Raw genomic sequence first — 57,671 nt, 5'->3', positions numbered from 1 at the left:
CCTCATCTATTTTGCTCCCGAGAAGACGGACGGTCGGTACGGGGGAGGCCGGTCGTGGAGCTGGCCGGGGTTGCGCAACGACAGGCTTCCCCTATACCGGAAGCGAGCGCTGTCACGGCACAACCGCTGCCTCGTCGAACCGCTCCGCATGATCTGCCGATCCAATCAGTATCGCGCTTGCCTGCTCGCTGCGTCAGGATTTGATGCGGCGCTGCAGCTTTTGCAGCGGCTTATCCGGCCAAAGTGACGATGTTTACGTTGGCATAGGCAATGCTCTTGAACACGCTAGCGATGTGTTCCTGATCACGTGAGAGACGATCCGTCGCCTCCGCCAGCACCACTTGAAACCGCCCGCGCAAGGCGTCGGTAATAAGCGCTCTGGCTGCCGAGGCTCTCGAAGAGGGCAGGGATGAACCCATTGATGAGATCCTCGACATGTTCGAGACCCTGCATGAACGGCTAGTGCGCGCCGCGAGCGCAGTCGCTGACGAGATCGCGCGGCGCAGGATGAAACGTCAGCGGTGAGTGAAAGAGGGGCCTGGTCACCATTGATAGGCAGCAGAGCGAAGCATGTAGGCGCAGCGTCTAGATGTGCTCACCTGTAGCCCGTTTCGCCCACCGACAACAGACGATCCTCCTCCGATCGGTGGTGCGAGTCTAGAATCGCTATGACATTCGAATCGCACTCTCTCTTCGCGTCTATGCAGAATTTCTGCCAGATGACGGTTTGTGGATACGCGGTCTACTGATCCGTCGTCGCATCGCCGATAATGACCTCGCCTTTTTCACCACCTGGTGCCCAGCGGGAACAGCCATTGACGCTCTTGTCTGTCAATCGGCCCTTTAATTGCGGATTGATGTCAATTCTCCTTTTGAAGCCATTCGGCAAGACGGCAGCGCTCGGCGCGTCGGAGCGGATAGGGTTGCGGAGACGGGGCGAGCGCGGCTGGTAGATCGATAACCAGCTCGGTAGTATTGGTCGATTAGCCGTCACCTAAATCTCATGCGATCAGCTGCCCGTCGCTGTTGTCATGATCCTTTCCGAGGTCGCAAGCGCCTCATGATGATGTCCGGATCGGGGTGCCTCTCGTTTGCACCGGCGTGCGGACGAGCCGCCACCAGCCGATCGACCGAGGTCACCACGACCACCGTCCCGGCGGGACATCGCCGGCCCGGCGGACCGGGCCAGGAACTTGCAAAATAATATCAGGCCGGCGCGTGGCCGCAGTCGAACGACGTGCCATCGACCCAAATGCAGTGGAGGATCACTGCGATCTTGGGGCAATGGCGACCTTTGCCTTTTTCATACCGATCCGCGTCGCGAGCTTCATTCCCCAGGCCTTGAGGGAGGACCATTTTTTGGTCCGATAGAGAAGGACGGTCGCTGCCTCGAACAAGTAAGTTCGGAGAAGTCTGTCGCCCCATCTGGATATCTTGCCACCAGTACCAGACTGGTTACGCCGAGGTATGAGGCCGAGATAGGCGCCGACTGTCGAGGCCGATCGGAAGCGGGACGGGTCGTCGATCGTATGGCGGAACGTCAAGGCGGCCACCACTCCGACACCAGGAACCGCATCAGGCGGCGCGTCGTCTCGTCAGACTTCGCCAATCGGCGGACTCGTCGTCGAATTTACTCTGCTGCTGGCAGATATGCTCATGAATCGACAGGAGCGGCGCAATCACGCTGAGAAGCTGATGACCCTCGCCCAATAGCTCGCTTATCTGATTGCGGAACAGTCGGGCAATGGCGCGAGGGAATAGCAACCCACATTCCTTGATCAAACTGCGGACCTGGTTCTCGATGTTACCGGCGCATGGATACGAGCCGGGATCGCGCGACGCGTATCGCGCGGATTCTCCTCGCTTTTAACTTTCACTTCTATACCACCCGACCCGCACCAGTTCGGCAAGGCCCGAGCATCATTCCGATCGCTCTTTGTTCACGCGGACCAATAGTGCTGCGTGTGCATGCCTAGCATCGATGCAAATCACGGGGAGCTCAACTCTACGAAGCTCGTGCCAAAGCCACCTTGCAATCGCCCCGTCTCAAAGCCGATGCGCTCCGCCAATGGCGCGTGTTTACGAAGTAGCTTAGATAGATCACCGGGATCACCCTTGGCCTTTCCTTCAAGAATCGCCTGACCGGTCTCGTTGACCAGCAAAGCGAAATCTCTCTTTGCGAACATCCAGGCCGACGTATCGCCTCGTGACAGCTCCTCCGAATCGCCTGATTGCGAGAGCTCGACGATAGCGGAGCTTTCGTGCGCCGGGCGCTGACCGCAATTACGTCGTCGTTTGCAAATTTCACCCCGCGTAGTGCCTCATCTGCAAACGTTAGCCTGATGGCGACCTTGCAGCGGTCGACCCGATGTTGAGTGATTGGCCGCGCCAGGTGGCTTTCCAAGTTGGCTCCGTAGGAGGGGCTGTGGGCGGGTCGGGCCCTACATAGCCCGAGCCGTCCACAACCCCGGGCGATGGGGCACCTGTCATCGTGTCGTCGAGCGGCTCCTGAGCGATGAGCTGTTCGGCAGCCTTCGGTCTGAGCGCCCTCAGCAGACGCTGCACGATCGAATGCTGTCTCGTCCCAAACTCGTTGGGATATTTCTCGCTCAGCCGGCAGGCAATTGCGACCGCAGTTAATTGCGGCTCCTCGATGGGCCAGCCCTCGATCGTAGCAAAATGCGGGTCGAGCTTGGACGGCATGCGAACCCTGGTCTTATAAGGCCGACGGCCGCGGCGTTGCGTGGCACGCGGCTCGCCGGCCGTCACCGTCTTGCCGAGGGCCTTCGCGAACTTCGCTGCGGCTAAGCATTTCAAGCCGGCTGACTGCTCCAGACCCAACTGTTGAGCTGTCCAAATGGGCGTCTTTTTTGCCGTCCAATCCCATCCCAAACCTCCGTTCCAAGTCGGAGGCTTCTTCGCACATTCATTCTAACTCTGAAGCCAGGGTATCGGCTTCGCGCTTACGCTTGGGCAGGCCTCGGCGTAGCTATAGTTCGAGGCCCCCATCGGCGGCCTCGGCGATCGGCGATTTATTGTTGCGGGCCAATTTGACGAAGCGCCGGCGCAAATGGCTCCAGCAACGGCAGGCACTCGTCCAGCCCGTCGCGAATCGGCCATCGTCATGGTCTGGATGAACGATCCCGCCACCGACGTGCCGCCAGGGTCGACCATGTCGATCTCGCAGAAGCCCGGCGGCGGGCTGTCTCAGTCATTAAACGTCCGGATCGGAACTTCCCGCCGGATGACGCTCATCATGGCGGCGTGTCTCCACAACATCGATCTGAAAGCGTGGCTAGCCGACGCCTTCACGTGCATGGCGGAGAGCCACAGAGCTGCCTACACGAGTTGCTGCCGTGGAATTGGACGTCTCTTCGCGTCGACGGTCCTCCGCTCAGGCGGCGTAGCCATGCACGTCAACAAAGTTCATTCCGTCTTCACCATCGGTCGCGTCGCAAAGGACCTCGGCGAGGACGAGGACTGGCTCTGGGATGTGGCCAACGGAAATGGACCCGGAGGGCGACGTCATCTGGGTTTACAGCATAGGTGACGAGGGCGTCATGGCGTTCACCGACTCGGCAAACCTGATGGAGCTCATCAGGATGCACAGGGAAGATCCCGAACACCTCAGGCGGTGGAATCGGTGATCCACCGCGCGTATTTCGCCGATGGTGAGCGGAGATTTCAGGCGGTCGTGAGCAGCTGTTTCGCGCGATGGCGGCGCAGTGCTCGTGCAAGCGGGTTGCAGGCCGCGCGCCTGTCCGACACGACGATCGGCGCGATTGCCAAGTTCTTCCTGGATTGCGCGAATCTCGGCCAAGAGCGCGACCGGATTGGGCGAGCGATACTGATCGCTTACCCGCCGCTTTACAGCCGCGGTCAGCTTGGATGCGCCCGCGCGCGCTGATAGGGTGTCAAAGGAGCATGATAACGCTTGATCACCTTGGCCCCTTCTCGGCGCTTCTCTTTGAGCTTGAACGACGGCTGAAAGAAATTGACGTAGAGTTGCCGCCGAATAGAGGCGGCCCATCACGTGCGCCGTGTCGAGGCCATCGAACGGCCGCAGCCCATCAAGCGACTCACAACGGCACCATTCTTCTGCTCGACGAATGCCTGACCGTTCTTCTTGTAGGCACGCGAGCGCGTCCCCCGAGCTTCGGCTGGCGCACCGCGGCGCGACGACCTCGTTCATGAACGTGCTGTCGTTGTCGAAGTCCACACCGCGTACAAGCCAGCGGATGTCGGAAGCGTCGTCGCCAATCGTAAATTTGCCAGCGCGTCGCTCCGTGCTTGCGCGCTACCTCCGTCACCTGAGCGCCGGACAGCAGACTTTCGCCCGCTGGAAACAGCAGCAGTTCAAGGCTCTCGTCGTCCAGGCCCTCCGACAGCGGCCAGATCAGCCCCGCAAGGCGGGCGCGACGCACATAACCGTGTACGACCCCATTGCTCACTCCCAACGTCCGCGCGATGACGCGCTCGGTCAGGCCCTGGTGCCTCAAACGTAGAACTTCTCGGATCCGGCGCATCGACAATCTCTCGGTAGGCATCAGGCTTCCTATTGGTTGAATGAGGAATCCGTAGCCCGGTTGAGTTTTCGGTCGAAGCGTCCGGCACCGCCAAACGTTGCTCACGATGCCTGAAATCGCTCCTCACGATCCTCTGAAATCGTTGCTCACGATGCGCTGAAATCCGTGCTCACGATCCCGCGAACGCGCAATCCACTGTCCGCAGCTTATCTCGGATGGATACACTTCAACCAGCTGCACGCGCTATTCAGTTGAAGCCGACATCACCCACTTAGCCGGTTTGCAGTGCCTGCCGATCGACGACGAGGTAGAGGAGGCTCAGGTCTGCCCGTCGTCTTCCCGCGAGCCGTCTGACCAGCGCCCGGGTACCGTCGACCACAAAGACTCCGCAATCATGGCCGTTGCTCTGCCTGCGCATGTTGGCATCTTGCAAATGGGCTCCCATCCGCGATGCAAGCATTGCTGCAGGTCCGGCATTGTATGGCTTGAAGGAGTCGTAATGATAGGCAACCGGCCTGTCGCGATCGCGGCGATCTACCAGCAGCAACGACCAATGGGAGCCGCGGCGACGGAGGTCCGTAGCACTCGCATCACTCACCGGCAGGAACAGGAAGTCGGCCGTATCGTTGCCATTCCGATCGTTGACAATGCGATGGAATGCGTTCAGGGCGTCGCCGTCCGTACCATGGCCCACCTGAAAGGCGATGAGAGGATCGACGAACCGGGTCCGGGCGGCGAGGTTTGGATTGTTTTGCTGCAACTCCTGCGACAGCAGCTCGTAGTCCCGCTGGATATGCGCATCACCCAGCCATTCGTCGGCTCCGAGCACCCGTCCGCTGCGGTCGCTGGCAGAGACACTCGCCCTTGAAGCGCCGATCCGGGGATCAGGAACTGAGGATGGGCCAGGGTGATGGATCAGTTGGGCGTCGCGGCGTCCTCGCGGCCCCAATGCGATGGAGTAGGTCTCACCGTTGATAGAGACCGGCTGGGGAGCCATTTGCGAACTCGGCAACAGCATTTTATTGTCCAGTACATCGAGCAGGAACTCCGGCACCGCCTGTGAGCCATGCCGCCAATCCTCGCCGACGAGATATCGATATCCTCGAGCTCTTGCGGCTTGCCTGATGGATCGATGAAGAACGGCGGTCTGCCGGCGGGGCTGAGCACGGGCCTTGACTGCGCATCGTCACGCATTTCCTGGGGTGTGGACGGCAGATCAGCGAAAGAAGTTAGATCGCGGTAGATGTCTGAGGACCGAGCTGGCGCGCCCTCCGGAGTTGGCCACTCGAAGTCGGACGGCACTCGTGGAGACCAGGTTAAGCTCGAACCGGCCAGGTCCTGCCAACCGGCCGGTCCAACCGGGCCTTGCGGCGCCGGCCACTGACTTGGATCAAAGTCGAACGGCACGCGCGGGGACCAGGTGGAGCTCGACCTAGTCGGTTCCTGCAAGCCGGCCTGCCCAAACGGACCTAGCAGCGGCGGCCACTCACTTTCGGACGGCGGAGTCGGCAAATCTCGCACCAGGTTGAGGTTGAGTTCGAGCTAGCCCTCTGCTGAGGGACGGTCACACCCAGCGCTCGGTTTGCCTCAACGAGTTGCAGATACTGCCTGAGTTTCTTGAGACTCAGGCCAAGTTTTCCTTTGGCTTCCGTGAAAGCCCGGTGGTCTGCGTCCAGCGAGCGTCGCTGCTCACTATTGCCGTTGATTCGGCTCGCGATGCTCTCCCTACCCTGTGTGCGGAGCCAATCACTGAACTTGCGTTGGGCCGAAGCAGTATTACGAATTGTTTTTCTTCTCGGTTCGGAAGCTGGGTCGAGGTTTCTCAGCTCTTCCTTGGCCAGCCTCTCGATCAGGCTGGCGTCATCGTCATAAGCACGAAGTCCTTGTTGGGCTCCAGACCCAGGTATTGTCGAAGGAGATCGAGTGGGGCTGTCCGCTTTGTGGCTATGCTGAACGCCGCATAATCTGCGCTCAATGACGACTGCTGCTCAGCATTGCCCTTGATACGGTCCATGATGCTCGGCCTGCCCTCTCTTTGAAGCCAATCACTAAAGGAGCGTAGTTTGGAAACCATCGCCGAAGCGCCGCCTTTCTCCTTGCGAGTCGCGTCGGAGCCAAGCTTGGATAGTGCGTCCGTCAAAAAGTCATTGATGATGGAGACGTCCCCCGGATGAGCCGACAATGTTTCGCGCCCCATCAGGCGCGGCCCGGCACCGACAGCTTGGAGCCCGTCAGCGCCGATCCTGCGGAGATGAGACAATGCCGCGCTGAAGCGGTCACGATCATCGCCGCCAGCTACGAAGTACTGCTCGATGTCGTCGGCGAGCGACATTGGCTCGTTGAATGCCCGAGGAGCCAGGGGCTCCTTGTTCTGCGCTCGGAGCCAACGAGCAAACGCGTTGAGCGCCTGCACATTGCCCTTGATCGTAGCAAGCGGGACCTTACCAGTCCCGCACCATCGGGAGCAACTCTGTAGTCTTTGACGTTTTCCACGAACTGGCGGATCATCCGCTCGTCTTGGGGGTGCATCGGCTGCTCTCGCGTACCCACCCCAGCTGGAGCGGATATGGGATTTCCAGCCTGGAAATTCTGGAGTGTATCCAAGGCTCCACCCACATAGTTCCTGCTATTGGCGCTCGCCACCTTCTTAAATTCATCTTTATAGGCTGTCAGCAGATCAGCATTGCCAAGCAGGTCGTTCAGAGTGACGCCTTTGGGTTGGAGGAATTCGCTGAACATTCGAAGAGCCATCACATAATTCTCGATGGTCTTCGTCTTACGGTTCGCGCTGCCCAATGTCGTCTTGAACTCTTCAATCAGCTCCAGGTCTGCTTCGGACGGGCGACTGCGCTTTGCAAAGTCGATGCGAAGCTCCGAGTAGACGTCATCAGACGCTGGGTCGCCGGACCACTTCTCACGGTGATTTCCTCCAAAGACTTTGCTTAACCCTGATTTGACCCGAGAGAACAGTCCACGCGGCTTGTTGTCCTTCGTCCGCGCCGTAGGTTGTTCCTCCGAGGGCGCTGCGTAACGCATGCTGCTGAATGGCCTGTTCCGCAAGTCAGACCGGTAATTATTTGCAGCCGAGCCAAGATGAGCGTGCGGAACATCGACACTGTGACGCGTGCTGCTGAACGAATTGTCCCGCAGGTTGGACCTTGGCCGCATTCGCATCGAACCACCAACGTCCGTACGCTGGATGTTTTCATGCGACCGTGCGGCTGGACTGTCGGGGGAACTAACCCCGGAACTCTCCTCAGCAGAGCGGAGTTGCAGCTCGCCCAATTGCTGCTCGAAGCCAGCTTGATCTGCAGGGTCAACGTCGGTCTGTTGCCGCTGCAGCTCGGCGTACCAGCGCATCCAATCGTCCGGATTGTTATAGACGGGTTCCACACGGCTCTCCCTAGATCAGATGACTCTTCATAGCTGCCCCGCAGCCACACTCCGGTGCGCTGACCACAGAGACTCCGGATTCAAAAAGCCGGATCGTCAAGATTGGCCAAATTGAACAAAAAGGGACCGTTAGCGCCGCTCCGAGCTCGTGCATTACTCACCCTGCCCAGCTTGGCTGCTGCAGAAGAGCGCTCCGGCTCTCGCGCAACAGGTGACCGCTAGCCAAACCTCAAAACAATCCAGGAAAACCGAAACCCAAATACTCGCACGATCCAAAAACCCACGGTGTTGCCGCCCTCCTTCAGGACAAGATGGCATCAGGCACATCGCGATCGAAATTGGGCCGCCCCATTGCTGTTGGAAGGCGTCCGGGTTTCGATACTTGCACTGCAGCTCTGCTTCCTCATCAGTTGTTCAGTTCAAGTCCTCACATTTCCTACAACCAACCGAGCCTCTCCGAGGGATCATGAAGCTTCAGAGATGGCCGCATCTATGATTCAGACTGTACAACCTGACGCTACGTAGACTTCAAGCCCCATCGCTGTCGCGTCGAGCCTGATTGGCTTTCATACCCGTTTCACGATGCGGCAAATCCTCGCAGCTTGGTGATCTACCCCCGCTTTCAAGCACCTTAATTGAGCGGGGCGCCGCCGCCGATGAATACCAAAAACGTGTTGGCAGCTGATGTCGTCCTCGTTGAGGGAGCATGGCGCCGGCATAGTCGTCGCGGCGTGGATGCTGGATCCCGCCGCGTGCGCGGCGCTGACCGTCGGTGAGCCCCAAGTCTCTGTCCCCGCTCTGTGTGATCTCGGCCGGCTTTTGTTGGAACATAGACTCAGGCGAGGGTCCTCCGATGACCAAGATGTCATCGCGGAGGCAAGCAATGAAGAACGCATTACTGCCGGTCACCGAGGTAAGGTTACCACGCCAACTGACCATAGCGCTGGAGGCTATGCAGATGAACGGGCTCAGCGTTCCGGAGCGAAGCACCGTGCTCTTGCGCTTGGCTCGCCTGCTGATGGAAGCGGCCGGAGTCGAGGAGGGAGCCGATGATGGACGGTGAGATCCTTGCCCCGGCGCTCCTGAAGAGAAAGGCCGTCGTCTACATCCGCCAGTCCACCCAGGTCCAAATGCAGGTCAACCTCGAGAGCCAGCGGCGCCAGTACGAGCTTGTTGATGAGGCCCGACGACGTGGGTTTCGGGATGTCGAGGTCATCGATGACGACCTTGGCCGCTCGGCGAGCGGCGCAGTGGCCAGGCCAGGGTTTGAGAAGCCTGTCGCATGGCTGTGCGCCGGCGGCGTGGGAGCCGTCTTCTGTTTCGACCCTCTCGCCTGACCAGGAATGGTCGGGATTGGCACCACCTGCTCGAGCTCTGCGGGCTCGTAAAGGCCCGGGTCATCGATCTCGACGGCGTCTATAATCCCTGTCGGCCCAATGACCGACTTCTTCTCGGCATGAAGGGCAGCATCAGCGAGTTCGAACTCGGCGTCCTGCGCGCGCGCATGCTCGATGCCGCCCGTTCGAAGGCCCGGCGGGGCGAACTACGGCTTTCAGTGCCCATCGGCTACATCTGGCATCGGGAGATCGGCTTGGGTCTCGATCCAGACGCGAAGGGTCCAGGAAGCGACACGGCTGATCTTCAGCCGATTTCGCCAGCTCGGAAGCGCTCGGCAGGCGCACCTCTCACTTAAGGCCGACGGCGTCCATTTTCCGGTCCGTCGGACGGCAAGAAGATGACGTCCTTTGAGTGGGTGCCGATCCGCTATCGCAACGTCATTTCGATCTTGAAGAACCCGTTCTACGCAGGCGCGTACGCCTGCGGTAAGAGCGAGCATCGCGCCGAGATCGTCGATGGCCGCGCCCGCAAGACCTATGGCCACTATCGCCGGCTGTAGGAGACTGCGAGATTTTCCTGAGAGGACACCACGAGGGGTACATTGACTGGACGGAGTTTGAACGCAACCAGAAGCAACTCGCCGCCAACGCCTATCGCTGCCGAGACGGCGCCAAGTCCGGTCGTGGCGGCCGAGCCCTTCTCGTCGGGCTTATCGTCTGTGGCCGTTGCGGCCGTCGGCTTACGGTAAACTACACGTCGCTGTGGGACAGCGCTACAGAGAGGCGAGCCGCGCGGAGAGGGCGCGAATTCTGGACCAGCTTGTGCTTGTGACGGGCTTGCATTGAAAGCATGCGATGCGCCTGCTCCGAGGCGAGATGAGGCAATCCTCGGTTCGGCGCACCCGTCGCCGGATTTACGAGGAAGCTGAACGAAATGCGCTGGTAGTGCTCTGTGAGGCATGCGGCCGGATCTGCGGCAAGAGGCTGAAAGCGCTGCTGCCGCTCCTGATCGAGTCGATGGAACGGAACGGTCACATGGGCCTGGCGCCTGAAATCCGTGCGAAGCTGCTGGCGGGGAGCGCGTCGACGATCGATGGGGCGCTGAGCAAGATCCGAGAGGAAGGTGGACGCCAGCGGCGCCGCCCGGTGGCGAGCGCATTGCGACGGAATCCCGGTACGGACGTCCGCCGGCTGGAAGGATCCGGCGCCGGGCTTATCGAAGCCGATCTAGTCGCTCACAGTGGGCCCCTTGGCGCGCGCCAGTTTTATACAGACGCTGGTGCTCACGGATATTGCGACCTGTTGGACGGAGCGTGCGCCGTTGCTGGTGCGCGAGCAAACGCTCCTGTGCACCGTGATGACAGAGTTCGCCGACAGCTGCCGCTCTCGCTGCAGGGCATGTGAGCAGACGAACATCGAGTTCACGCGTTGCCGACCTACCGCAAGAACGACCAGACGTTTGTCGAACAGAAGAACGGAGCCGTGGTCCGACGCATCGTCGGCTATCGGCGGTTGAAGGACTTGAGGCGGCTGCGTTGCTCGCAGAACTCTATCGCTCAGTGCGCCTGTTCGTGAACTTCTTGCAGCCGTCGTTCAAGCTGATAGCGCGATGGCGCACGCGTCCGTAAATCTTATAGTGCACCGACGACGCCGCATCAGCGGCTGGCAGCTGACCACATATGTCCGATGCGGTTCTGGCCCGACCGCAGGAAATCTGCTTCAGCTTGGACCCGGTCGCCCGCGGATCGCAACTGCAGCGGCAGCGCAGGAAACTCTATTCCTTCCATGCGCCCGAGGTCGAGTACATCCGCAAAGGCAAGGCGGCAGCGCCTTACGAGTTCGGCATCAAGGCCTCTGTCGCCACCACCAACGGCCGCGCGCCGGGCGGCCAGTTCGTGCTGCACGCTCGCGCACTGCCCGGCAATCGCTATGACGGACACTCGCTCGGCACCATCATCGAGGGACGGAAACGCTAACCGGCTGCGCGGTCGAGCGCGCCTATCGCGGCCGCAACACCGATATACCGCGCCGCGTCTTCATCTCCGGGCAGAAACGGGGCGTCTTGGGCGTCATCGAGCGAGCTCCGCCGCCATTCAGCCATCGAGCCCATCATTGGCCACATGAAGAGCAACGGCCACCTCGGCCGCTGCCATCCCAAGGGGCGTGAGAGCGACGCCAGCAACGTCATCCTCACCGGCGTCGGCCACAACCTCCGCCGCGTGATCGCCTGGCTGAGGGATTTGCTGACATCAATCCTGATCATCCTCTGGCAAGCAGGTGTCCGGTCGCAGGCGCTCAAACCGCCTTCTTAGCGGCGACGATTCCACGATGCTTGGCGGCAGCGAGTCAGTCCGATCCTGATGAGATTACCGCCGATCAAGCTATTCTCGGCTCCGAAGCCGCCGCACACAAGCTTGTCGAGATCGCATCTGGCATTAAGCTGGTTCAGGACGGGCCACATCGCGCCGGTCAACACGTCCGTCCTTAAGGTCGGCGGCAGCGGCGCAGAGCTTAGCGCCAGGATCAGAGCGCATGGCTGCTGTGGCTCAATTCGCTCGACATCTCTCCTGATTTGGTGTCTTCGACCGAATTGGCCGAGACACCTTATCTCCCTCAGATTGGCGCATCAAACGGCGAAATCACTTCGGACCGGCCTGATGGTGAACATTGGTGCCTTGTTACAAAGCACCTCGCGGATCCAGTCGAATTGTCGGTTTCGCTCGGCTGAGGCTTGACCTTTGCCGCAGCTGTCCGTTTGCCTTCGCTCCTTGCTCCGCCGCCTGCCCAAACACATGAATGCCAGCGGATCTGGGCATTACATGAAGTCACCATCCTCTTCGGAATCTGCTGCAACCTCAGTATCACTGTCGACCTTGGAGAGATAAAGCTGAGATTTAGTTGCGCGCTGCCATTCACCAAGGCTGTTTTTTGTCCACTGGGCGGACTGAGTGGGGTCAAGTACCATGTCGTCCTCATCCACTTCAACGAAGCCCATTGTCTTTGCGCGGGCCTTCGCTTCTGCATTAGCAGGACGCCAGTTCACCAATGGTCGTTCGCCGTCTTGCCGAAGTTGATGTTCGAGCAGAATATCGCCGGCGTTTGCGACAAGCGGATGAGCAACCTGAAAATCCACAATTGAGGTGACTTCACTTCGTCCAGGGAACTGTTCTCGCCACTTATCGCTTTCGAACTCAGTCATGTTGAATCCGGCCTCCGTTCTTTGGAGGCCGACGCTCACATTTCCTAATTGGTAGCTGTAATATCGGGCGTCTTCTGAATCTCTTCTGATACCGTATTCCTTAGCGACCTCTGCTGTGCGCTTAGCTCTTGCGGATACAAATTCCGAGTACTCGTGTGGATTGTTGGCGATGCGGTTGATTGCGTCGCCATGAAAGGTCCTCACTTCAGTCCTGAACGTAGCTCTGTCGATCTCAACCACAGGAGGTTTCCGAACGAGGGAATAACTCGGTTGCGAAGGTGAGCTGCCAGCAGACTCCTGCAATCGCGTTCTAGCGAACGCATCGGCGAAGCCCTGGCTTTCGGCACCCGCTTCCTCAGCGTTGGCTGCCCGATGATATCTTTCTTCGGCCGGAATATCGGGCCAATTGTTAACTCGACCGTACATGACGACTGCACCTGGATCATACATCTTGCATTGCTTCAGGTCGTTAGACCTTACCCGCTTGATAGACAGCTTAGCTGTCCGTGAGCTGACGCCGGCGCATAAAGGAAAAATCCCGCCACGCCTTTGGGCAGCTCGACCGCGTATCGTCGAGGCGTTGCGCGATGCAGGCTTCCACGTTATCCACCCAGAACGAGGCGCGGAGGTGCCGGACTGGTGCAAGCGGCGCGTCGCAAGGGGAACACGATGCGGGACACTCGGACCCGCCGAGGCGTCGAGCGCGCCGCGAGGAAAGCGACTTCCACCGCCCGAGCGTCTCGTGCGCTGGATGGCTTGCTCGACCTGGTGGCACTCCCAGTCCGAGGCAGCGAACTGCACGCAGTGTCGACCGGATATTCGGGTGGGCGCGTGGCGCGCAACGCGATCGCGAGAGTGACTCCGGATGACGTCACCTGCTACGTGGCACTGCCGTTCGACGAGCGCCTGATCGGCGGTTGGCGTAGGAAGGGGCGCGCCGCGCCCGAACTCATGGAAGCTCCGCCTTCCGAAGCCGAGTCGGAAAGACAGGCAGCCGGAGCTGAGCCATCGACTACATGCCCGCGGCTCGTCTTCCGGTCTCGAGCCAGCTCTGCTGGGATTATTGGCGGACGACGGTCTGGCCGCCGGCGAAGTGGTAGATTGCCTGAGCGCAAACGCAGCTCTTGTGCTCGCCGAAGCGCTCTCGCGGAAGCCGCGCATGCTCGTGGCGATCGCCTTCGCGACCAAGATGGCTCGGACGATTTGGGCCAGGCCAATCGGAAGGTGGATTATCGGGAACCCAGCGCAGGCAGTGACGGCATCATGACGAATGCGGCACGAAAGAGCCTGATGTTGGTGAAGGGTGCGAGCAGGCGACGACCCTAATGGGCGGAACGATCGAACAGATCTGGATCAGGAAAACCAGTTAGAGCCGAAGCGCCGAGGTGCTCGGAGATGAGAATTGGACTTGATCCGCGGATCACCATACCGGCCAGCGGCTTCTGAGGACGCCGTAAAAGGAAGGCCTGACAGAAGACCGCATCGTCCACACGCCGAACGGGTCAGAAACTTCTTGCATCACGGGCGGCAACGACAGAAGGCTCTACACGAAGTACCGTCAGCCCGCCAGTGGCCGCCGCCAAGGCGTCGTTTAGTCCGTCAACCGCGTATCGGACCGAGAACAACCCCGCCTACCATCGCAGAAGAAGGGTGGGCGCGGCCGTCGCCGGCCGGACCGGTTGGCCGATGTGTTTTGAGTCAGAAGTGGTGCCGATGCTCGAGGCAGCCCGATATCACCGATGCGCAGTGGCTGCAGCGGCTCCATTCGTTTGGGCTGTCGCGAGCCAGCTTTCGGCCCAAAGGACAGATTGCGGAGCCGCGATCCTACGTGCGCCAGCGCGAGCGTCTGATTGGGTACGCGGCCTCCCACATCAAGCATATGCACAAGGCCTTGACGGAGATAAATCTTCAACTCCACCAGGTCTCGCCGACATCACCGGCGCCACCGGCTGCGCCTCATGCGCGCGATCCTTGCCGGCGAGCGCGATCCTGAGGCGCTGGCGTGCTTGCGCCATTACAGTTGCCACGCTAGTGCGGAGACGATCGTGAAGGCGCTCACCGGAGGCTATCGCGCCGAGCGTCTGTTTGCGCTCGAGCAGGCACTTGCGTTTAGGACGCCTACCACGAGAAAGCATCTGTCTGCGACGCCCCGGATCGAAGCCGTGTTGAAGGCGCGTCGGAATCGAACCGATCAGGCGAACGCTCTAGCTTACGAACGTCCGCGTGGCGCTGTTCCGTTGGTCGGAAAGGACATCACCACGCTCGACGGCCTCGGTCCTTACCTCTCGCTGAAGCTGATCGCTGAATGGGGCGACGACCTCTCCTCGTGGCGAAGTGCAAAGCATTGTACCTCTTGGCTGGACTGGCGCCGAACAACAAGGTCTCCGGCGGCAGAATGCTCTCGTCCGAACGCGCGGATCCGGCGGTAGGGCGGCGGCACTTCTGCGCCTTGCTGCCGTGACCGTGGGCCGTACAGACACCGCGCTCGGCAGCTTTTACAGGCGACTTTCATCGCGTATCGGCAAGGCCAAGGCAGTGACCGCCACGGCCGGCAAGATCGCAGTTCTGTTCTACAATGCTGTGCGATACGGACGGACTATGTCGATCCAAGGGCCTCGTCCTACGAGACGCGTTACCCAACGCGAGTGGTCAACAATTCGCATGGGCGTGCCAAGGCATTGGCCTTTGTTCTCCAACCCTTGTAGCCGCAAGTCGGTGCTCTCGTTTCTTAGGAATCATTCTCCAGCGTCAACTCCCTGCTCTTGGCATTTAGTGACTTCACATCGACCGCGGGCGCAACCGTCGCCGAGCTCCCCGCGCCGAACACGTCAGAAGCCCAAGCCTCAAGCTGAGCTTTCCAGGCCGTCACCGGATGGGGTGGACGTCGAAGTGCTCGGCCAATTGGGCTATCGTCCGGTCGCACTTGACGGCGGCAAGCGCCACCTTCGCCTTGAAAGCCGGGCTGTGGTTCTGCGCGGTTCGTCTGTTCTTGGTCTCTCCTGTTCGCGGCCATCATCGCCGCTTTCAGGCAGAAACTCCAATTATCGACCTGTTCAAATTGCGGACCCGGCTTCTCAGAAGAGTGGCGCCAGGTGCTTGGGGTGCGCCTCGAGTGCAGCGCGCGTTCTTCCGCCGCCGTTTGCGAAGTGGCGGCTTCGCCCTGACGACCTGGCACATACCGAGTTTCTCGACGCCGTGCTGTCGAGCGGCGCTGAAGGTGCAAGCCTCCGTCCCTGAAAAGGTAGGTACCCATCCGCACCTTACCCGCAAAACTGGCCTTTCAGACCACCGTCTGAGACGACGACGGCGTAGCGACCTAACTCGGAACGCCTGCGGCCTGCATGGGCTCGGTAAGGCGTGCCTTCAGGTCGTCCAAATGGTCCTCGGCATAGGACTGCACTTTCGAGATCGCCGTATCGAGGCCGAACTGCACGGTCTGTTCGAGCATCTCCTTTGCGAGGCCCTCGCGCAGCGCGAATTTGACCTCGGGCCCAGCGACAAAGCTAATGGCCTGCCCCGCAAGATTAAGGCCAGCCTCTTTCAGGGCCTGTTTCATATCACCCCCGCTAATGCCCGTATGCAGAAGGCTCAATGCTTGCGACTCGAGCTCGAGCACCATCGATACGCCATCGGCCAACTCGCCCAGTCCCGGAATGACGCCGAGCAGGCCTACTGCCGTGGCCTCCCAGTCGAGCACCTTCGAGCCCACCTTGGCTACGTCATCGACCGCATGCATGAGGACCCCGCCATTCTTCTTCGGAGACGCGACATCGGGTTGGTCGGATACCCCCATCACCATATCTGTGACTGCATTTTGTTCAGCGGCGGTCTTGGGGACATGGGTCTTGATCTGCTGAACGGTATGGTTCGCAGGTGACATGTTGCTATAGAAGTGCCTGAAGTCGTTGTTGCTGATATTACCAGAGTCGACCGTATGCCCGCCGCCTAAGTCGAAGAACTCCTGATGGGTTTTGTAACCCGTAATCGAATTGTTTAGCAAACGGAACAAGAGCGGGTCCGAGAGCAGTTGCGATGCCGCTTCTCGTATCTTCGGGTCGAGAGTCTTGTCATCCACCATACTCGCCAACTTGTGTCGTGTCAGGTCGCCGTCCCCGAAGAAGGCATTCTGATTCTTGTTGATCGTGTCGAGCGTGTTCAGCTCGCTTTGCGTGGAATTCATCGACGACGAGGCGACTTGCAAGAAGTCTTCCTTGTGGATTTTATCAGTCGCACCACCGCACAACTGCTTCCAGGCGTCCGGGTGATCGAGGAAGTGTTGAGCCGCCGCGATCAGCTGAGGCGGACACTTACCGATGTCGGCGTTGCCGTCGACGATCCGCTTGAAATCGTCAAGGCTCAAACTCTTGGGCAGGTAGTCAGAATACTTGTAAAACTCGCGCAATGCATCATTCAAGGTCATGACCGACGCTTGTCCATTCGAGGTGCCGTCGGATGGAATATAGTTCTGCTCGTAGCTATGCGCTTGCTGCTCCTGGAATGTAGCAACCTGCGAATGGCTGGCGGAAAACTCTGACAGATCCTTGGCCTTGATCTTGCCGCCGCAGCGGCCGTCCCCCTGGGAGCCAATCGCATAGAAGAGCTCTGGATCGCGTCGCAATCCGTCGATCGCCTCCTTCAGATCCGGGGGCGTCGAGGGATCGCTGGCCTTGGCTGCCAGCGAGTCCCAGCTGAGTGGGCATTGGTCCTTGTGCCGGTTCAGCACTGCCACGATCTGCAACTCGGCATTGGTCAGCGTGCCGCCGTCCCACGTGATCCTAGAGCTTGGCACCGGAGTGCTCGGAACGTCAGGCGATGGAGCAGCTGTCGCCGATGCGTCTCCACTAGGGGAGTCGACCGACGAGGAATCGACCGACGAGGAATCGACCGAGGAAGAATCGACCGAGGAAGAAAGAAACGGATCCTTCATCACCGCCTCGATCGCCGCCTTCGCGTGCGCTGACAACTGGTCCAGCGAATCCTGCGGGATCTGTAGCTCTGATTGCAGCAGATCCGGCGGCGTGGAGGGAACGTCGGATTTCTCTTCCCGCGAGCAGATGGACACCATTGCCTCGAACATCGAAGGTTCGCCTTGCCGAATCTGGCCGGGGGTCTGCGCGGATGATCCCAAGGCCGACGAAGCCCCCGGAACAAGCCCGAACTGAGCTGGATCTGCACTGGCGGGCAGCGAAATGCTGTTGAGCTGCATAGGTTCATTCCATTCCATTGCGGTAAATACTTGACGTCGGCGTCGTAAGATCGAGCTTTCATATTAAGGGGGCGAGCTTTCGAGAAGCTGACGACTTTTAGACGGAGCAGGACGAGCCAATGTCGGTCGTCTTAACATCCCGGAGAGGCGTCATCGTGCTCATGAAACTCATCTCCGGCTCAGAGCATGTGCAAGCACGACGCTGTTCTGACGCTTTCGCAAAGCAGGTGCCTGCGGTCGTCAGTCCCGAGTGACGATCGCTGTGGAGCCACGAAACAACATCACCGCCGATTCCCGCGGCAGCATTTCCAACTGCGCGCGGTTTTGCCTCTGACTTGCCATCACACCATTGCTGATCGAGCAATGTGATGAGGTGCGTCGGGCAGGCGCCGCGATCTGGCGCTCGTCGGCATAATGTAGAGATTGAAAGTGGGGCCGAGAAATTCGCGCGGTGGCAGTCGCGGCATGTACCTGCGAATGCGCGCTCTCAGCTGGGTTGACGTTGACGATAGTGAGGTTGTTCTCATTCTCGTCAGCTTCTCGACAGCTAGTCCCAGTAGCGTAAGCAATGTGAATCGCTCGGTGGTGATACCACCGTTTTGGCGGAACTGAAGTGAGAGGCACCAGATGGCCGGGGCAATCGAAGGCGTCATCCATACCAATTCTGACAGTGGCAGCTCGCAGTCGGTAACTGATCGTCAGAAGTTCGAATCGGCTTTCGGTTCGGTTCTTGCCAGCGTCGCGATGCAGGCGATGGAGCGAAACATGTCAAATCTTCGCGAAGCTATAGCTGAAACAGAAGAGGATACCTGACGCCGGTTCTTCGACGTCAGTGGAGTGTTGCCATTGATGGCGGCAAAAAAACGGAAGGTGAAGCGATATGACCAAAACAAGTTCTACTAGCTCTTCTACTGGTGGTACCCACGACACCCATGACAGCAAGGCAAATAGCAAGACTGATAGCAAGACTGATAGCAAGTCCGCGAGTTCCAGCGGCGGTAGCTCGGCGGCCGATAACGTTGGTGGGACGGGTACTTTCGAGAAACTGATCGACGAATTGAAGGCGGTTAACCAGCAGGCCATGGTGCAGGACATACGGTTGCGTGCACTGACGACCGAGCTCTCGAGTGAGAGGAAGGCGGCCAGCGAGCGCGTCAACGGATAACGGTCAAAGGCGGGGCGAATCGTCGCTCCGCCTTTCCCGTCATCGGGTGATGTGAGTGGTGCGGCCTAGGAATGAGTCGTGCGACCAATCGCCCTGCCGTGCTCGTCATGGTTCGGAGAATTGTCCGTGAATGAGGCCGCCTCCTTACATTTCGAGGTACTGTCGGGACCTTATGTCGGGCTAAGCGGGAAGGCGGCTGCCGGAACGAGCCTTATCGGTAGCGGCCTCGACGCGGATATGGTTTTCGTCGAACAAGGGCTTGAGCCGCATCACCTACGTATCACCCTCGTTGGCAATTCAATCGAGCTTGAGGCTCTTGCAGCCGTAAGCACCCCAGAGGGCGAAGGGGATATTGCCGCAGGTGAACGTGTTGTTCTTTTTCTTCCCGCCGTCATTCGTGCGGGCGCCATGTCTATTCGCTGGTCGATGCAGAATGCAGTTGAGGCTCGGTCGATCAGCCTCTCGCGCGTTTGGATCTCAGCTCTCGCCCTCGTGCTCCTCAGCTTTCTTGGTGTAGGCGGTCTCTCGACCATTTTCTTCAAAGCCACCGGAAGTGCACCGACCGGCATTGCGCCGCCTGCCGCAGAGCTTGTACCCAAGCTGGGCACGAACCGGCCTAACGATCGGCGAGCTCAGGCTGCAGCCGAAGTGCTGAAACAGGAAATTGATAAGGCGGGCCTGCTCGATATCAGGGTTGGTTCGGGGCCGGGTTTTGTTAGCGCTGAGGGAAAAGTCACGCCTGCAACCGTTGCGAAATGGCAGGAGCTCCAGCAATGGTTCGATGCTCGTACATACGGTGCGGTCACACTGGTGAACGGAGTGATCGTCAAGGAGGAAAAGCAGCCATCCTCAATCGCGATCGAAGCTGTTTCGCGCGGATCCCAGCCCTATCTGCTTGTCGGTGGGCAGAAGTATTTCGTCGGCGCTCTCTTGGCCGAGGGATGGGCGGTCACTCGAATCGAGGATGGGCGTGTGCTGCTAAGCCGCAATGGCCGCGTTGTTGCCGTTCCGTATTAGGCTTTCCTGCCCCTAAGGAAGGATAAGGAGATCGTCATGTCAAAGGTTTCCCGCTACGATGTCGGGCCTGGCGCTGCTTCGCAGAGACTCAGCGAGGACCATCATGAACCAGTGATAGGGCCGACCATCCAACCCAATAAAGGTGAGGCGGACGGTGCTCGTGCAAATGGCGAGAAGGAGCGTGCGTCGATCTGGGGCGAGCTGAACACGCCTTCTATGTCGCTGGATGTAGCGATCGAAGCCGCATCGGAGGCCAAAGATATTGATGCAGTCTGGCGTGTCAGTCTCAACGAGATGCGCACTCGCATTTATGAGATCGAGCAGCCCGCTGGGGTGGCATCGCTCTACGGGCGCGATATCGCGCACGATCTACTCTCCTTCGTCACTCCAAGCCTACGTCATCCGGACATGCTGCGGGCAGAGCGGTATAGCATTGTTCTGGAACGTCTCGTCCATAAACTGGCGGCCGCGCCTGCGGATTCGATGGCGGGGGACGGTATCGTCGTCCTACGGCAGGGACTGCACTGGCTAGCGCTGCTCCGCCAGAATCGGAATAGCTTGATCGAAGCCTAACAATGTTCAACTCCGATGGAGCGCAACGGACGACCAACGTTTCCGAATCCGATAACGTCTCACTGAGTTCCGGGCAGGAGCGCGATTTGCTCTGTACACTTTCCTATCTTCACCTTGCATGTGGGCAGAGCGCAGAATGCGTGGCTCTCTTGCGACTCATCGTCGGCAACGACTCGCGAGATGTCGATCTATTACGGATTCTCGCCTATGCCCTCATCTTGGAAGGCCTCGGAGGTGAGGCGTTGCAGGTCCTAGATAGACTGAACGCACTTGATGACGAACCCTCGGCGCGTATCTCTTTGATGCTGTTGCGTAGCCACGCCCTGCGGCGGGCCGGCCTCATAGACGAGGCGCTCGCCGCTTTCCAACGCTATGTCTCGTTGCGTGAGAGCACTGGCCTGATCAATCAACGATCGGAAGGTCCCCATGACCAGCGTCCTGCGTAAGATCATTGCGCGCGCGTCGGCCAGCTCCGATTTGATGGTCGCGTTGATGCTGCTTCTGACGGTCGGCATGATGATCATGCCGATCCCGATAGTGGCGATTGATACGCTCGTCGGCTTCAATCTGGGCTTCGCCATATTGCTGCTGATGGTCGCTCTCTATATTAGCACTCCACTTGATTTCTCGTCCTTGCCAGGCGTCATTCTGATTTCCACGGTATTCCGTCTGGCGCTCACCGTCTCAACGACGCGGCTGATCTTGGCTGAGGGGGATGCGGGCAGCATCATTCGCACGTTCGGTGATTTCGTCATATCGGGAAATATCGTCGTCGGCATTGTCATATTTTTAGTCGTGACCATGGTGCAGTTCATCGTCGTGGCCAAGGGGGCTGAACGCGTGGCCGAGGTGGCGGCGCGGTTCACGCTCGATGCTCTGCCAGGCAAGCAGATGGGAATCGATGCGGAATTGCGCAATGGCCATATCGATCAGAATGAAGCCCGCAGCCGGCGCGCTACATTGGAGAAAGAAAGTCAGCTTTACGGGGCTATGGATGGCGCCATGAAATTCGTGAAGGGCGACGCCATCGCAGGATTGGTGGTTATCTGCGTCAACATGCTGGGCGGGATCACCATCGGCCTGCTCTCCAAGGGAATGTCTTTCCAGGCGGCGCTGCATCAATATACCCTGCTGACCATAGGTGATGCGTTAATCTCACAAATTCCCTCGCTGCTGCTCTCGATTACAGCTGCGACAATCATCACTCGAGTAAATGGGGTTGTAAGGCTCAATCTTGGGACCGACATCGTTAACCAGCTCACAGCAAACTCGCACGCATTGCGGCTGTCTGCCGGCGTCCTGGTTGTAATGGGGGCTATTCCGGGTTTTCCGCTCCCTGTCTTTCTCGTCTTGGCTGCAGTCTTTGCGGCAGCGAGCTTTGCCGACGGTGCGACCCAAAGCGGCAAGAAAAGCGCTGATATCTCTCGCCCGGCTCCCACACAGTCTAACAAGGATATCGTGCCTGCGGAGGCGCTTCCCATCGCATTGTTCCTTGCGTCAAGTCTGACACGGGCGATCGACAAAGAAGAATTGCAACAGCACATTGCACGCGTTTCGGGACTGATCTCGTCTGATCTCGGCATCACAATTCCGCGCATCCCCATCGAGGTCGACGAGCGCTTGCCAGACTTGCAGTACAGGGTGGATGTCGAGGGCGTGCCCGTCGAGCAGGAGTTAATTGATCCAACGCAGCTCGCACTCCACGACGATCCGGCCAACATTGAATTGAGTGGCATCCCGTTTCGGCATGACCGGGAGACGGATCAAATCTGGATTGAACAGAGCAATGCACCGGCTCTCAAAGCAGCCGGCATCGGGCACCACCGTCCCATTGAAATCCTGGCCTTGCGCGTCCATTCGGCGTTGACCCGCTATGCACAGTGCTTGGTGGGTATCCAGGAGACGCGCCAGTTGCTGGCTCGCATGGAGACGGAATATTCCGATCTGGTCAAGGAGGTGTTGCGTACGACGCCGATCCCTAAAGTAGCCGACGTCTTGCGGCGCCTCCTGGAGGAGGGTATTCCGATCCGGAACACACGGCTGGTCTTGGAAGCATTGGCCGAATGGAGCGGACGTGAACAAAACGTCGTTTTGCTCACGGAACATGTTCGCTCCGGTCTGAGACGGCAAATCTGCCACCGCTATGCCAACGCACACCGCGTCGTTCCGGTATTTATCATCGAACGTCAAACCGAGGATATCGTGCGCAGCGCGGTTCGAGAGACTGCCAAAGGACCCTACCTGGTTTTGAGCGACGAGCAAAGCGAGGCGCTGCTTTCAAAAATGCGTCAGATCCATTCGAACGTAGTTCGGGGGCAGATCCGGCCCGTTATCCTTGCTTCGATGGATATACGACGCTTTGTCCGCGGCTTTCTCACCCGTAATGGGATCGATCTTGCTGTTCTATCCTATCAGGACCTTGCCTCGGACTTCACAATCCAGCCTGTTGGATCCATTACACTCGCAGCTGCAAAGGACGACGACGCGCCGTCCGAGGAACTCAGCAACACGTTCCTTGCAGCCGACTCACAGGCGCAGCAGTCAATCCAAGAAGGACCGCATGAATTCACCTCGTAAGTCAGTGCGGTGGCGCTTGGGTTCATTTTGTTTGCTTTCGTGCTCGGCTCTCTTCGCTACTCTGGGGCTCTGCAGTTGCGCTAGCTGGGATAGACCAGCTCTTCAAATGCAAGAGCCGCCGGCGCCAAAGTTGCTCGGCGCCAAAGATATCGATCCAGCTATGCGCGAACGCATTGAGTGCGCGATCGGCCGGACTCCTGACCAGGAGCTTTGCGCGACGCGTTGAAGCAAAAATGCTCGGAAGATCAATGCAGCGGATCGGTGTTGCGTGTCGATGCGAGAGCGCCTCGCATTGAGTGCTCGCCAACGTCTGCCTGGACCTGCGATTTATATGCGCTCAAGACTAAATGCGTTAACTCGACAACGTGGGACGCTTGATGAGCCACAACTGCAATACAAGCAATGGCGACAGCGCAGCGTATTCCGATTGCGCGGACCAAATCACGTTGTCCGCAACGATCGGTGCACGATATCGCGCAATGCAAGCACCCGCCCGCTGCGCTGGCGTGCCGCCCTACAGAAGTTACCCGGCATAGCTAATAGTAGCGGACGTATTGGTTCTGTTGTCTCAATTACCAACTAGGTGAGCAGGGCCTTTTTGGGAACCCCCCGTGGGTGCTAAGTGCGCCAGGGAACTGCTGGGGCATAAGAGAAATGTGATACAGTTTGATTTGCGACGCGCCTCTCTTGCGCTAGCCCCGTTGCGTGCGGCAAGCGTGGTGCTTGGAAAAGGGGTGTCGAAACCCGCTCGTAAGATCCCTGTGTTCGTCTCCTGGCTTGCTCGTGGGCAGGAAGTCTCACGTCACGCTTTACCCGGCATAGCACTCAGCGTGAACTCCAATTGATCGGCTGATTGGGGTTTTCCTGCATACGCCATGGCCGATACCAGCTGTGATGCAGGGATTTGCCGCATCGTTATGCCGCCGAGCGACTCGGCACCCGCTGGGCTCGTCAGGAGGTACAAAGGAAATTCCGAACGCCTATGCGATGAGCCAGTCAACCAGTCCTCGTCTCACCCCGGATGGAATAGCCTGATTGCCTGGCGGCAGATTACGTAAACGATGGCGGCAGTCGGTCGATGTTGCGAAAGGTGATGAAGCACCTGCGCCGCTGCCGGGCGCGCCCGCCGCGGCAATCGTTCGAAAAAAGATCGAGCGCCGCCGTGCGGTTAGATCGTGCCGGCCGAGCACTACATTTTCACAGATGGTCCCTCCGCGCCTCCGCGCGGGCGTCTGGAGCCGACCATGACGCGCCGACGCCTGAGTGAAAACAGGATTGACAGCTCCTTGCAACGCGATGGCCGCTTCACAGCTCAAGCGCATGGTCCGCGAGCACCTGACGCGTCAGCGCGCCCTTGATCTCGCGGACGATCTCATCGCGGATCTGCGCTCCGAACTGCCGCTCGGCATCGCTGTTCCCGATTAGCTCATGACCGGCGAGCCGTTGCTGGAGTCGGCTGTCGAACTCCTCCCCCATCGCCTCGAGCAGCCGATGCTGCATCTGTGCATGGGGTTCGGGTGCGATCCGGCTCAGCACCGTCTCCCAGGGTTGCCACCGAGTTGCCAGATAGTCGGCCAACCCCGTCTCCTCCTCGTCGCGCACCCGCATCTCAGCCGTGCTGAGGTCGTACTCAGTGACCCAGGACACGCCGAAGAAGCGCATGTCCGGGGCGATGTGCCGTAACTCAAGCCGCTCGCGCAGCTTGACCTGATAGGCCAGATAGACTTCGATCTCATCGACAAAGCGGAGCGAGTTGACCTTCTCCCTGGCGATCTGCTCGAGCGCGTCCAGGCGGAACAGGACGCGGCCCTGCTGAACGAGATCGTCAAGCCGATTGTCATAGGCGCCATCCTCGACTTCAGCGTTCAAGCGTGCGGTCTGCATGCCGTTCCAGGTTAAAGTGATGCGATCCTCGCAGCTCTCGCTCGCTTCGAAAGCCAGCTGAAAGTACTGCTGGCGCAATTGCGGCCTGGTCGCCGCCTGCCGCAGATCCTCAATCACGGCCTGCCGGAACTGGGGATTGCCAGAATTTACGGTGTCCCGCAGCCTGTCGAGGAAGCGCGCGTATTCCGGCGCACCCGCCTCGTCAGCGAAGTTCTGCCAGGCGGCCAGAACCTCCGGCTCCCCCTCGACCCAATCGGCCACAGCCTGCGCCAGCGGCCGCTCATGATTCACCGCCGGTTCCCGGCCCATTGAGAAGAAGACCCGAGGGCCGGTATAGCCTCGCGCATTCAGGGCCATCGCCAGATTCGTCTGCACCCGCTCGGGCAGCGGATTATCCTCCAGATAAACCATACACCCAGAATCTAGCTGCGTTAGCAGGGTCTCCGGCAGGCTGGCTAACCGGTTGTCTCGCACCTCGAGCACCTGAAGCTCGGCCGGGAGGGTCTCGGGCAAGCTGGTCAGCCTGTTGCCGCCGGCATGAAGCCTCTGGAGCTCAGGCGGGAGCGTCTCGGGCAGGCTAGTCAGTCGGTTGTCACGGACGAAGAGCAACTGGAGCTCGGCGGGGAGGCTGTCGGGCAGGCGGGTCAGCCAGTTGCCGTCGGCTTCGAGCTCTTGGAGTTCGGGCGGTAGAGTGTCGGGCAGGCTGGTCAGCCTGTTGCCGCCGACCTCAAGTAACTGAAGTCCGGTCGGAAGGGTCTCCGGCAGGCTGGTCAGCCGGTTACTGCGAACATCGAGCTGCTGGAGCTCGGCCGGCAGGGTTTCAGGCAGGCTGGCCAACCGGTTGCTGGCGACGGCGAGTGTCTGAAGGCCATCCGGAAGTGTTACGGGCAGGCTGGTTAGCTCATTGCTGCCGATGGCGAGTAACTGAAGTGCCGCCGGCAAGGTCTCAGGCAGGCTTGTCATGCGATTGCCGCGGGCGTCGAGCGTCCGGAGTTCGGCCGGTAGGTTGTCGGGTAGGTGCATCAACTCGTTTTCGCTGACGTCGAGCGTCCGGAGATCGGGCGGAAAGGCGGGGGGCAAGGTCGTTAGGCACAGGTATGGTAGCTCCAGCCGTGCATAGACGTCGCCGGCCTCTCCCCAGGCTTTGATTCGTCTTACCGCCTCTTGCCGGTCCTCGTCTTCTGTCTGCTCCTCCTCGCCAGCCCAACTGTTCAGGATTTCATCAAGCTGCGATTGCTGGAGGACGGGGCCTTCAACGTTCGTCGGACCGCCAGCGGCGGGGGAGACCCGCCCGTCGCTCAATGCTTGGACCCACTGCGCCTCTGCCGGGGCTAACCAGTGCCCTTCTTCTGAAGTATTGCCATCGCCGAGCCATGGCCGCGGGTCGAGGAACGATCCCCCGTGATGTTGCTCCCAAGGAACAGTGGAGGTCGTTGGCCAATCATCATCGGCGTTCGCCCACGAATACTCCTGCTGGTCGACACTATGCGTCGGCAAGTGGACCGCTGAATCCAGGCCGTGCCAAACGTCCGTCGGACTGAAACTGCCGGCTGGCAACTGGCCATCGCGACTTGCGGCCGCAAAAAGCACATGCTGATTGCTCCCCTGTTCAGATTCGGTGGGCGGATTCCACGTCGACCGCGAGATGCCTTCCCCGTGGTCCAACCAGTCCGCATCCCTGTTCGACACATTATAAGGGTCGCCGCGACGATTTGCATTGCGGGGCGGGCGCTCGCGCAGGTGCAACTCGTTTAGGTGCTGCTGAAACCCCGCTTGATCAACTGGGAGCTGTTGCAGCTCGTCGTAGTCCGTCCGGGCGAAATCCGGAGGCTCGAATTGGCCGAGATTGTGGAACGGATCCATCGGATTCTCCTTTGGCAGATCCAACAGCGAACGCCGGGCCCAGATCGACACCTTCTGCCTAGGAGGCTTAGCTTTCGAGAAGCTGACGGTGCGCAGCTACGCGAACCTCCTCCGAATGAGTGGACACCTGTAGTAGGCTCAGAGAGCCAGGACGCGTCGAATGGAAGTACGTCAACGTCGATTGTTTACCGAGGAGTACGAGCGACAGGCGGCTACGCTTCTTGTGTCGAGTGGCCGATCGATCAGAACCGTTGGCAAGGAACTCGGTCTGCGCGGTTCGGTGTTGCGGCGCTGCATAGAGAAGCTCCGGCAGGAGCCGGCATCGGCGACGCGGCGCCACAGCACGCAGACGGCGCCGAGGTCGGCGGACCAGGCTCCCGAGATCGCCCGTTTGCCGAGGAGAACGAGCGGATGCCCATCGAGCGGGACATTCTAAAAAGTCGATCGCGATCTTTGCCGGAACGCGGACACGAGCTTCCGCTTCATCGAGGACCATCGCGATACCTGCCCGGCGGCTGATGTGCGCCGCGGTCGAGGTCTCGCGGGCCGGCTATTACGCCTGGCGCGAGCGTCCGGACAGAGCACGCACGACCACCAATGCTGCGCTCTTGACTGACATTCGAGTTCATCAGGACAGCGGCGCGCGGGGACGGCAACCCACGGGTCCATGCCGCGCTGCGGGCACAGGGACTTGGCGCCAGCCGTGGCCGGATCGAATGCCTAATGCATCGGCGCCATCATGGCCCCGGCCGCACCGCGTTGCCGACAGCCGTCATGGCCTGCCGATCGCGCCAAACCTCATCGATCGTAACTTTAGGGCCGCAGCAGCGAACCGGATCTGGCTCGCCGACATCACTTACGTTCGATTGCAGATGGCTGCTGTACCTGGCGGAGATCATGGACATCTGTCAACGGCAGCGAACTTTCCGTGAGAATGTCCAGATTTCCCTGGGTGACGGCGATTGTGGTTCCGGGATCAGCCGCTATCGGAATCGTCGTTGGTCCTTCCAGGCGGGCGGCCGCGGCGCTGGGCTGCGGCGGGTTGGCAAGAGGACGTTTTCCGGGACGAGAGCGGCGTGCTGGCGGAGCCGATAGCTCGATCCCTCGATTTTGACAACAATTGTGTGGTGAAGCAGTCGATCAAGCAATTGCCGTGGCCGGTTCGAAGTGAGGATCACCGCGCCCTTGTCATAGCGGGCGTTCACCAACTGGAAGACAGATTGCCGCCGCCAGGTACGACCTGGAGGTAACCGATCTCGTCGACGACAAGGAGGGAGGCGCGGGCGAGGAACCGCAGGTGCTCGCGCAAAGTGGTGATGACGATGTCCGCGAGCGTGGCGAACGCGACGCTCTTTCCCGCCTTCACGGCCTCGACCGCGAGTGCCGTCGCGAGATGGCTCTTGCCGGTGTCGCAAGCAGATGAATTCAATTCGGCAAGCTCCAGAATGCGATTGCGATCGAGCGAGGGCTGGATGCGAAGTCGAAGCCAGCGAGGGTTTTGACGGTGGTCAGGCGAGACATTCTCAGCGCGGTGCTGACACGGCGACTGTCGCGGACCGTCAGCTCCTCGATAAGCGTGATCGAGCGCCTCAATCCAGGTGACCTCACCCTCTTTCAATTCGCCGCAGGTGGTGTCCAGCATTCTGAGCGCACGTGGCATCTTGAGTGCGACTAGGCCTTTCCTGACGTTGTCGGTCGCTGCCGGCTGCGCGTGCATGGTTATGGCCGGCCTTCCGATTGGGGGAGCCGTTTGCAACACCTTGGTAAAACCCCAGCGACCGGCTTGGCATGTGATCGCCGGCCCGATCGACGAGGGTTTCGGATACGCCAGGTCGCGACCTGGACCGGTTGGCCGCCTGTCGATGCTCGGGCGCGACGCGAGTTCGCCGGCGGCCTTCTCCAGAACGGGATGGACGGCAACGATTGCGCCTTGATCGAGAATGGGATTACATCGGGCAATTGCTGCACCTCGACAATGCGCCGCGTATGGTCGGGTATGCTGTAATAGTTCCCACTGATCCACACCAGCCCGTCGTGGCTGACACGGGTCTCGATCGGCATTGGACTGGGACTCCCGATCGGCATCCAAAAGGGGCTCTGACTCATATGTGGAACGGCCCGGGCTGCAAGATCTTTCTCTGGTTGAACAAGGGACGACGGTGCGGTCATATGTTCGACCTGTAAACGCGGCGCCTGGCCGCTGGCCACGATGATATCCGCGGAAGCAATCGCCCAATCAATTTCTCGCGCTCGAAGCGCAGTGAGTCAGGCGGTCCTGATTGCTACCGGGAATGTCGTCATTCGGGGTCCATCCAGATTTGCACCTTGCCTCCTTGGCAGCCTTCTTCTTCCGCCGGAGAGTTCTTAAGATTAGGTTTTCAGCATTGCAGGCGGCGCATGATAGATGCCGCCTCTGACAGCAAGGCCCAGATGGTGCGCGCAAGTTATTGGCGAACGCCACCGCTATGAGCTTGACGGCCGTCTTTGCAGCATGATCCGAATCCAGAGCGGGACTTTCAAGCCTCGCTTGCCAAGCTTGATGATTGAGGTCGCACCAAGGATCAAGAGCGTCCGTAGTTGCCGATTTCCACGCTTTGATACCGCCCCGAACCTTTCTTTCCCGCCGCTCGACTGTGCCCTCGGTGTTAACCCCGTCCAAGCCGCAAAATGTGGTGCAGTCGCAAAACCGCGAGCATTCAAGACTGATGTCCGAACGCCAGCGCCGCTAACAGTGCCTTCTCCGAGCGCTGATAGCGTTGAAGCTCGGTCGAGAACCGCCCCTGACGGTCCTGCGGCACCTTCACCCCGGGTGATCAGCGAGCGTGTATAGTAGCCGGAGCGATAGCCCAGCCGCGCCTCGCCGCGCCCAGCGCCTCCGCCATCGCGGCTTCGATAGCTTCCTGCACCGCACGCTGGATCAGCGGTTTCAGGATCCCTGTCCGACGCAATAAGCTGTTTGACGGCAGAGCCATCCGTCCTAATCTTCGTCACGGTCGTGGTGGTCCTTGCTCCGCTATGGGCGGTGATCTTCGCAAGCACCGGATTTACTATGACCGCTTCAGCCGCTCAGCTTTTGCAGAACCTCCCGCACACTACCGCCGGACATCCGGATACTGGTGGACAAGGTGGCGCAGCGGCAATTCTCGTGTTCTGGAGCCGATTTACGACACGTACGTCTCGCCGTGCTTGTGCGGCGTCTGACCGGACGATCGGTCCAGGCTCCTTGCACAACCCGCGTAACGGCTGATTGAGCTGTATCATCTTGGGCCCGGCCCTTGCGCAGGCAAGGCACCTTCCTGGCGCGGCATGTCTGAAGAGTACGGGCCTTCAGTTCGCCCATCCCGAACGATCGTCGCGGAGGCGCCGCGATATAACATCAGCACAGATTCCCGGGACGGCATCTCGACGGAGCGAGGTCGCGCCTGCGCCTCCGCCACAAGACCATTGAGCGTCTGATCCACGAGTGCGATGAAGCGTGGTGGACCGGACGCAAGGACTAGGCCATTTCCCGGAGCCGATCTCATGATGTAGCGTTCGTCGGAAATGGCGAGCGCATCGAGGGTTGCCTTGAGCGCGTCGCAGCTGATTGAAGTTAGGACAAGCAGACGAGTTTGCGCTTCCTTTGCGGTAGAGACGTAAAGCACGAGCCCATCGTAATACCATTGAAGATTGTAGAGTTGAGTCAGATGATCAAGGAAGTCGCGCGGTGGCAGGTCCGGCATGTGCCCGCGAATCCGACCCTTCACCTCGGCGCTGATGGTGACTTTAATATTGAGGTTGTTGCCGAATTCCTGCAGCGCGGCAGAAAGCTCCTGATCCAGAACCGTATACCGATAAGGGGTCGAGGGCAGCGACAGGGGAGCGCCGCGCGCGATCTGTGTTCCGCCGGAAACGAAAACGGCGACACACAGAACTCCGTTCAAAACGTGCGGGATTATGGATCGGATGAGCATTCATGGTTCTCGTTGACTTAAACTAACAGGAGTACGTTCGGTACGTGAACGCGAAACGTGATCTTTAGATGGCGATGTTGCGGGCGAACTCGTCAGCTTGTCGTCAGCTGGCCTGTCTAGGACATTGAGCCGCTAATCGGCTTGAACGGCTGGTCGTATCACATCTCGATGAGAGCGAGTCTTTCCATGATGATGTTAGGCGCTGCGCCGATCTCTCACAATCTAGAAGGCCTGTCCAAGGCCTGTTCGGCAACAGCGGTCGACGAGCAGGTCCAGTTTCAGCAGAGCCTCTTGCAAGCGGCTTCGGTTCCAGACCTTGCGCCTCCAGTAACGGGAGCGGCGCCCGTTCCGCCGATATCCGAGGTATCGCGTGCAACAACACAGGCGAGCCCGCTGGGCGATCGCATCCTCCAGAACCTTTCTGCGATGTATCCGGTCAATGCAGTTCCAAAAGGTGCGGAGACCGGGTCGACGTCGGAGCCCCTATTGCTGCAGCCGGGCAAAGCGGGAGCGGGTGTGCCGGGCGCCCCCAGTGGCGCAGGTGACTTCGAGGCGATGTTGGCGAATCTGAAGGATGTTTCTGACAGCGTCATCCAGGTAACACTCATTTCAAATGGCATCGGTAGCCTCGGTTCATCTCTGAATAAGCTGATATCGGCGGGCTGAGTGGGGCGAATGATTGGTTTAATCGATCGCGAAAGCGGTCAGGCGTGCCCATTCCGCAAGCGGCTTCAACTTCTGGCTCTGCTGCCGCTCCTGCTTGCCCTGGTTGGTTGCAAAGCCGATCTCTACACGAAAGTTCAGGAGCGTGAGGCCAATGAGATGCTTGCGGTCCTCCTCAAGAACGGGGTCGATGCGGTCCGCGTTGCTGCTAAGGACGGGACTATCACGATCCAGGTCGAGCAGACTCAGATTGCTTCCGCAATCGACCTGCTGAATGGCGAAGGGTTGCCGCGCCACGCTTTCAAGAGTCTAGGCGAAGTGTTCAGCGCGGCGGGTCTGATTGCTTCGCCAATCGAGGAGCGCGCCCGTTACGTCTATGCGCTGAGCGAGGAATTATCTCGCACGATCAGTGATATCGATGGTGTCCTCTCGGCGCGCGTCCACGTTGTTCTGCCAAAGAACGACCTGTTGCGACGTGACACCACGCCATCTTCGGCGTCGGTTTTCATCCGACATGACTCGAGGGCAAATCTCTCAATCTTGCTGCCGCAGATTAAAATGCTCGTCGCCAACAGCATCGAGGGCTTATCCTATGACAAGGTGGCTGTTGTTTTCGTCTCAGTCGAGCGGCCCGCACTAGAGCCGCGACCGGCGGCTGCGGCTGGTTTCGCCCAAGCATCTGGAGTCATTTCGACGCCATTGGTTGCGGTTGGCATGGCTCTCGGCGGGTCTGTATTCGGCGTGCTGTCCTGCGTCTTGCTGAGCGCTCGTGGGCGCCAGCGCAGGCAATCATCTCAGAAAGTTAGCGCTGTTGGTGGGCGCTCGGCTGTCTCTGCTATGGAGATGATTCGCAAAGCGATTAAGCCTAATGCGGCGTAGTGTGGTATCCGACATGACGAGACCGAATCCGTCTGCCGAGCGGCATGATCCGCTGAAACTAGCCTCTGTAGGTATTCGTAAGCTTGCTGCCACGATTCATCCGACCCGCCTTGCCGCGCGTCTTGACGCGAACCTCTCGGCCGCGACTTTGGTGCGACTGCAGAAGAGTCCTAGGCTGCAGGTAAGACTGCAAGCGTTGCTGCTTGAAGATGAAATGGGCTTGAACGGAAGTGACTTCGGGCCAGACCTTCTCCTCGGGCATGATCCGAGCAGGGCTGCCCTGCTCGCCGGCGGCATTTGGCATGCCCGTTCGCTGACAAGGCTGATTTCAAAGCATGATGTCGCCGTTCTGGTCGAGCACGTCGGCACCGAGGTGCAGGCTTTCGGGATCCGACATGCAGCGCATGCGGTTTCGACCAGATTAATTGCTGATCCTCAAGAACTCGCGCTAGGGATTGAAGACGATGGACATGCCTGCCTCGGCGCTTGGCTCGATGAAGCGTCAACGCTTGATTGCCGCCGCGTGCTTCTACGCCTAGCTGTCGGAACGGCCGCCGACAATCCGGGGACTGAACACCGCGATGCCGCGGGCCAATTGTTTTCACCGGTGTTGGCCCATTTGACGAGGGAGGCCCCAGCGGGATGACAGCCGACGAAACTGCGCCGCCCGTCGCTCCGCACATCCGCCCGCTTGGGCCACTCATAGAGGCGAGGGATCTCGAGATTTGGCAGAGCGCCCTCGAGGCGCGTGCCGTGGCCGAGCGAAATCTGAAGCGCGTTCGCGGCTGGACGCGCAGAGCTTTTCAGAAGGAGCGTGCGCGCGGCCATGCCGAGGGGGTGAGGGCCGGCGCCGAGGAAATGGCACAGCTGGTGGCGCAGGCTGCCTCGGAAGTGGCACGACGAAAGGCCGTTTTGGAGCAGGAACTGTCAGCGCTCGTGATGGACATCGTAACTAATCTACTGGGCGATTTCGATCCCGGCGAGATGTTGGTGAGGACGGTTCGTCACACGATTTCGCACAGATATGGCGGGGCAAAACTGACCCTTCATGCGTCCCCCATGGATGCTGATGCGCTTACGCGCGAATTTGCTGCCTGTGACGGACGGGAGGACCGGCCGGCGGTCCGAATTATTCCGGACCCGGCGCTGTCAGCAAACGAATGCGTGCTGTGGAGCGAATTTGGCAATATCCATCTCGGACTTGACGCGCAGCTCCGCGCACTGCGTTTGGGCTTTGGTTTAGATCATGAGGCAGAGGAATAGTGACGGCGCCGAGACCAGACCATAGCTGTCCTGATGGAGACGGGACTCTGCACGCGGCGCTGGCGCGTCTGCGAACTACGGCAAGCCATGTGGACACGCGTGCCGTACGCGGGCGGATCACGCGGGCGCTCGGCACGTTAATCCATGCAGTTTTGCCGGATGCTCGTATTGGAGAAGTTTGTGTGCTCAAGGATCCGCGCACCGGATGGTCGCTTGAGGCCGAGGTGATCGGTCTCTTGCAGGACGGCGTGCTGCTGACGCCGATCGGTGACCTGCAAGGCATGTCCGGCCGCGCAGAAGTCGTTGCCACTGGCCGAATGCACGAAGTGCCGGTCGGCCCCAATTTGCTTGGGCGGGTGATCGACAGCTTCGGCCGTCCTCTCGATGGCAGGGGCGCAGTCAAAGCCATGGAGACGCGTCCGCTGCGCGGCAAAGCGCCAAATCCAATGACAAGGTGCATCATCGATCGCCCTCTACCACTCGGTGTTCGCGCCTTGGATGGTCTTCTGACATGCGGCGAGGGCCAGCGCATCGGCATTTATGGAGAGCCTGGTGGCGGCAAGTCGACGTTACTGTCGCAGATCGTAAAAGGCGCGGTCGCTGACGTGACCGTGATTGCGCTGATAGGCGAGCGTGGACGCGAAGTGCGTGAATTCATCGAGCGGCATCTTGGGGAGACTGCCCTCCGCCGCACGGTCGTCGTCGTTGAGACCTCCGATCGCTCAGCGACGGAGCGGGCGCAATGTGCTTATACGGCAACCGCGCTCGCCGAATATTTTCGCGATCAAGGCCTGCGCGTCGTTCTGATGATGGATTCATTGACGCGATTTAGCCGCGCTATGCGCGAGATCGGGCTTGCTGCCGGTGAGCCACCGACCCGCCGGGGCTTTCCTCCCTCTGTCTTTGCAATGTTGCCAGGTTTGCTGGAGCGCGCTGGTATGAGTGAGCGTGGCTCAATCACGGCCTTCTATACCGTCCTTGTGGAAGGTGACGGCACGGGCGATCCAATCGCCGAGGAAACGCGTGGCATTCTCGATGGTCATATCGTTCTTTCACGCTCTCTCGCGGCGCGGGCGCATTTCCCCGCCATCGATGTACTGTCGAGCCGCAGCCGCGTCATGGATGCCGTCGTATCTGCACCGCATCGCAAGGCAGCATCCCTCTTCCGTGATCTTATCTCCCGTCATGCAGAGGCCGAATTTTTGATCAAGGTTGGTGAATACAAGCAAGGCAGCGATCCGCTGACGGACCGAGCTGTCGCTTCGATCGATGATCTGCGCGAGTTTTTACGCCAAGGTGAAAACGATGCGTCCACTTTTGAGGAAACCGTCACATGGATGTGCCATCTGACCGCATGAGTTGCATACACGTTTCGAGCTTGCGGCAAGTAAAGGATATGCGCGAGCGTAGTGCTCGTAGTGAGTTGTCCAATATGCAAGCCAAGCTTCATATCGCGACCTCGGCCGCGGAGCACGCATGGCAGGAACTTGCAATTGCTGAAAAGCATCATACAGAGGCCCAGGCGGAGGTTTACCAACAGTTGATGTCGGCCGGTACCTTGTCCGTCGTTGAACTCGATCATTGCCAGCTCACCCTTGAGAGGCTCGCGATCGAGATCACCTCGAAACGCCGCACACTTGAGGAGGCGTGTATCGCTCAAAAGCAGGCCGAGACAGCCGCATCCGAGAGGCGTGCGCACTGGGCGAAGCGTTCCGCAGCGACTCATAAATGGCGACAAATCGAGACCGACGTCCGGCGTGCGGCCGATACCCATTCGGAAGTAACAGCCGAGTTAGAGGCCGATGATGAAGTCTTGCTTCGCCATGGGAGGGGTTTGCCCATGCCGGTGGCGGGCGGTTCAATTTGATGACAGCTAGTCCAGTTGGGAAGCAAATGCGCTGCCCTGTACAGCCGCCTCCTGCAACTCGCGCGGACGCATACGCGAAGTACGAGCCAACCCAGCGTTTAACGCAGAGTCTCGTAACGTGGCTCAACAGAAACGTGCGGCCCTCCGCCTCTTTGCGGAGTAACCTTTGCGACAAGCCGCTGTCGGTGCGACTGGAACGACTTGTGTGGCAGGAGGAACCTCCGGCTCTGTCGATGCTCGATTGCGTTTGGGGCCTCGGCGATGATGAGCTCGTGTTGTCGATACCGCATGCGCTTGCCGAGGCCTTGATCTCGACAGTACAGAGTGGCCTAGCTTTACTTTCCGAGCCAAGTCGTTCGCTGGTTCTCGAACTTGCACTTGAACCGTTGCTCGCGCACCTGGAGACTGAGACAGAGCAGCAACTGCGACTCCTTCATGTTGGAAAGGCCGAGAAGAACGGGCCTTATATCGAACTCGACATCATCTACGGTCCGGTCAGGGGCAAAGGTCGCCTATTTCTTTTCTCGCCTCTTGACGGACCGATACCGCCGGCGTTCCGCGCCTTAGGCAAGCTGCTCGGCCAATTGCCGCGACAGTTGTGTGAGGTCCCCGCACAGTTACCCGTTACAGTTGCAGGAGAGGTCGGCTCCCTCCGGGCGTCAGCCTCGCTTCTTCGCAAAACGCGTAAGGGCGACGCTTTGTTGCCGGATGTAATGCCATTCGCCCGCGGTCAGATCATCCTCACTGCGGGCCGGTTATGGACCGCGGCAGATGTCACTGGCAACCACCTGATCCTGCACGGACCGTTTCGCTTGCGGCCGCGCCCTCTGGAGTATGCGCATATGACGACACTACCCGGTTCACAGCAGCCGCCTTCGGAAGCCGATCTCGACGATATTGAGATTTCGCTTGTCTTTGAATGCGGCCGCTGGCCCATCACGCTGGGAGCCTTGAGAAGCATCAGCAAAGGATATGTATTCGAACTTGGCCGGCCGGTCGATGGCCCGGTCGATATCCTTGCAAACGGCGTACGTATCGGGAGTGGCGACATAGTACGTATTGGGGACGAGCTCGGCGTTAGACTGCGTGGCGGGTTAGCGGGCAATGACTAACATTGAACCAGCAATACTGCCGCTTCTTGCGGTCACGGCCGCGCTCGGCTTGTTGGTCTTCGCTGTCGTCACGACCACGGCGTTCGTAAAGGTATCTGTCGTTCTCTTCCTCGTTCGCAATGCGCTTGGGACCCAGTCGATTCCACCGAACATCGTTCTATACGGCGCGGCATTGATGCTCACCGCTTTCACGAGCGCCCCCGTCTTTGAGCAGAGCTACAATCGAGTCGCCGATCTGCAGCTCCGCTATCAAACGCTCGAGGATTGGGTAGCCGCTGCGAAAGAGGGGCAGGAGCCGCTGCGAGCCTATCTCAAGAACTTCACCAATGAAGAACAGCGAGACTTCTTCCTGTCCTCGACCGAACGTGTCTGGCCGGAAGAGATGCGCGGCAGAGCCACAGCCGATGATTTTGTCATTCTCGTCCCATCTTTTCTAATCTCAGAACTCAAGCGTGCCTTCGAAATCGGGTTTTTGCTATACCTTCCGTTTATCACTATCGATCTGATCGTAACGACCATTCTGATGGCCATGGGCATGTCAATGGTGTCTCCGACAGTGATCTCAGTTCCTTTCAAGCTGTTCCTATTCGTGGCGATTGACGGCTGGTCGCGGCTTATGCACGGGCTAGTGCTGAGCTATACAACACCTGGAGGGTGAGCATGGATGAGGCCACTATTCTCCCTTATATGAGCCGATCACTGGTGCTTTTCATGACCTGGGTTCTGCCGCCGCTCATTGCAGCGGCGGTCGCCGAAACCGTCATCGGCATCATCCAGGCGGCAACGCAGATCCAGGATCAGACATTGCCACTGACTGTGAAGCTTTTGGTTATTGTTGGGATTATAGGTTTGTTTGCTCCGGTGCTGAGCGCCCCGCTCATCGAACAAGCCAAGCAGATCTTCACTGATTTTCCCGCGCTCACGACGGGCTACTAGCAGCCGCCCGTCATGTATGATCTGTCAACCACCAACACGCAAAGCCTGATCCAGGCAACCATCGAACTCGTCGTTGCTGCCAGCCTTGGTGCGGCCCGCCCCGTGGGCATTATGCTGGTGCTTCCGGTATTCACGCGTCCGCAGATCGGCGGCCTGATCCGCGGTTGCCTGGCCGTTGCACTCGAACTACCATACTTGGCGCACATCGCCGATGGCCTGAAGGAGCTAGATCCGGACACCCGTCTGCTCAAGATCCCGCTACTCGGTCTTAAGGAGACGTGTGTCGGCCTGCTGATCGGCGCCCTGCTCAGTATTCCCCTCTGGAGTCTTCAGGCCGTCGGCGAGTTCATCGACACGCAACGGGGCATCAGCAGCGTAGTCACTCCCGCCGATCCCGCGACACGCAGTCAGGCTTCGGCGACGGGACTGCTTATCGGTACCACCGCGATCACGATCTTCGTCGTCACGGGGGGGCTGCAAACCATGATCAGCGGGCTTTACGGCAGCTATCTGGTTTGGCCGGCTTATCAGCTTGGACCCACGCTGAGCATGCAAGGGACACTGGAGTTGTGGGGCGTGCTCGACAGCATCATACGTACCGCCGTCCTGGTCTCTGGACCTGTGGTAGCGTTCCTCTTGCTGGCCGACATATCCGCGCTCCTGCTCGGGCGCTTTGCGCCGCAATTCAACCCGCGGGACCTATCGTTGACGATCAAGAATATAGGCTTTGCGATCGTCATGGTCACTTATACGATCTATCTCATCGAATACATGCAATCCGAAATCATACAGTCGAGCCGAGCGCTGGAGAGGCTTGAAAGGAAACTGAAGTGAGCGACACGAGCGAAGAGAAAACGCTCGCCCCCACTGAAAAGAAGCTAAGCGATTCGCGCAAGAAAGGCATGGTTCCGCATAGCACGGATCTAGTCAGGGCCCTCAGCGCTTGCGCCGGTCTCGGCTATCTCTGGATAGAAGCGAGTTCCATCTACGACAAAGGTCGTGAAGCGCTCATGCTGACTGACAAGCTGCTTGATAAGCCGTTCAATATTGCGGTCGATCTTGCGCTCGGCGTCTTGCCCGAACTTGCACTGAGAATTGTTGGCCCGCTTCTTGGGAGTATGGTCACCTGCGCAATTCTGACGACGGTCCTGGCCAATGGTGGATTAGTGTTCTCCTCGGAGCCGATGACGCCGAAATTCGAGAACATTGATCCCATCAACGGACTGAAGCGCATCGCCTCTTTGCGTTCCCTCATCGAGCTTGGCAAGACCTTGTTCAAGGTCTTCTGCCTCGGCGCGATCTTTCTCCTCGTCGTTGTCGGCGCGTGGAAGACACTGGTCTATCTGCCGGTTTGCGGCACGGGCTGCTTCGAGTTCGTGTTCATTCAGGTGAAACTGTTGATCGGGATTGCAAGTGGTGCATTTCTGATCGGCGGATTGGTCGACCTCCTCGTCCAACGCTGGTTGTTTTTGCGCGGCATGCGCATGACTAAGAGCGATATGAAGCGCGAGGACAAGGAGCAGCAAGGCAGTCCGGAGGTGAAACGCGAACACCGACGCCTTCGGCGGGAGCAGGCGAGCGAGTCTCCACTCGGCGTGCGTCGCGCGACATTGATCTTGACTGGGCGCGAGCTGCTGGTCGGGGTACGCTACATCCGTGGCGAAACGGGCGTCCCGGTCCTGGTTTGCCGCGGCGATGGGGAGGCGGCTTCACGGCTCTTTGATGAAGCGAGGCGCCTTCGTCTCAGTATCGTCGATGATCACGTCCTGGTCCGTGAGCTAATCTGCAACGCTAGCCTTGGCAATTCCATTCCTGTCCAGTATTTCGAGGCTGTCGCAAAAGCACTCTTTGCCGCCGGCCAAGTCTAGTTCGTGTTGTGAATGAGGTCGCATCGAACGACTGATGTTCTCGCTATCGAGACGGCTGCACGGTCTGGGTGCCGGCAGACGTGGGATCTGATGGCAGCTTGTTGTTAGCTATACCCAAATTGCTGTTATTGCCGGTCGCGAAGGTTTTGTATGTGGCAACGGGAATGGCCGCACGATTGCCATCACTCGGCACAACGGCCTGATTGTCAATCAAGTCGCGCGGATCGTTGACCATGCCGGCCAAGTTGTTGCGGATCGAGCAGCCAAGCGTCGGATCGAAAGAATTGTCGTTCACTGAAGGGCCGACGATCGCAATCGACGGACAAACGGGAGGGCGCGCCTCGTACGTAATCGCCTCGATTCGGGCGGCAGAGCCATCACGCCTATCGATGAATGGACTGTACAGGCGGATGTTGAGAGCGTCGACGCCCATTGCGCGGGCCTCAGCTGCTATCTGCGCCCCGAGCCGACGTGAGCCGACGATATCAAGATGCAGCGCGTCATACCGACCGCGACCGGTACTTGCTATGAAATAACGCAGACGCTGCCGTTCGGGCCCTCCAAGGGTCTGTAACAGTAAGACGTTCTTCTCCTGTTCAACCAGGATCGCTTGCGCGGTCGGCTCGAGGTAAGTCGGCGCGGTGCTAGCGCAGCCACCTAGACTGGCCGTCAGACCGATGAGGGGGCGCACGAATCGTAATCTCATTGGTCGATCCTCATTCGATGATGTGGCCGGTGCCCCTTGTCGCGCCTGGTACGCTTATCGGGGGAGCACTGCGAACAGGCGAGCGCGTTGCCAATGTGTTCGTCAGACTGCGCGCGAGGTCTGAGGGCGGAGCGATGCGGTCGGTGGGCGCACTCATCTGCTTCGAGTTCGATCTTGGCCGCACGACGTAAGGCGTGACGATGATCACGAGTTCCGTCTCATCCTGTTGAAATGACGATGAGCGAAATAGCGCACCAAGTATCGGAACGTCGCCGAGCCAGGGGAAAGTCGTGATCTCAGTGCTGAAGTTGCGCCGGATAAGCCCACCAATTGCAAAGCTTTGGCCGCTGGCGAGCTCGACAACCGTGTTCGCACGCCGGGTGGAGAGAGCCGGCACGGAGATGCCGTTGATGTTGACAGCACCTTGTGACGATAGTTCGCTGACTTCAGGCTTCACGCGGATATTGATCTGATTGTTACTGAGAACGGTCGGTACAAACTCCAGGCTGACGCCGAAGTGACGGAACTCGACAGAGACCTGCCGATTGTCCTGCAACACCGGAATGGGAAATTCGCCGCCGGCGAGGAAGCTGGCGGATTCGCCTGACATTGCGGTGAGGTTCGGTTCAGCAAGTACGGAAGCGAGGCGCTCGTGAGCCAGTGCATCGAGCATAGCGCTGACGTTCACATGGCCAGTGTTGACTCCTATCTTCGCCGTACCGCCGCCCTGCGGCGCGCCGTATCCACCACCACTGCCACTGACCAAGCCGAGAGTGAAAGGGCCAGCTTGACCGGAAGCGGAGAGGTTGACGCCGAGCTCCTTCATAGCGCTCCGGGAGACCTCCGCCACCCGCACGCTCAGATTCACCTGCAATGACCCCGCCACCTGAATCTTGTTGACGACGAGCGCACCAGACCCAAGAAACTGCTCGGTCACTTTCATCGCTATGTCGACGATCTCCGCATTGGGCGCCGTACCGCTAAGGATGGCCCCGCGCGGGGTGTAGCTTACCTGGATGGGATAGTCGCCGACCTGGGCTTTCAGCGTGGCGCGCAGATCCTCGATCGGCTGCGTGACGACAACACGCAGTTCAGCGAGGGCCTCCCCGCCCTCGTTCAGTGCGAACAAGGTGGTCCGCCCGGATTTTTTGCCGAAAACGAAGATGGTCTTGTTCGAAGGTGCCTGATAGTCCGCGACCGTAGGATCTGCGATAAAGATGCTCGCAGCTGGCGCTGGCAGATGAATCGTCTTACCCAGCGAAGAGGAAAGGGTCAGCGTTCCGCTAATGCCGTCGGCAGCCGTACGCTGCGGCCCACCTCCATCATCCCGCTTGATCTGAGCTACGGCAGCAGCCGGGAATAGCAGGACGATTACGCACAAAAGCTGCGAAAGACAAGGAAGAAAGGTGGACGAAAGGCCGTTGGCGGCGATCGATCTTCGAGTGACGCCGGCATGCTTGTCAAGAATGATGCTCAAGATGGTCTTTTCTTTCAAGTTCGATTGGCTGCGCGGTCGATGCCGCGCATTTCAATTCAAGGACGTAGCCGATCCCGCGCGCGGTTTTGATCCGTAGCGACGCACCGGACTGACTCAAATGACCGCGCAAACGATAGATTCCGACCTCAAGCGCATTGGTGGAGACCTCGTCGTCAAATGCATAGAGGCTATCCTGCAATGACGCGCGAGCCACGGTGCGGCCGGCGCGGCTGAGCAGATGTTCGAGAATGCACACCTCGCGGCGGGCAATCTTCAGCGGTCGACCATTGACCGACGCTTGCCGACCGATCGAATCGAATCGCAGATTGCCAAAGGTAACGATGGGGGCCGTCATTTGCGTTGATCGGCGCAGAGTAGCGCGCATCCGTGCGATGAGTTCATCAGTAGATACGGGCTTGGGCAGGAAGTCGTCCGCACCGCCATTAAATAGCGCTATGCGCCTACCGAGCTCGTTGAAGTTACTCATCATCACGGCAGGCATCGAATGTCCGTCACGTCTCAACTGCTTCAGCCAATCCAAGCCGTCCCCATCCGGTAGAACCAACTCGAGCAAGAGAATGTCATAGCTGGCGCAACAAAAAGCGGCGGCCGCCTCGTCCAGGGTGCACGCTACGTCAACGGCAAAACCGCAATCGGAGAGTGCTTCTTGTACAACGCGCGCTGGGTCTGTCTCATGATCAACGAGTAGCGTTCGCATTCCGCGACCTCCTATTAAGTCACGCCAAGACACCCACCACGTCAGGTTCGAGCATGCGCGGAATTGAACAGTCCGGCCTCCGCGTAAGCGTTGGAATCCGGAATAGACGAAGAGCAGCGGTGCTGGCGAATCGCATACTGGATCGGGATTCCATTGTAAGCTCGACTGGCGTTGTTCACTGTCTCACGTGGCGCGCATGCATCTTGGTGACGTCGAATGTGCTCTCGCCACCGGGACATAGGCGGCAATCAATCAAATGCATCGATAGGCGGGCAGCACCCCGCTCAGCGCCGGAACAATCCCGGTAGTTGTCGCCGACATCCTGAGTTCGAGATGATTGCCGAGAACACATTGATTGGTGAAATCGATGGTTTGGACCGATGCATTCACATGGCGGAGCAGTGACAATGCCGTTCCATGGTCTGGATCTAAATCTCCTCATCACGATCGATGCTCCCGATGGCGAGCGCAGCCGCACGGCCGCAGGTTTGATGGGGAGCAGCGATGATAGGCAATTTGCATCGCGGCCCTCAATTTGCAAAGCCTCACACGCCCGCAGACGTTCCGTGCTTGAGCAACGAACTTCCTCATTCGGCCTGGAAGGTGAGTCTCCTTCGTGCTCCGATCACTGGAGCGACAGTGATGGCCAAGCGCGGCTACGCTCAGCTGGAGAACGCCATAACGAGGCCGTCCTGCCGCGCCTTCCTTTTTCTAACTTTTATAAAATCACCGAGACGCTGTGGAATGAACTGCTCAACGGCCGCACAATCCAAAGACGGGGGGTGACATGAAGTTGGCCGCACCGGGCAAAACCGTGCCTACAATCCGATCGCGGCGTCCATGATCACGTACTCATCGCAGCTTTACCGACAGCAAACCTACCATGTTGCGTGATGCACGGCGCTTTCCCTACCCGGCAGCACATGAAGTGTGAAATCAATTCTTTGGATGGATTGCATTCGCATCCTGGATAGTGACAACACGTCTGAGGTCTGTGTCTCAGTCTCCTAGTCGCACCTGATGCCCTGATGACCGAACGCAATCTGTCGCTGGCAATTCTGGTGGGGCGAGCGATAATTTTGGTGATTTGCATGGCGGCGTCTTCCTGCAAGGCTCACATTGGGCGCCGACTCTTCTGGGCTAGCAAACCCACGTGATGGTCACTCGCCAAGCAATGTCGGTTCTGCTCCATCCGGACGCGGGAAAAAAAGTTGTTGTCATTCTACGTCTGATCAGAATGGTGCATCATCTCGGAATCGGTGGGCGACTTGCTCCGGAATTCGCATGGTGCACGACCGCGCGTCAGCAAGTTGTTCCGTCTGAGCCGAAGCGCCCCGATCCTAGAGAGCTTGACGGCCAATAAGTCTTCCGCAGAGTGCTTGGCAGTCGCATCGGAGTGCGGACAGATGCTTTGGTCAGGTTGTGGTCAGCTAGGTTGTATATCCTCCTCGGCAAAGCTTGTCGCGGCACGACTCAATCGCGTGCATTTTGCCGATCGGGAGCGATCTGATGTATGGCAGAATCGGTGGCTCCGTTTTGCGGAAGCGGTTGCCGGCCTGGAGCGAGGTGGGTCGTCGTCGGCGGGCGCGACGCCATACTCCCTGCGTTCCAATCCGCCCATTATCAAGATCGTCGACTGAGAATCTTTCATGCGCAAAGTGAAGAGATTCTTGTCCAGTGAAATCATGCACATCGCCAGTAACCCGCAGGAGTACTCGGATTTTGTTCGGAGAAAGCCGAGCGGGCTGCAACTGTCGGTGGGTGGAGGCTATTCCAGTACTTACGATGATCCGGGTAAGCACGCGCGATTTTTCAGATATCAGGTTGGGTGACGAAACTATAGGGCTTTTAGGAGCCGGAGGCTCGGTCAGGATCAGGGGGAGACCATTTTCGCCAACAGTTCGGGCGTAACGATATCACGTCCGTGGTAGATCTACGCGTTACTTATCCGCTCGCCGAGAACGCGGGCGATATCCTGCTGGAGCATGAACTGCGAATGGACGGTGATCATCCGGTGGTCTTATCACGTCCTGGCGTAGGAGGTATGGAACCCCGTCTAGCGGAAATGGATTTTGTTCACGTGGGTCGCAATAACTGGGTGCTTGATCCTCAACAGCATCCCAAAGTGTGGACGAAGAACGAGAACGACCAGTGGCACCGAGTAGTCAGGCCTACAAAGTATCTTTCCAAAGTCGAGGATAGCGATGTCAAGAGAGCTGCGAGACGGATTCGTGTGACGATGATCCCTCGTATTACCTGGAGCGCGCTGTTCGAAGATTGGCTGGGGGACAAGACGATTCGGAATGATGAGAGCGGGCTGGGGCGGACTGGTATTTCGCTATTGCAGGGGCCGGTTCAGAAGTGAACTTGAAGGAAGCGCTCGCGCCGGATCGTGCTCCTCGCGCGTGACATATGCCCGGTTTCGAACGTCAAGTTTGACTTCCTCGGCTACTGCTTCCGGCCGCGACGGGCAAAGAACTCACAAAACGCCTCGGTGTTTTGCAGTTTTCTGCCTCGGCTCAGCGCTTCGGCGCTGAAGTTTATGCGGGCGGCAATCCGGGATTTAACCTCCGAAAACGGACCCATGTGTCAATGGCTGACATCGCTCGGCAGCTCAATCCCCTCCTGCCGGGGGATTGTGTATTACGGTCGATTCAGGCCGGCGCCTCTGGGTCAATCCTTCGATACGTCAATCAGACAATCGAGGCTTGGATGATGCGGAAGTTCAAACGCTTTATGGGGTCGCAAGGCCAAGACCGGCCGCGTTCTCGAACGACTATCTCGCGAACGTCCCGGGTTGTTCGCACAATGGAAGATCGGCATACGCGGCTCGTTCGCCTGATGGGAGCCTAGTGACGCGAGAGTCTCACGCTGGGATCCTTGAGAGGCCGGCGGTGAGATTCCGCCGGCCTACTCGCCAAAGCCGTCTGCCCGGATCTGTGAGGGCAACGCCAAATGGCCGAGCTACTCGACCACGATCCACGGCGGTGTGGGTTTCCTGTGCAACCGGAAAAACGCCCTTCGTCAGCTACTCGTCAGCCAGCCTGTCTATCCAGACAGGCTGCGCATTCTCGACTTGATTGGAGATGGAATATGACGGGCATTGGCCGATCTGGAAGATCGCGCACTGGAGATGCTGGAGCCGGATCGAGCAGTTCACGCTCGCACTCAAGTCTAGCCCCTGGGGAAGGCAGTCAATCGTTCGATTCCGTTGTGGAGCGGATGCGCTCTGGGCCCCAAGATAGAGGGACGCCCTCCGCTAGCACGGCGCGCGGTGCCGACGATGCCCTTGGCGACAGGTCTTCCGGCCCCTCCGTCGGCCCAGATCGAATCCTAGGCGCTGCGGCACGTGCAGCCGCTGCGCCACGTGCAGTCACTGCGCGGCGGCGCGGCTTTACCTCAGTGTCGGAGGGTGGAGACACGGCGCCGGTCGCCAGCCAGCCAACTTCCGGTGTGGCAGTCTCCATTTCCTCGTCAGAGGAAGAAATCAACGCAGCAAGGCGACACATGGGCCGCCTGCGTGAGGAACTTGCCGCTTGCGGTAATGCGGGCATGCAAGCCCAGAACTCGGAGGAGGCGCTAGAGCTGGCCGATCGGTTCGTCAAAGCAGGCTCGGCAGTTCTGGAGTACTACGCGAGCGTGCGCCCGGCCGTGGCGCGGAGCATTCTGTCCGACGCTAAGGCCCGTCGATACTGCTATGCCGTGCTCGATGCGGGGCATCAAGGCAAGCTTGTGGGCGGGGCGATTATCGACGCCTTGGAAAAGCGCAGAAAGAAATCGGAAAAGGTCTTCCAGCAGATTCTCGAATCCAACGCTACCCCCGACCAGTTGAGCCGAGTGGCTTCCAGTATGGTGAAGGACCATGTGCCTGTCATCGAGTGGTGGGGAAAGAAGCTGTTACGCTCGGAACGGATGCAGTCCGTCTGCGAGACCACTGCCAACTTGCCAAGCACGACGCCCGAGATGCGGAAGGCCAACCAAGCCGCACAACGCCTGCATACCGGCTCGGCACTTTATGATGGGTGCTTGTATCTGGAAGCGCGGATTAAGCTCGCGAAGCTTCTGATTGAGTCTCAGGCGAGCACGTTTGAACCAACCGTGAGGGACGCCCTCATGGATGAGAACGGGCGGGTGCGTCTGCTCGGGACCTATATCCAGGATGCTTTTCCGGCATTCCTCTCGACGTACAAAGCCGTTCTGAACGAGGACGGAGAGCCACTCGACGCAGAGCACTGCACCGTTCTGGAAGGAGTCATGGAACGGCATTCGGAATTGGCCTCAGGGGTGGAACGCATCGGTGCCAGGCTAAGGGATGCTGGAACGGATGCCGACCTTCTATTGGATCAGTTGGACCAGATCATGGAAGGTGCATGGGTCACCGCGCATCAAGTCACGCGACTTTTGGCAGTGCAGCCAAAGAGGCAAGTGGAGCCGCCTGCCCAGACTGCGATATCGGAAAAGAGCGACTTAGCGGCTGAGAACCACGCGGCGCGCAGGAAGGGGAAAGGCAAGCGCGCACCGGCCGCAGGCGAGGGGAGTTCAACGGCCAGGCTGCGCGAGCCGCAGCTCGCCAGGCCCGACGCTGCCACGGCCTCTACGGCCAAGGTTATCGTACTCTCGGATCTGGGTACGAAGAAACTCGCGAGTGCGGAGGAGGCACGCGCGAGGGCGTCATCATCGGCGACCGGGCACCTGGCGATGTGGGAGGCTCCGCCCTCCAGGAACGCACTGACGGGATTACTCAAGCGATTGGACGAGCTGCTGCAGTTCGATCTGCCGGCTCAGCAAAGCGCCGTCTCGCAAGCGCGCCAGATGAAGCCTGAGGACGCCGACCACGTCGTGGATCTCGTCCTTAAGCGCCTGCAGACGCAGGCCATCGAGATTAAGACCTGTGTAGCCGCGCTGGAGGAGCCCCGCCGACGTGGCCTACTCAAGCCTGCGCAAATGACCGAAGTGCACAACAAAATAGTCCGGCTTAAGGCGATGTTGTCCGAGGTTCAGGGACAGGCAAACTCAGTGAACGCGCAAAAGGCGGCGATCACGATCGATTGCATGAAGACCTATGCGTTTCCGTCGCAGAAGTACCTTGAACAGTTGCGGGCGGCCGAAGAACTTGCGTCTGTGTATTCACCCCAAGCCTTGAAGATCGAGCCAGCGACGCTGTTCGAGATCAAGCTGCAGCCCAAGGCGCTGCGCAGTGGTAGGACGCCAAATCCGATGTGGGTGCACATCCATACCAAGCTGCCGGTACGTGCCTCGCAGTTGGCCACGCTGGGCGTCGCCGACTTCGCCGCTTGCCACGTGAAGTCCCATGAACAGCGCGGCTACAATCGGCAATGGCAGAGCGCTCAAGCCGCCACGGGGCACGAGAACGTCGTGATCCACCGCGGCAAGCTCACGCCTGCGTTCTGTAAGTCGTTGTTGAGCATCGCCTCAGGCTACTCCCTTCCCGAGGCGGAGCACGCGTCGATGCAGTTCGCGCGCCTCAGGATGTAGTTACCTGAGTGTCTCGCGCCAGAGCGTCGCTGTGGTGACACCATCAAGCAGACCGCCACCGAGAGGAAATCCTCGATGAACTCGAAGCCGGCGCGGGCTCCTCGAACAGATCGACAACGGGGTCCGACTGAAATTCGATCGCGAGCGTGGAGACCCCGACTTCCTTTCGCTTGAAAAACAGCATCGCGGCGCTTGTCGCCGCGCTTGCGATGGCCGGGTCCGAATAGCCTAAGACCCGGCTATGCTTCAGATCGTGAATGAAGCAGTTTTGCGCATTTGTGTTCGAGATCCCATCGCCGATCGCTTCGGTAAGTGTCTGCGGCGCCGTGCTTAGCGCCCCACAACGATTGGGCTTCCCGGCCCGGAGCACCAAAATGCGGTGTAAAGGGCCAAACGCGTGCGGGCCAGCCGCACCGGGCTCTCGTGCTGGGGTGGACGGCCCTTTCCGCTACTCCGGGGGCAAGATGAGGAGTCGTCGCTGACCTCAAAGAAAGGAGACGCCGCGAAAACAATTGTTCGCATCGGTTTGAATACGTGAAGAGTGTAGTGCTTCAGCTGCATGGCGTTGACAGGACGGAGCAGCCGAGGGTTGAGGGCAGAAGGCACGGTCAAATTAACGAATTGGAGCGGCCGAGCGGGCAGACGAGCGGCATGCCAACCTCCCGGGGTTCTTTCTCGCCGTCATGGTTTCCCACCGGAAGTGATCTGCTATGCCGTTTGGATGTATTTCCCGTTTCCTTAAGCTCGCGCATTGTCGAGGAAATGCTGGCGGCGCGCGGCATTGTCGTGACCTATTAAACCGTGCGCCAGCGGGGAACCAATTCGGCAAGGCGTTCTCCTTTTGGATCCGCCAGCGCGCTCCGCGCGCGGCGACAAATGGCATCTGAACGAAATCGCTATCTCGACGCGGCCGAACAACATTGGCTCTGGCGCGCTGTTGACCAGAAAGGGCTCGTTCTCGAGGTCTTAATCCAGCGCCGAAGAGACTCGCGCGCTGCGCAGCGGCTTATTCAAGAAGGCCTTGAAATTCGGCGCCACGCCGCCGCGCGTCATGATCACGTACCAACCCAAGGGCGAGATGGGCTTTCACACCGATCGACCATCGCCACCACAAAGCTCTCAACCACCGCGCTGAGAATTCTCACCCGCCGACCCCGCGACGCGAGCGGATCATAAAGCGGCTTAAATCGTCCCGTCAGACTCAGCGGTTTCTGTCAGTTCACGATCCGGTCGCAAACCTTTTCCACGTCCCCTATTCCGGAGCCGTCACTGCCGACTTCCGTCGTGCTTCGCGCGAGCCAGCCTTTGCGATTTCCTGCGAGATCTCCGCGATAGGCGCTATCGCCGATTCTCAAACCCTGAGAAGTGCCTTCTTCGGTTCAGTGCCAGATCGCGCATGGGCTATCTCCAAAAATGGAAGCGGCAAGAGGAGAAGAAGTCCAGCGCGGGAGGATCGTGAAGATGGCTCGCCTCACCCCGCCGAGCAGATCGAGCAGAGCTACGACGACACCATGAAGGCGCTGGCCGACTATCTCACGCGCGAGCGCGACGCGGCAACCACCATTGAAATCCAGATCCTTGATCGGGACAGCCTCCGCGACGCCATCACGGAGGTCCTGGTTGACGCGCGCGTGCATCCAAGACCAAGAGCGGACGTCCCGGAGCGCGAATTATGACCGTTTGGATTTACGATCAGGGCGAGGTTCTGAAGGTCTTCGCGACCGAAGAGGTTGCGCAGGCATGGCTCGATGAGAACGATCCCGAGGGCGTCACCTTTGAGCACGAGGTGATAGGCCCGCCAGCGCGAACCTGCACCCGCAGAACAGGCCCGCCAACTGAGGCGGCGTTACTCTCTGTCCATTTCGGAGATTTACGGGCGCCTTAGAGGCTCAGCACCAGCATATACGCGAGGACCGTGGATAGAGCGCCCAATCCAACCATGGTGATTATGAAAACGAGGTCTGGCGCCGTCACGCTGCCCCCCATTTGGTTTCGCAAATCACCTGAATCTTACGCTTTACTCCGGCGGCTGCAAGCCGGGCGACATAAGCCATTCGGTCATGTGAGCGCCAACCTCGTTTTGTCGGGCTCTACGCAGTAAGGCTTCCCGCTGCGGTCCATGCGGGAGCTTCTTGGCTTGCTCGCGTAGGCTTTTCGCTTCTTCGGCAAGTCGTTCTTCCAAGGGCGAAGACTGGCTAAATCGGCGGCGCGCTCCCATGGCCTTCCTCCATGACGTAACCGGCAATTCAAACGCGAAAGTTCCGGGCCGGTTCCTCAAATCAGGCCACTGTGATTTTCAAACTAGGCCACCGTGCTCGGAAACAGGCCAGTACCCGAGGCAGCATGAGAACATTCCGCAAAACGAGAACAACGGGCTTCCATCAGGTGCGGCGGCGTCCGAGCCCCCGCGGATATGTAGGCCGCAGGTGCTACCTTATGACAGCTCCTGCGGCCGGTGCCGCGACGTTCCGCACGATCCGCGCGGCACGCCAAGTTGCTAGCACACAGGCCCGCTAGCGCGAACCGGCGGGGCTTTTGCTCTCCCGAAACGGGCTCGCGTCAGTCGAGATTGAACTTGTTTTGGAGAGCCCTGATCATGTCCTAGACGCTCCCTTGCCGCCAGTGCGTGGAACTAGTTTGATCTGCAAGCCCATGGCGGTGAGCACACTGAGAATTGTTGAAAAATTCGGAAGCCGTTGGTCGCCGAACGCGCGATAGATGCTTGTACGCTGCAGTCCAGTTTTTTTTTGAGAGTTCTGAAATGTTGAATTGTCTGAGTGCCTGCCCGATACTCCGCAAATTGTGTGAGGTTCACCCGAAGCGAGTGCCTCGTTGAGCTCAACGGCGAGCTGCGAAGGGACGTTTGGCCTGAAGGTCTTTGTCATTCGAGCCTTCCAAAGAAGATGGCCGGCTCTAAGAGCCGGCCCCTGTTCTTTTATGAAGCTGCTCAGTACCTCGCGATCGTCGGACCGCCGAACTTGTAGTTCAGGCGGACCAAGCCCATGTCAACGTCTTGGCGGATGCGGTCGCTACCTGCGAAGGCTCCAGCCGGCGTGGTGAAGTCGATCGTGCGATCGCCCAGGAAGATGTGGTTGTACTCGATGCCAACCGACCAGTTCGGAGCAAAGCCATACTCGAGGCCCGCGCCAACGGTGCCACCCCAACGGGTTTCACGCGCCGACGACAAGAGCGCGCCAGTCGGAATATCAAACACATCATACTTGTCGCCGACGACCGCGGCGCCGCCCTTGACGTAGAACAAAACATTGTTCCATGCGTAACCGACCTGCCCGGTAATCAGACCAAAAGAGTCGATGCGAGAGCGATTGCGATCAGTGCCAAACGCCAAGCTCGTGTTGTCGCCTCTGAAGTCAGCCCAGTTGCCTTGGCCTTCGAAACCGAACACCCAATTTGCCGACTGCCAGCGATAGCCAATCTGACCACCGACCGTGCCCCCGACAGCATTGTGGCAACCCTCGCCGACCAGAGCGCCTGGGACACCGAAAATGCCGGCTGCATCCACAAAATCCCAGCACTTGTGGCTTGAACCGCCGCCGCCGTTGATGCCGATGTAAGAGCCGCTCCAGTCGTAAACAGCAGCAATCATCGGAGGCGCCTTCGTATATGGCCGCGCGGCCAGATCCGCCGCACTGGCGGGAGCGACCAGCCCCAGAGTTAGTGTTCCGGCTGCAGCCGCTAAAAGCCTTTTCATGCGAGTGTCTCCCCAGAAATACGAGTTCAATGAATCGGATGCGTTTGGCTCCGTGCCCGATTAAGAGTACGTCGTTCGCCTCTACGTTGCTGTAGCCGGCTTGCAACACTCGCGGTCAAAGACGGGCGGGATTCTTCATAGTTATTAGATAGTTGCGGAAGTAAAATCCCGGTGGCGTGCACATCGGAGGCGGGCGGGCAAAAACGCCCCGCAGCGAATCGGGTTCTTCGTTTCCATGCCCACGACACGCAGTAGCTTGCTCTCCGACCGAGCTACTAGGAATCGATAATCTGCGAGGTACTTAGGATGCCGGTGATCGCGGTATGGCTGACGATCCCCTCGGTAATTTTGTCTCCAATTGGAGACAATCCTCATCCAGTCGAGCGCCCACACGCTTCCCCATCCAGACGGACTGCCGATCCGCCTGAAGCTCGCCACCACGTCCTCGCTCTGTTGAGGATCACATTTTTAAAATCGAAATGGGCACATGGTGTTTCGTGCCTGGTCGCGTCGGCATTGAGCACCTCCGCCAGTGCAGTCCGCCTCGACGAGGACCTTTATGGCCCGGACATTTCTGCGGCGAGCGATCAGCTGGGCCAGTCGCGCCCGGCTTGGCTTCATCTTCTGCTCGAGGCCGCAGACCTTCTGCGAAAGTTGGCCGGCGAGCGATGCCGGCGAGTCGCTGAAGGCTGTGCTTCGCAGATTAAGCCGCAGGCTCGATAGTTGGTCCGAAAACCGCATTCGAGATGTCTGGCACCGGGACCCCCGAGTGAAGATCCGGGCCGATGAGGTCAGCCAGCTGCGTGCGCTCGCAGAACCCAAACGCAAATCAGAGACTGTCCATGATTCTGAAGAGCTTCGAGCTACTACGCGGCGGCCTGCGTCGCCGCTCGGTGAGGTTTTTGAGGGGCGGAAAGTGTATACTTTCAACTTGTCTGCCGTCGCCATCGGTCTTACGGACGACGTCGAACGAAGCCGCTAAGATCGTGAGCGGTAATCCAACGTCAACCGTTATGGCTGCACGATGCGCCATCGCGGATGGGTGACGAGTACCGCGGATACGCACTGGCAAACGAGAACCCGTCAGCCCTATGTGGCTGGCGGGATTTTCTTTAGGCGCGCAGCCGAAGTCCTGCTGCTCGGCAGAGTGATCGCTCACCGCCTGAGAAGCACTAAAGGCAGAGAGAAACAGTGCAGGAACGTCGCAGACAAGAGCGCATCGAGACAAACGAGGTCGCCTACATCGGTTGGGTGGCGAGAACATCGGACGGTCGCACGATGAGCAGCCGAGCCGCTCCGAGGCCGTCGCGCCATCATTGCTCGCTTCGTGCCCTTGTTGTGCCCCAGCTTTTTTGGGGCACATACTCGGAGAACCGCGTCGCTAAGTGGCTGATTCCAAGGCATTAATGGTGGGCGCACAAGGGATCGAACCTTGGACCTCTCCCGTGTGAAGGGAACGCTCTCCCGCTGAGCTATGCGCCCGGGACCATCATGCAGGCGGCCGGACTTGCGGCCGGCCGGCACATTGGAGCCCGCGATTTAGAAGTGCGGGCCGAAGGTGTCAAGTTTCCAGGCGCCGTAGGGCCGGAAAACCTATCGCAAGCCATGCCATTCGCTGGTAGGCCGGGTTTCGGCCCGGTTAGGCGCCCTGCTGGCGGGCGCGGGAGGCGTGGGCCTGGAGGGCGCGGATGCGCTCGGCGAGCGTTCCACCGCCCTCGGGCAGGGTGGCCGTGGCCGCGCCGTTGGTGGCAGCATCGTTGGCCGGGCGCGGCGCCGGCTTGGCGGCCTGGCTGGCGTCGGCCGCGAGCAGCGCCTCGATCGGCGAGTTCGGGCCTTCGAGCTGCATCGCCAGCTTGGCGACCTCGGCGGCGATGTCGTTGATGCGCTCGCGCAGCAGCGCGTTCTCCATCCGCTCGGTCGCCCAGGAGCTTTCCGCCTGCTGCTGGATCGCGTTGATGTCGCGCTGGAGTCTGGCGCGCTCGTCACGCGCGCTGCGGAGCTGCTCCTCCAGCGCGGTCTTTTCCGCGCGCAGCGCTTCGAACGGGGCCGACGACTTGCCGCCGCTCAAGGCGGCGATCTCGACGCGCAGCTCCTTGATGATGCGCTCATTGCTCTCGTTGGCCTGGCGCAGCTGGTTGTTCTCATAGTCGCGCTCGGCGAGCAGCTTGCCTTGGGTGGCAAGGCGCCCCTCGAGGTCGGCGACGCGGCTCGACAGCATCTCGGCCTCCGTGACCTGCACGATGAGCTGGCGATCGAGCTCGGTGACACGCTGGCTCAGATTCTCGACGCGGCCCCGGGCATCCGCGAGTTCGCGCGAGGCGGTCTCGGATTCGGTCCGCTCTTGCGCGAGGCGCGCTTGCGTCGCGGCAAACTCCTTTTCGGCATCGCCGACGCGGTTCTTCAATTCCTCGATCTGCGCGCGCACGGCGACCAGCTCGACCTGGCGGCTCTCCGCCATCATCGAGCGGTCCGACAGTTCAGAGTTGATCTTTGCAAGCTCGGCCTGCTTGTCGGCCAGCGCAATCCCGGCGGCGCGCAGCGCCTCGGTCTTGGCGTTGAACTCCTCCTCAGTGGCGCGAAGCTGCTCCTTCACCGCCTTCTCGCGCGCCTCCAGTGCGAAGATCGTGGCGTTCTTCTCCCCTAACTCGATCTTCATGCGGTTGATGGCATCGCTCTTCTTGCCGAGTTCGGCGAGCTGGCTCGTGGTCTTGTTCTTGAGCTGCTCGACGCTCATCTCGAGCCGCCGCGCCGACATGGCGAATTCGGCGCGGAGCTGGTCCTTGTCGGCCTGGATCTCGGCCATCGAGAGCGGGGTGGCGGCCTCGAGCCGGCGCGTGGTCAGGCGCACCGCGCGGTTGTGCACCAGCGGCACGATGGCAAGCCCGCACAGCATCGAGAGCAGGAAACCGATCGCCAGGTACATGATCGGTTCGACCATGGGCCAGAACTCCCAGAGCTAAGGAAAAATTTACCAACGACAATGGCATGGGGCGCCGGCAAAAAGCCAGCCCCGCTCTGTCGTTAACCTTGATCCGTACCCAGTTGGGAGAAGAGACCTAGAACGGGTTCCAGGTCGCATTCGGCGTGAATTTGAGATAGCCGATATTGGCTCCGAGCCGCAGGCCGAGGCCGGACCGGATCGGCACCAGCACGATGTTGTTGGCGGTGAGCGCCGTCATGCCGAAGCCGCCGATGATATAGGCCGAGCCGTCGAGGCCGGCGAAGCGCTGGTAGATCGCGTTGGTGGCGGGCAGGTTATAGACCAGCGTCATGGTGCGGGCGCCGTCGCCGCCCCAATCGAAGCCGAGCGAGGGGCCCTGCCAATAGACGCGCAGATCGCCGGCGTTCTTGGTGTAGAGCGTGCCTTCGCCGTAGCGCAGGCCGGCGACGAAAGCGCCGGAACCTTCCTCACCCAGAATGTAGCCGTTCGGCAGACCCCATTGGCTGACCGCTTTCTCGATGATCGAGGCGAGCCCGCGCGAGACGTTGCCGAAGAAACGGTGGCCCGCGGTCACGAGCTCGTCCGGCCCATAGGTGTTGGGCGTCGGGGCGCGCTGCGGCGGCGGCAGGTTGGGCGGGGGCGCCTGCTGGGCGGAGGCCGGCACGATCCAGCCGATCATCGCGGCGAGCGCGAGCGCAGCAAGGCGTGATGCGAAAGTCATAAAAGAACCCCTGGTACCGAAACCGATCGCTTCCTTAACCTGACGCCAACAGGCACGGCTCTAGGTTGCGCCGGATGTCCCCTCGACTCGGATGTTATCCGCAGCAACTATGACGGCACAACGGCAGGAAGATAGCCCTTTGCGCCCCGGAATTGCCTTGATCGGCCGCCGCGTTTGCCTCGTCTGCCTGCTGGCGGGCATTTGGATCATCTGCCCGAGGTTGCCTGCAGAGGCAGCCACCACCGAGCGGATCGTCGTCAACCGCTTCAGCGGCGTCGCCATCGAGGGCTTCGATCCCGTCGCCTATTTCGTCGATGGCGCGGCCGTACGAGGGACGGCGCAGTTCGAGGCGAACCTCTGGGGCGCGGTCTGGCGCTTCCGGAACGAGGGCAACCGAGCCTCCTTCCTGTCCCATCCCGAGATCTACGGGCCACAATTCGGCGGCTATGATCCGGCCGATATCGCCCGCGGCGTCGTCGTCGCCGGCAATCCCCGCTTCTTCGCGATCGTGGCGCAGCGGCTCTATCTGTTCAGCCGGGAAGCCAATCGCGACGCCTTCGTCACCAACCCGGAGCGCTTTCTCTATGAGGTCGGCAAGCGCTGGCCCGCCCTCCAGGATAAGCTTGGCCAGTAACAGGCGGTCAGTAGCGATCTACCGCCTGCGGGTCGCCCCAGGCAATGAACTCCGGGATGATGAAGCCGCTGTCGCTGCGCTGGCCGAAGCGGAGCTCGCCTCCCTTGCCGTCGGTCACCCTGCCGCCGGCCGCGGTTACCACCGCCGCGCCGGCCCCGACGTCCCATTCCGAGGTCGGTCCGAAGCGGGGATAGATGTCGGCGCTGCCTTCCGCGATCCGGCCGAATTTCACGGCCGAGCCGACCGTCCTTCGGACGGCATTGGGTCTGGCATCGATGAACGCCTCGCTCCTCAGATCGCCGTGCGAGCGGCTCACCGCCGCGATCCAGGGCGCGCCCTGCGCCGGAAACTTGCGGGTGTGAATTGGCTCGGCCGCGCCGATGGTCGTGCCGTCGAAGCTCACGCGCTCGGCGCCGCGGCCGATGACGCCGCGCCAGAGCAGGCCGAGCGCGGGCGCGGAGACGATGCCGAGCAGCGGCACGCCTTCAGTCACCAGGGCGAGGTTGACGGTGAATTCGTCGCGGCCGGCAACGAATTCCTTGGTGCCGTCGAGCGGATCGATCAGGAAGAAGCTGCCCTGAAACGGCGGCGAGGCGAACTGGGTCCGTTCTTCCGACAGGGTCGGCACGTCGGCCGCAAGCTGCGCCAGTCCCTCCGCAATGATGCGGTCGGCGGCAAGGTCGGCCTCGGTGACTGGCGAGCCGTCCTGCTTGCCCTCGACCCGCATCGCCGCACGGTTGACGGCGAGGATCGCTTCGCCCGCCTTCACCATCAGTGCGGTGAGCGGCTCCATCAGGCCGGTTGCGGCCGCGCCGTCGATGATCCGCTTCACCTGGATGCCTCATTCATCGGCAATTTCGTCCTCCTCGACTGATTCGCCCCGATTGATTCGGTTGGGGCTTTATGGCCACCTCTCATCGATCGCAAGCTAGCTGCCGCGGCCATGCGAATGTTAGAACCCGCAGCATCCGTCAAGCATGCGTGATTCGCGGCTCCAACGCCGTGCATTCCAGGAACCCTCCAGGACCCCATTATATGTCTGACGCCTCGTCGCCCGCGACCGCTACTGCTCCAGATATGCTCGAACTCGCAGCGCTGTTGTGCTCGCGGGTCTGCCACGATCTCATCAGCCCCGTCGGCGCCATCGTCAACGGGCTCGAAGTGCTCGACGACGATCCGAAGCCCGAGGACCGCGAGTTCGCGCTCGACCTCATTCGCAAGAGCGCCAAGACGGCCTCGGCCCGGCTCCAGTTCTGCCGCCTTGCCTTCGGCGCCGCCGGCTCCTCCGGCGCACAGATCGATCTCGGTGATGCCCAGACCATGGCGCGCGGCCACATCGAGGACGGCAAGTGCTCGATCACCTGGAATCTGCCGCGGCTGCTGCTGCCGAAGAATCGCGTCAAGCTGCTGCTCAATATGCTGGTAGTTGCCCAGCACACGATCCCGCGCGGCGGCATGCTGACGATCGATCCGATCGGCGAGGGCGAGACGATGAGCTTCCGCATCACCGCGACGGGACATAATGCGCGCCTGCCGCAGAACATCTCCGAGCTCCTGAGCGGCGAGCGCGGGCCTGCCGCGGATGCGCATGCGATCCAGCCTTATTATACGCGGCTGTTGGCGCAGGCCTGCGGGCTCACCGTGAAGCTCGCGCCGGAAGGCGAAGCCATCACCGTTACCGCTTCGTAAACGCGCCTTTTCGCGCTCGGAATATTAATCCAAACTTGACGAGGCGCTTCGGCTTGTCCGGAGCGCCTTATCTCTTTGTTGGTTCCGTTCTTTTGCACATACTCAACCAATATTAAACGCTTTGCGGTGAAGCTGGCCCCATTCCGAAATGGCGCATCACGCCTCGTGCGCGCCCTTCCTGTATGAAGGCCTGTTTTTCATGGATGATCTGTTGCGGGAGTTTTTGACGGAGACCAGCGAGAGCCTGGACACCGTCGACAATCAATTGGTGAAGTTCGAGCAGGAGCCGAACAACG

At 59.8% G+C, this 57,671-nt stretch carries 48 protein-coding genes, 1 tRNA gene and 7 pseudogenes; 31 read left to right on the top strand and 25 right to left on the bottom strand.

The genetic code is table 11. The annotated features are described in order from the left end of the window. Positions 1-230 precede the first annotated feature (230 nt). Complete coding sequence (locus IVA91_RS15565) at positions 231-419, bottom strand: recombinase family protein (protein ID WP_247458931.1); 189 nt, start codon at positions 417-419, stop codon at positions 231-233. An 846-nt stretch (positions 420-1,265) separates the two neighbouring features. After that, the gene (locus tag IVA91_RS15560) at positions 1,266-1,553 is read right to left on the bottom strand and encodes a transposase (RefSeq protein WP_247458930.1); all 288 of its coding nucleotides are present in this window, start codon (positions 1,551-1,553) and stop codon (positions 1,266-1,268) included. Positions 1,554-3,124: 1,571 nt separating this feature from the next. Between IVA91_RS15560 and IVA91_RS37135 the strand changes: the two genes are divergently transcribed. Continuing rightward, positions 3,125-3,550 (top strand): hypothetical protein, encoded by a 426-nt coding sequence (locus IVA91_RS37135; protein WP_346015493.1) that lies wholly within the window; start codon positions 3,125-3,127, stop codon positions 3,548-3,550. Here IVA91_RS37135 and IVA91_RS15550 read toward each other — a convergent pair. The 5 genes and pseudogenes from IVA91_RS15550 to IVA91_RS15530 form a co-directional block, all read right to left on the bottom strand. Then, positions 3,536-4,192: a hypothetical protein gene (locus tag IVA91_RS15550; protein WP_247458960.1), complete on the bottom strand. Its 657-nt coding sequence runs from the start codon at positions 4,190-4,192 to the stop codon at positions 3,536-3,538. The genes IVA91_RS37135 and IVA91_RS15550 overlap by 15 nt on opposite strands. Before the next feature lie 145 nt (positions 4,193-4,337). Further along, positions 4,338-4,547: pseudogene (locus tag IVA91_RS15545) on the bottom strand (IS21 family transposase); the annotation flags it as partial. A gap of 250 nt (positions 4,548-4,797) precedes the next feature. Next, positions 4,798-5,340, bottom strand: a pseudogene (locus IVA91_RS15540) (Ulp1 family isopeptidase); the annotation flags it as partial. 1,035 nt (positions 5,341-6,375) lie between these two features. Then, positions 6,376-6,858, bottom strand: coding sequence for a hypothetical protein (locus IVA91_RS15535; RefSeq protein ID WP_247458929.1), 483 nt, complete (start codon positions 6,856-6,858; stop codon positions 6,376-6,378). Next, on the bottom strand, positions 6,822-7,919 hold the full coding sequence (locus IVA91_RS15530; protein ID WP_247458928.1) for a phage integrase SAM-like domain-containing protein: 1,098 nt from the start codon (positions 7,917-7,919) through the stop codon (positions 6,822-6,824). The genes IVA91_RS15535 and IVA91_RS15530 overlap by 37 nt, the downstream gene beginning before the upstream one ends. An 883-nt stretch (positions 7,920-8,802) precedes the next feature. On the opposite strand from IVA91_RS15530, the gene IVA91_RS15525 reads away from it, so the two are divergent. The 3 genes and pseudogenes from IVA91_RS15525 to IVA91_RS15515 all read left to right on the top strand — a co-directional run bounded on the left by IVA91_RS15525 (position 8,803) and on the right by IVA91_RS15515 (position 11,568). Beyond that, positions 8,803-8,982 (top strand): hypothetical protein, encoded by a 180-nt coding sequence (locus IVA91_RS15525; RefSeq protein WP_247458927.1) that lies wholly within the window; start codon positions 8,803-8,805, stop codon positions 8,980-8,982. After that, positions 8,969-10,013 (top strand): annotated as a pseudogene (locus IVA91_RS15520) (recombinase family protein); the annotation flags it as partial. The gene IVA91_RS15525 and the pseudogene IVA91_RS15520, both read left to right, overlap by 14 nt. Continuing rightward, positions 9,974-11,568: pseudogene (locus IVA91_RS15515) on the top strand (hypothetical protein). The pseudogenes IVA91_RS15520 and IVA91_RS15515, both read left to right, overlap by 40 nt. Before the next feature lie 503 nt (positions 11,569-12,071). Here the strand turns inward: IVA91_RS15515 and IVA91_RS15510 are convergent. Beyond that, on the bottom strand, positions 12,072-12,905 hold the full coding sequence (locus IVA91_RS15510) for an effector protein NopP (RefSeq protein WP_275974762.1): 834 nt from the start codon (positions 12,903-12,905) through the stop codon (positions 12,072-12,074). 1,031 nt (positions 12,906-13,936) lie between these two features. Between IVA91_RS15510 and IVA91_RS15505 the strand changes: the two are divergent. Together IVA91_RS15505 and IVA91_RS15500 are read left to right on the top strand one after the other, a co-directional pair. Next, positions 13,937-14,183, top strand: a pseudogene (locus IVA91_RS15505) (hypothetical protein); the annotation flags it as partial. Between the two features lie 317 nt (positions 14,184-14,500). Next, positions 14,501-14,884, top strand: a complete 384-nt coding sequence (locus IVA91_RS15500; RefSeq protein ID WP_247458926.1) for a hypothetical protein — start codon at positions 14,501-14,503, stop codon at positions 14,882-14,884. A gap of 887 nt (positions 14,885-15,771) precedes the next feature. Here IVA91_RS15500 and IVA91_RS15495 read toward each other — a convergent pair. Beyond that, positions 15,772-17,661, bottom strand: coding sequence for an HrpF/NolX family T3SS translocon protein (locus IVA91_RS15495; protein WP_247458925.1), 1,890 nt, complete (start codon positions 17,659-17,661; stop codon positions 15,772-15,774). A gap of 627 nt (positions 17,662-18,288) precedes the next feature. On the opposite strand from IVA91_RS15495, the gene IVA91_RS15490 reads away from it, so the two are divergent. The 6 genes from IVA91_RS15490 to sctV all read left to right on the top strand — a co-directional run bounded on the left by IVA91_RS15490 (position 18,289) and on the right by sctV (position 22,993). Continuing rightward, a complete protein-coding gene (locus IVA91_RS15490; RefSeq protein WP_247275818.1) occupies positions 18,289-18,474 on the top strand; it encodes a hypothetical protein in 186 nt (61 codons plus the stop codon). A 67-nt stretch (positions 18,475-18,541) separates the two neighbouring features. Further along, positions 18,542-18,826 (top strand): hypothetical protein, encoded by a 285-nt coding sequence (locus tag IVA91_RS15485; protein ID WP_247458924.1) that lies wholly within the window; start codon positions 18,542-18,544, stop codon positions 18,824-18,826. A gap of 126 nt (positions 18,827-18,952) precedes the next feature. Further along, entirely contained in the window at positions 18,953-19,843 is an 891-nt protein-coding gene (locus IVA91_RS15480) for a hypothetical protein (RefSeq protein WP_247333096.1), read from the top strand. Positions 19,844-19,879: 36 nt separating this feature from the next. Continuing rightward, positions 19,880-20,416 carry a hypothetical protein gene (locus tag IVA91_RS15475; RefSeq protein ID WP_247451024.1) on the top strand — a complete coding sequence of 179 codons (537 nt, stop codon included), beginning with the start codon at positions 19,880-19,882 and terminating at the stop codon, positions 20,414-20,416. Positions 20,417-20,418: 2 nt separating this feature from the next. Next, positions 20,419-20,862 carry a histidine kinase gene (locus IVA91_RS15470; protein ID WP_247333091.1) on the top strand — a complete coding sequence of 148 codons (444 nt, stop codon included), beginning with the start codon at positions 20,419-20,421 and terminating at the stop codon, positions 20,860-20,862. Further along, entirely contained in the window at positions 20,843-22,993 is a 2,151-nt protein-coding gene (gene sctV, locus IVA91_RS15465) for a type III secretion system export apparatus subunit SctV (protein ID WP_247458923.1), read from the top strand. The genes IVA91_RS15470 and sctV overlap by 20 nt, the downstream gene beginning before the upstream one ends. A 1,305-nt stretch (positions 22,994-24,298) precedes the next feature. Here the strand turns inward: sctV and IVA91_RS15460 are convergent. The 7 genes and pseudogenes from IVA91_RS15460 to IVA91_RS15440 all read right to left on the bottom strand — a co-directional run bounded on the left by IVA91_RS15460 (position 24,299) and on the right by IVA91_RS15440 (position 30,693). Further along, entirely contained in the window at positions 24,299-26,740 is a 2,442-nt protein-coding gene (locus IVA91_RS15460; RefSeq protein ID WP_247458922.1) for an NEL-type E3 ubiquitin ligase domain-containing protein, read from the bottom strand. Positions 26,741-27,723: 983 nt separating this feature from the next. Then, positions 27,724-27,918: an ATP-binding protein gene (locus IVA91_RS36960; protein WP_346015495.1), complete on the bottom strand. Its 195-nt coding sequence runs from the start codon at positions 27,916-27,918 to the stop codon at positions 27,724-27,726. 23 nt (positions 27,919-27,941) lie between these two features. Continuing rightward, complete coding sequence (locus tag IVA91_RS36955; RefSeq protein WP_346015494.1) at positions 27,942-28,106, bottom strand: hypothetical protein; 165 nt, start codon at positions 28,104-28,106, stop codon at positions 27,942-27,944. A 59-nt stretch (positions 28,107-28,165) separates the two neighbouring features. Further along, positions 28,166-28,348 carry an ATP-binding protein gene (locus tag IVA91_RS36950; RefSeq protein WP_346015492.1) on the bottom strand — a complete coding sequence of 61 codons (183 nt, stop codon included), beginning with the start codon at positions 28,346-28,348 and terminating at the stop codon, positions 28,166-28,168. An 855-nt stretch (positions 28,349-29,203) separates the two neighbouring features. Further along, positions 29,204-29,440: an IS110 family transposase gene (locus tag IVA91_RS15450; RefSeq protein ID WP_247458921.1), complete on the bottom strand. Its 237-nt coding sequence runs from the start codon at positions 29,438-29,440 to the stop codon at positions 29,204-29,206. A 17-nt stretch (positions 29,441-29,457) separates the two neighbouring features. Further along, a pseudogene (locus tag IVA91_RS15445) lies at positions 29,458-29,581 on the bottom strand (transposase); the annotation flags it as partial. 416 nt (positions 29,582-29,997) lie between these two features. Further along, positions 29,998-30,693 (bottom strand): nodulation protein NolW, encoded by a 696-nt coding sequence (locus IVA91_RS15440; protein WP_247458920.1) that lies wholly within the window; start codon positions 30,691-30,693, stop codon positions 29,998-30,000. Between the two features lie 186 nt (positions 30,694-30,879). Here IVA91_RS15440 and IVA91_RS15435 point away from each other — a divergent pair, with 186 nt between their 5' ends. The 11 genes from IVA91_RS15435 to IVA91_RS15385 all read left to right on the top strand — a co-directional run bounded on the left by IVA91_RS15435 (position 30,880) and on the right by IVA91_RS15385 (position 39,281). Then, positions 30,880-31,359 (top strand): nodulation protein NolB, encoded by a 480-nt coding sequence (locus IVA91_RS15435; RefSeq protein ID WP_247275810.1) that lies wholly within the window; start codon positions 30,880-30,882, stop codon positions 31,357-31,359. A gap of 9 nt (positions 31,360-31,368) precedes the next feature. Further along, positions 31,369-32,235, top strand: coding sequence for a type III secretion inner membrane ring lipoprotein SctJ (gene sctJ / locus IVA91_RS15430; protein ID WP_247458919.1), 867 nt, complete (start codon positions 31,369-31,371; stop codon positions 32,233-32,235). Between the two features lie 13 nt (positions 32,236-32,248). Continuing rightward, positions 32,249-32,881: a nodulation protein NolU gene (locus tag IVA91_RS15425; RefSeq protein ID WP_247333082.1), complete on the top strand. Its 633-nt coding sequence runs from the start codon at positions 32,249-32,251 to the stop codon at positions 32,879-32,881. Continuing rightward, positions 32,878-33,498, top strand: coding sequence for a type III secretion system stator protein SctL (gene sctL / locus IVA91_RS15420; RefSeq protein WP_247458918.1), 621 nt, complete (start codon positions 32,878-32,880; stop codon positions 33,496-33,498). The genes IVA91_RS15425 and sctL overlap by 4 nt, the downstream gene beginning before the upstream one ends. A gap of 89 nt (positions 33,499-33,587) precedes the next feature. Continuing rightward, on the top strand, positions 33,588-34,856 hold the full coding sequence (sctN, locus tag IVA91_RS15415; RefSeq protein ID WP_247458917.1) for a type III secretion system ATPase SctN: 1,269 nt from the start codon (positions 33,588-33,590) through the stop codon (positions 34,854-34,856). After that, a complete protein-coding gene (locus IVA91_RS15410; RefSeq protein ID WP_247418572.1) occupies positions 34,832-35,365 on the top strand; it encodes a hypothetical protein in 534 nt (177 codons plus the stop codon). The genes sctN and IVA91_RS15410 overlap by 25 nt, the downstream gene beginning before the upstream one ends. A 233-nt stretch (positions 35,366-35,598) precedes the next feature. Continuing rightward, on the top strand, positions 35,599-36,477 hold the full coding sequence (gene sctQ, locus IVA91_RS15405) for a type III secretion system cytoplasmic ring protein SctQ (protein ID WP_346015491.1): 879 nt from the start codon (positions 35,599-35,601) through the stop codon (positions 36,475-36,477). Continuing rightward, positions 36,470-37,135, top strand: coding sequence for a type III secretion system export apparatus subunit SctR (gene sctR / locus IVA91_RS15400; protein WP_247418578.1), 666 nt, complete (start codon positions 36,470-36,472; stop codon positions 37,133-37,135). The genes sctQ and sctR overlap by 8 nt, the downstream gene beginning before the upstream one ends. 2 nt (positions 37,136-37,137) lie before the next feature. Then, the gene (locus tag IVA91_RS15395) at positions 37,138-37,413 is read left to right on the top strand and encodes an EscS/YscS/HrcS family type III secretion system export apparatus protein (RefSeq protein WP_247275802.1); all 276 of its coding nucleotides are present in this window, start codon (positions 37,138-37,140) and stop codon (positions 37,411-37,413) included. 12 nt (positions 37,414-37,425) lie between these two features. Next, a complete protein-coding gene (gene sctT / locus IVA91_RS15390; protein WP_247418580.1) occupies positions 37,426-38,247 on the top strand; it encodes a type III secretion system export apparatus subunit SctT in 822 nt (273 codons plus the stop codon). Beyond that, entirely contained in the window at positions 38,244-39,281 is a 1,038-nt protein-coding gene (locus IVA91_RS15385; RefSeq protein ID WP_247418587.1) for an EscU/YscU/HrcU family type III secretion system export apparatus switch protein, read from the top strand. Before sctT ends, IVA91_RS15385 begins: the two co-directional genes overlap by 4 nt. Positions 39,282-39,324: 43 nt before the next feature. On the opposite strand, the gene IVA91_RS15380 is transcribed toward IVA91_RS15385, so the two are convergent. The 3 genes from IVA91_RS15380 to IVA91_RS15370 are packed head-to-tail and all read right to left on the bottom strand — an operon-like array spanning position 39,325 to position 42,182. Continuing rightward, positions 39,325-39,987 carry a CpaD family pilus assembly lipoprotein gene (locus IVA91_RS15380; protein WP_247418588.1) on the bottom strand — a complete coding sequence of 221 codons (663 nt, stop codon included), beginning with the start codon at positions 39,985-39,987 and terminating at the stop codon, positions 39,325-39,327. 10 nt (positions 39,988-39,997) lie between these two features. Beyond that, on the bottom strand, positions 39,998-41,419 hold the full coding sequence (locus IVA91_RS15375) for a type II and III secretion system protein family protein (RefSeq protein WP_247275824.1): 1,422 nt from the start codon (positions 41,417-41,419) through the stop codon (positions 39,998-40,000). A 28-nt stretch (positions 41,420-41,447) separates the two neighbouring features. Beyond that, on the bottom strand, positions 41,448-42,182 hold the full coding sequence (locus IVA91_RS15370) for a response regulator transcription factor (protein WP_247302568.1): 735 nt from the start codon (positions 42,180-42,182) through the stop codon (positions 41,448-41,450). Positions 42,183-42,589: 407 nt separating this feature from the next. On the opposite strand from IVA91_RS15370, the gene IVA91_RS15365 reads away from it, so the two are divergent. The 6 genes and pseudogenes from IVA91_RS15365 to IVA91_RS15340 all read left to right on the top strand — a co-directional run bounded on the left by IVA91_RS15365 (position 42,590) and on the right by IVA91_RS15340 (position 49,563). Then, a complete protein-coding gene (locus IVA91_RS15365; protein ID WP_247275797.1) occupies positions 42,590-42,973 on the top strand; it encodes a hypothetical protein in 384 nt (127 codons plus the stop codon). Positions 42,974-44,106: 1,133 nt separating this feature from the next. Further along, a complete protein-coding gene (locus IVA91_RS15360) occupies positions 44,107-44,547 on the top strand; it encodes a hypothetical protein (RefSeq protein WP_247458916.1) in 441 nt (146 codons plus the stop codon). A gap of 728 nt (positions 44,548-45,275) precedes the next feature. Continuing rightward, positions 45,276-47,678 carry a hypothetical protein gene (locus IVA91_RS15355; protein ID WP_247458915.1) on the top strand — a complete coding sequence of 801 codons (2,403 nt, stop codon included), beginning with the start codon at positions 45,276-45,278 and terminating at the stop codon, positions 47,676-47,678. A 721-nt stretch (positions 47,679-48,399) separates the two neighbouring features. Continuing rightward, positions 48,400-49,069 (top strand): annotated as a pseudogene (locus tag IVA91_RS15350) (DDE-type integrase/transposase/recombinase); the annotation flags it as partial. Positions 49,070-49,189: 120 nt separating this feature from the next. Continuing rightward, the gene (locus IVA91_RS15345; RefSeq protein WP_247418597.1) at positions 49,190-49,354 is read left to right on the top strand and encodes a hypothetical protein; all 165 of its coding nucleotides are present in this window, start codon (positions 49,190-49,192) and stop codon (positions 49,352-49,354) included. Continuing rightward, positions 49,351-49,563: a hypothetical protein gene (locus tag IVA91_RS15340; protein ID WP_247458914.1), complete on the top strand. Its 213-nt coding sequence runs from the start codon at positions 49,351-49,353 to the stop codon at positions 49,561-49,563. Before IVA91_RS15345 ends, IVA91_RS15340 begins: the two co-directional genes overlap by 4 nt. A 709-nt stretch (positions 49,564-50,272) precedes the next feature. On the opposite strand, the gene IVA91_RS15330 is transcribed toward IVA91_RS15340, so the two are convergent. From IVA91_RS15330 to IVA91_RS15310, 5 genes are all read right to left on the bottom strand, one after another. Continuing rightward, positions 50,273-50,563 carry a putative addiction module antidote protein gene (locus IVA91_RS15330; RefSeq protein ID WP_247458913.1) on the bottom strand — a complete coding sequence of 97 codons (291 nt, stop codon included), beginning with the start codon at positions 50,561-50,563 and terminating at the stop codon, positions 50,273-50,275. Positions 50,564-50,625: 62 nt separating this feature from the next. After that, on the bottom strand, positions 50,626-51,390 hold the full coding sequence (locus tag IVA91_RS15325) for an outer membrane beta-barrel protein (RefSeq protein ID WP_247458912.1): 765 nt from the start codon (positions 51,388-51,390) through the stop codon (positions 50,626-50,628). Between the two features lie 1,407 nt (positions 51,391-52,797). Next, a tRNA-Val gene (locus IVA91_RS15320) sits at positions 52,798-52,872 on the bottom strand. Positions 52,873-53,029: 157 nt separating this feature from the next. After that, positions 53,030-54,328: a hypothetical protein gene (locus tag IVA91_RS15315; protein WP_247275793.1), complete on the bottom strand. Its 1,299-nt coding sequence runs from the start codon at positions 54,326-54,328 to the stop codon at positions 53,030-53,032. A gap of 118 nt (positions 54,329-54,446) precedes the next feature. Further along, complete coding sequence (locus IVA91_RS15310; protein WP_247275792.1) at positions 54,447-55,052, bottom strand: DUF1134 domain-containing protein; 606 nt, start codon at positions 55,050-55,052, stop codon at positions 54,447-54,449. A 139-nt stretch (positions 55,053-55,191) separates the two neighbouring features. Here IVA91_RS15310 and IVA91_RS15305 point away from each other — a divergent pair, with 139 nt between their 5' ends. Beyond that, a complete protein-coding gene (locus IVA91_RS15305) occupies positions 55,192-55,686 on the top strand; it encodes a YHS domain-containing (seleno)protein (protein WP_247275791.1) in 495 nt (164 codons plus the stop codon). 7 nt (positions 55,687-55,693) lie between these two features. On the opposite strand, the gene IVA91_RS15300 is transcribed toward IVA91_RS15305, so the two are convergent. Next, positions 55,694-56,518: a 3'(2'),5'-bisphosphate nucleotidase CysQ gene (locus IVA91_RS15300; protein ID WP_247275790.1), complete on the bottom strand. Its 825-nt coding sequence runs from the start codon at positions 56,516-56,518 to the stop codon at positions 55,694-55,696. 203 nt (positions 56,519-56,721) lie between these two features. Here IVA91_RS15300 and IVA91_RS15295 point away from each other — a divergent pair, with 203 nt between their 5' ends. Beyond that, positions 56,722-57,375, top strand: a complete 654-nt coding sequence (locus tag IVA91_RS15295) for a histidine phosphotransferase family protein (RefSeq protein ID WP_247275789.1) — start codon at positions 56,722-56,724, stop codon at positions 57,373-57,375. Positions 57,376-57,671 lie beyond the last annotated feature (296 nt).

It is taken from the genome of Bradyrhizobium sp. 153, from assembly GCF_023073835.1.
Lineage (GTDB): Bacteria > Pseudomonadota > Alphaproteobacteria > Rhizobiales > Xanthobacteraceae > Bradyrhizobium.
Note: the sequence above shows the minus strand (reverse complement) of the source record. Positions and strands in the feature narration are given on the sequence as shown.

Excerpts from the sequence above, each read along its gene's own strand:
- IVA91_RS15310 (WP_247275792.1), bottom strand. The coding sequence starts at position 55,052 with ATGACTTTCGCATCACGCCTTGCTGCGCTCGCGCTCGCCGCGATGATC.
- IVA91_RS15435 (WP_247275810.1), top strand. The coding sequence starts at position 30,880 with ATGATGATGTTAGGCGCTGCGCCGATCTCTCACAATCTAGAAGGCCTG.
- IVA91_RS15315 (WP_247275793.1), bottom strand. The coding sequence starts at position 54,328 with ATGGTCGAACCGATCATGTACCTGGCGATCGGTTTCCTGCTCTCGATG.
- IVA91_RS15510 (WP_275974762.1), bottom strand. The coding sequence starts at position 12,905 with ATGTATGATCCAGGTGCAGTCGTCATGTACGGTCGAGTTAACAATTGG.
- IVA91_RS15330 (WP_247458913.1), bottom strand. The coding sequence starts at position 50,563 with ATGACAAAGACCTTCAGGCCAAACGTCCCTTCGCAGCTCGCCGTTGAG.
- sctV (WP_247458923.1), top strand. The coding sequence starts at position 20,843 with ATGACCAGCGTCCTGCGTAAGATCATTGCGCGCGCGTCGGCCAGCTCC.
- IVA91_RS15495 (WP_247458925.1), bottom strand. The coding sequence starts at position 17,661 with ATGCAGCTCAACAGCATTTCGCTGCCCGCCAGTGCAGATCCAGCTCAG.
- IVA91_RS15475 (WP_247451024.1), top strand. The coding sequence starts at position 19,880 with ATGTCAAAGGTTTCCCGCTACGATGTCGGGCCTGGCGCTGCTTCGCAG.
- sctL (WP_247458918.1), top strand. The coding sequence starts at position 32,878 with ATGACAGCCGACGAAACTGCGCCGCCCGTCGCTCCGCACATCCGCCCG.
- IVA91_RS15565 (WP_247458931.1), bottom strand. The coding sequence starts at position 419 with ATGGGTTCATCCCTGCCCTCTTCGAGAGCCTCGGCAGCCAGAGCGCTT.
- IVA91_RS15460 (WP_247458922.1), bottom strand. The coding sequence starts at position 26,740 with ATGGATCCGTTCCACAATCTCGGCCAATTCGAGCCTCCGGATTTCGCC.
- IVA91_RS15355 (WP_247458915.1), top strand. The coding sequence starts at position 45,276 with ATGACGGGCATTGGCCGATCTGGAAGATCGCGCACTGGAGATGCTGGA.
- IVA91_RS15440 (WP_247458920.1), bottom strand. The coding sequence starts at position 30,693 with ATGCTCATCCGATCCATAATCCCGCACGTTTTGAACGGAGTTCTGTGT.
- IVA91_RS15325 (WP_247458912.1), bottom strand. The coding sequence starts at position 51,390 with ATGAAAAGGCTTTTAGCGGCTGCAGCCGGAACACTAACTCTGGGGCTG.
- IVA91_RS15340 (WP_247458914.1), top strand. The coding sequence starts at position 49,351 with ATGACCGTTTGGATTTACGATCAGGGCGAGGTTCTGAAGGTCTTCGCG.
- IVA91_RS15345 (WP_247418597.1), top strand. The coding sequence starts at position 49,190 with ATGAAGGCGCTGGCCGACTATCTCACGCGCGAGCGCGACGCGGCAACC.
- sctR (WP_247418578.1), top strand. The coding sequence starts at position 36,470 with ATGACTAACATTGAACCAGCAATACTGCCGCTTCTTGCGGTCACGGCC.
- IVA91_RS15425 (WP_247333082.1), top strand. The coding sequence starts at position 32,249 with ATGACGAGACCGAATCCGTCTGCCGAGCGGCATGATCCGCTGAAACTA.
- IVA91_RS15410 (WP_247418572.1), top strand. The coding sequence starts at position 34,832 with ATGGATGTGCCATCTGACCGCATGAGTTGCATACACGTTTCGAGCTTG.
- IVA91_RS15365 (WP_247275797.1), top strand. The coding sequence starts at position 42,590 with ATGCCGTTCCATGGTCTGGATCTAAATCTCCTCATCACGATCGATGCT.
- IVA91_RS15490 (WP_247275818.1), top strand. The coding sequence starts at position 18,289 with ATGGCCGGGGCAATCGAAGGCGTCATCCATACCAATTCTGACAGTGGC.
- IVA91_RS15525 (WP_247458927.1), top strand. The coding sequence starts at position 8,803 with ATGAAGAACGCATTACTGCCGGTCACCGAGGTAAGGTTACCACGCCAA.
- sctT (WP_247418580.1), top strand. The coding sequence starts at position 37,426 with ATGTATGATCTGTCAACCACCAACACGCAAAGCCTGATCCAGGCAACC.
- IVA91_RS15535 (WP_247458929.1), bottom strand. The coding sequence starts at position 6,858 with ATGTCGCTCGCCGACGACATCGAGCAGTACTTCGTAGCTGGCGGCGAT.
- sctQ (WP_346015491.1), top strand. The coding sequence starts at position 35,599 with ATGCTCGATTGCGTTTGGGGCCTCGGCGATGATGAGCTCGTGTTGTCG.
- IVA91_RS15470 (WP_247333091.1), top strand. The coding sequence starts at position 20,419 with ATGTTCAACTCCGATGGAGCGCAACGGACGACCAACGTTTCCGAATCC.
- IVA91_RS37135 (WP_346015493.1), top strand. The coding sequence starts at position 3,125 with ATGGTCTGGATGAACGATCCCGCCACCGACGTGCCGCCAGGGTCGACC.
- IVA91_RS15550 (WP_247458960.1), bottom strand. The coding sequence starts at position 4,192 with ATGAACGAGGTCGTCGCGCCGCGGTGCGCCAGCCGAAGCTCGGGGGAC.
- IVA91_RS15295 (WP_247275789.1), top strand. The coding sequence starts at position 56,722 with ATGTCTGACGCCTCGTCGCCCGCGACCGCTACTGCTCCAGATATGCTC.
- IVA91_RS15380 (WP_247418588.1), bottom strand. The coding sequence starts at position 39,987 with ATGAGATTACGATTCGTGCGCCCCCTCATCGGTCTGACGGCCAGTCTA.
- IVA91_RS15485 (WP_247458924.1), top strand. The coding sequence starts at position 18,542 with ATGACCAAAACAAGTTCTACTAGCTCTTCTACTGGTGGTACCCACGAC.
- IVA91_RS15395 (WP_247275802.1), top strand. The coding sequence starts at position 37,138 with ATGGATGAGGCCACTATTCTCCCTTATATGAGCCGATCACTGGTGCTT.
- sctJ (WP_247458919.1), top strand. The coding sequence starts at position 31,369 with ATGATTGGTTTAATCGATCGCGAAAGCGGTCAGGCGTGCCCATTCCGC.
- IVA91_RS15370 (WP_247302568.1), bottom strand. The coding sequence starts at position 42,182 with ATGCGAACGCTACTCGTTGATCATGAGACAGACCCAGCGCGCGTTGTA.